The sequence below is a fragment of the Pseudoalteromonas sp. Z9A5 genome (genome assembly GCF_011378875.1).
GTDB lineage: Bacteria > Pseudomonadota > Gammaproteobacteria > Enterobacterales > Alteromonadaceae > Pseudoalteromonas.
Map to the genome: position 1 here is coordinate 1 of NZ_WTLC01000030.1, position 57,671 is coordinate 57,671.

At 36.7% G+C, this 57,671-nt stretch carries 46 protein-coding genes and 2 pseudogenes (1 of these 48 running past the window's edge); 9 read left to right on the forward strand and 39 right to left on the reverse strand.

Going from position 1 to position 57,671, the window contains the following annotated elements:
• Positions 1–107: 107 nt before the first annotated feature.
• The 26 genes and pseudogenes from GQR56_RS14750 to tagH all read right to left on the reverse strand — a co-directional run.
• A pseudogene (locus GQR56_RS14750) lies at positions 108–224 on the reverse strand (Mobile element protein); the annotation flags it as partial.
• Between the two features lie 117 nt (positions 225–341).
• Positions 342–698, reverse strand: a complete 357-nt coding sequence (locus tag GQR56_RS14755; RefSeq protein ID WP_166112824.1) for a hypothetical protein — start codon at positions 696–698, stop codon at positions 342–344.
• A 31-nt stretch (positions 699–729) separates the two neighbouring features.
• A complete protein-coding gene (locus GQR56_RS14760; protein WP_166112827.1) occupies positions 730–1,206 on the reverse strand; it encodes a hypothetical protein in 477 nt (158 codons plus the stop codon).
• A gap of 3 nt (positions 1,207–1,209) precedes the next feature.
• Positions 1,210–6,087: an RHS repeat-associated core domain-containing protein gene (locus tag GQR56_RS14765; RefSeq protein WP_166112830.1), complete on the reverse strand. Its 4,878-nt coding sequence runs from the start codon at positions 6,085–6,087 to the stop codon at positions 1,210–1,212.
• Entirely contained in the window at positions 6,087–6,938 is an 852-nt protein-coding gene (locus GQR56_RS14770; RefSeq protein WP_166112832.1) for a hypothetical protein, read from the reverse strand. The genes GQR56_RS14765 and GQR56_RS14770 overlap by 1 nt, the downstream gene beginning before the upstream one ends.
• Positions 6,935–7,963 (reverse strand): hypothetical protein, encoded by a 1,029-nt coding sequence (locus GQR56_RS14775; protein WP_166112835.1) that lies wholly within the window; start codon positions 7,961–7,963, stop codon positions 6,935–6,937. Before GQR56_RS14775 ends, GQR56_RS14770 begins: the two co-directional genes overlap by 4 nt.
• A gap of 2 nt (positions 7,964–7,965) precedes the next feature.
• Positions 7,966–8,256 carry a PAAR domain-containing protein gene (locus tag GQR56_RS14780; protein ID WP_166112838.1) on the reverse strand — a complete coding sequence of 97 codons (291 nt, stop codon included), beginning with the start codon at positions 8,254–8,256 and terminating at the stop codon, positions 7,966–7,968.
• Between the two features lie 36 nt (positions 8,257–8,292).
• Complete coding sequence (locus GQR56_RS14785) at positions 8,293–8,649, reverse strand: hypothetical protein (RefSeq protein WP_166112841.1); 357 nt, start codon at positions 8,647–8,649, stop codon at positions 8,293–8,295.
• Positions 8,650–8,656: 7 nt separating this feature from the next.
• The gene (gene tssI / locus GQR56_RS14790) at positions 8,657–10,510 is read right to left on the reverse strand and encodes a type VI secretion system tip protein TssI/VgrG (protein ID WP_166112844.1); all 1,854 of its coding nucleotides are present in this window, start codon (positions 10,508–10,510) and stop codon (positions 8,657–8,659) included.
• Between the two features lie 73 nt (positions 10,511–10,583).
• Positions 10,584–11,063 (reverse strand): type VI secretion system tube protein Hcp, encoded by a 480-nt coding sequence (locus GQR56_RS14795; RefSeq protein WP_166112847.1) that lies wholly within the window; start codon positions 11,061–11,063, stop codon positions 10,584–10,586.
• A 293-nt stretch (positions 11,064–11,356) separates the two neighbouring features.
• The gene (gene tssH, locus GQR56_RS14800; RefSeq protein WP_166112850.1) at positions 11,357–13,960 is read right to left on the reverse strand and encodes a type VI secretion system ATPase TssH; all 2,604 of its coding nucleotides are present in this window, start codon (positions 13,958–13,960) and stop codon (positions 11,357–11,359) included.
• Between the two features lie 23 nt (positions 13,961–13,983).
• Positions 13,984–14,973 (reverse strand): type VI secretion system baseplate subunit TssG, encoded by a 990-nt coding sequence (tssG, locus tag GQR56_RS14805; RefSeq protein ID WP_166112853.1) that lies wholly within the window; start codon positions 14,971–14,973, stop codon positions 13,984–13,986.
• A complete protein-coding gene (gene tssF / locus GQR56_RS14810; protein ID WP_166112856.1) occupies positions 14,970–16,796 on the reverse strand; it encodes a type VI secretion system baseplate subunit TssF in 1,827 nt (608 codons plus the stop codon). The genes tssG and tssF overlap by 4 nt, the downstream gene beginning before the upstream one ends.
• The gene (gene tssE, locus GQR56_RS14815; RefSeq protein WP_166112859.1) at positions 16,793–17,278 is read right to left on the reverse strand and encodes a type VI secretion system baseplate subunit TssE; all 486 of its coding nucleotides are present in this window, start codon (positions 17,276–17,278) and stop codon (positions 16,793–16,795) included. Before tssE ends, tssF begins: the two co-directional genes overlap by 4 nt.
• A gap of 15 nt (positions 17,279–17,293) precedes the next feature.
• Positions 17,294–18,067, reverse strand: coding sequence for a type VI secretion system accessory protein TagJ (locus tag GQR56_RS14820; RefSeq protein WP_166112862.1), 774 nt, complete (start codon positions 18,065–18,067; stop codon positions 17,294–17,296).
• A 2-nt stretch (positions 18,068–18,069) separates the two neighbouring features.
• Positions 18,070–19,596 (reverse strand): type VI secretion system contractile sheath large subunit, encoded by a 1,527-nt coding sequence (gene tssC / locus GQR56_RS14825; RefSeq protein ID WP_166112865.1) that lies wholly within the window; start codon positions 19,594–19,596, stop codon positions 18,070–18,072.
• Between the two features lie 36 nt (positions 19,597–19,632).
• Positions 19,633–21,123: a type VI secretion system contractile sheath large subunit gene (gene tssC / locus GQR56_RS14830; protein WP_166112868.1), complete on the reverse strand. Its 1,491-nt coding sequence runs from the start codon at positions 21,121–21,123 to the stop codon at positions 19,633–19,635.
• Positions 21,120–21,635, reverse strand: coding sequence for a type VI secretion system contractile sheath small subunit (gene tssB, locus GQR56_RS14835; RefSeq protein WP_166112871.1), 516 nt, complete (start codon positions 21,633–21,635; stop codon positions 21,120–21,122). The genes tssC (GQR56_RS14830) and tssB overlap by 4 nt, the downstream gene beginning before the upstream one ends.
• Positions 21,636–21,651: 16 nt before the next feature.
• Complete coding sequence (gene tssA, locus GQR56_RS14840) at positions 21,652–22,779, reverse strand: type VI secretion system protein TssA (protein WP_166112874.1); 1,128 nt, start codon at positions 22,777–22,779, stop codon at positions 21,652–21,654.
• Between the two features lie 152 nt (positions 22,780–22,931).
• The gene (locus tag GQR56_RS14845) at positions 22,932–23,729 is read right to left on the reverse strand and encodes a protein phosphatase 2C domain-containing protein (RefSeq protein ID WP_206018187.1); all 798 of its coding nucleotides are present in this window, start codon (positions 23,727–23,729) and stop codon (positions 22,932–22,934) included.
• Positions 23,722–24,453 (reverse strand): type VI secretion system-associated protein TagF, encoded by a 732-nt coding sequence (tagF, locus tag GQR56_RS14850; RefSeq protein WP_166112880.1) that lies wholly within the window; start codon positions 24,451–24,453, stop codon positions 23,722–23,724. The genes GQR56_RS14845 and tagF overlap by 8 nt, the downstream gene beginning before the upstream one ends.
• On the reverse strand, positions 24,435–27,944 hold the full coding sequence (gene tssM / locus GQR56_RS14855; protein WP_166112883.1) for a type VI secretion system membrane subunit TssM: 3,510 nt from the start codon (positions 27,942–27,944) through the stop codon (positions 24,435–24,437). Before tssM ends, tagF begins: the two co-directional genes overlap by 19 nt.
• 7 nt (positions 27,945–27,951) lie before the next feature.
• Positions 27,952–29,235, reverse strand: coding sequence for a type VI secretion system protein TssL, long form (tssL, locus tag GQR56_RS14860; protein WP_166112886.1), 1,284 nt, complete (start codon positions 29,233–29,235; stop codon positions 27,952–27,954).
• Positions 29,236–29,256: 21 nt separating this feature from the next.
• Positions 29,257–30,585: a type VI secretion system baseplate subunit TssK gene (gene tssK, locus GQR56_RS14865; protein ID WP_166112889.1), complete on the reverse strand. Its 1,329-nt coding sequence runs from the start codon at positions 30,583–30,585 to the stop codon at positions 29,257–29,259.
• 13 nt (positions 30,586–30,598) lie between these two features.
• The gene (tssJ, locus tag GQR56_RS14870; RefSeq protein WP_166112892.1) at positions 30,599–31,063 is read right to left on the reverse strand and encodes a type VI secretion system lipoprotein TssJ; all 465 of its coding nucleotides are present in this window, start codon (positions 31,061–31,063) and stop codon (positions 30,599–30,601) included.
• A 14-nt stretch (positions 31,064–31,077) separates the two neighbouring features.
• Positions 31,078–32,355: a type VI secretion system-associated FHA domain protein TagH gene (gene tagH / locus GQR56_RS14875; protein WP_166112912.1), complete on the reverse strand. Its 1,278-nt coding sequence runs from the start codon at positions 32,353–32,355 to the stop codon at positions 31,078–31,080.
• Positions 32,356–32,916: 561 nt separating this feature from the next.
• Between tagH and GQR56_RS14880 the strand changes: the two genes are divergently transcribed.
• Positions 32,917–34,887, forward strand: a complete 1,971-nt coding sequence (locus tag GQR56_RS14880) for a serine/threonine-protein kinase (RefSeq protein ID WP_166112915.1) — start codon at positions 32,917–32,919, stop codon at positions 34,885–34,887.
• 251 nt (positions 34,888–35,138) lie between these two features.
• Positions 35,139–35,495 (forward strand): PEGA domain-containing protein, encoded by a 357-nt coding sequence (locus tag GQR56_RS14885; RefSeq protein ID WP_166112918.1) that lies wholly within the window; start codon positions 35,139–35,141, stop codon positions 35,493–35,495.
• A gap of 46 nt (positions 35,496–35,541) precedes the next feature.
• Here the strand turns inward: GQR56_RS14885 and GQR56_RS14890 are convergent, their stop codons facing one another.
• Positions 35,542–35,910, reverse strand: a complete 369-nt coding sequence (locus tag GQR56_RS14890; RefSeq protein ID WP_024609713.1) for a DUF1294 domain-containing protein — start codon at positions 35,908–35,910, stop codon at positions 35,542–35,544.
• A gap of 55 nt (positions 35,911–35,965) precedes the next feature.
• Here GQR56_RS14890 and GQR56_RS14895 point away from each other — a divergent pair, with 55 nt between their 5' ends.
• Entirely contained in the window at positions 35,966–36,502 is a 537-nt protein-coding gene (locus tag GQR56_RS14895) for a hypothetical protein (RefSeq protein WP_024609714.1), read from the forward strand.
• Positions 36,503–36,570: 68 nt separating this feature from the next.
• On the opposite strand, the gene GQR56_RS14900 is transcribed toward GQR56_RS14895, so the two are convergent.
• A complete protein-coding gene (locus GQR56_RS14900) occupies positions 36,571–37,113 on the reverse strand; it encodes a carboxymuconolactone decarboxylase family protein (protein ID WP_024609715.1) in 543 nt (180 codons plus the stop codon).
• A 113-nt stretch (positions 37,114–37,226) separates the two neighbouring features.
• On the opposite strand from GQR56_RS14900, the gene GQR56_RS14905 reads away from it, so the two are divergent.
• Positions 37,227–37,811: a TetR/AcrR family transcriptional regulator gene (locus tag GQR56_RS14905; protein ID WP_024609716.1), complete on the forward strand. Its 585-nt coding sequence runs from the start codon at positions 37,227–37,229 to the stop codon at positions 37,809–37,811.
• An 85-nt stretch (positions 37,812–37,896) separates the two neighbouring features.
• Here GQR56_RS14905 and GQR56_RS14910 read toward each other — a convergent pair whose 3' ends face one another.
• The 5 genes from GQR56_RS14910 to GQR56_RS14930 all read right to left on the reverse strand — a co-directional run bounded on the left by GQR56_RS14910 (position 37,897) and on the right by GQR56_RS14930 (position 43,351).
• Complete coding sequence (locus GQR56_RS14910; protein ID WP_166112921.1) at positions 37,897–40,017, reverse strand: methyl-accepting chemotaxis protein; 2,121 nt, start codon at positions 40,015–40,017, stop codon at positions 37,897–37,899.
• Positions 40,018–40,121: 104 nt separating this feature from the next.
• The gene (gene arsJ / locus GQR56_RS14915; protein WP_166112924.1) at positions 40,122–41,339 is read right to left on the reverse strand and encodes an organoarsenical effux MFS transporter ArsJ; all 1,218 of its coding nucleotides are present in this window, start codon (positions 41,337–41,339) and stop codon (positions 40,122–40,124) included.
• A 24-nt stretch (positions 41,340–41,363) separates the two neighbouring features.
• The gene (locus tag GQR56_RS14920; RefSeq protein ID WP_024609718.1) at positions 41,364–42,374 is read right to left on the reverse strand and encodes an ArsJ-associated glyceraldehyde-3-phosphate dehydrogenase; all 1,011 of its coding nucleotides are present in this window, start codon (positions 42,372–42,374) and stop codon (positions 41,364–41,366) included.
• 28 nt (positions 42,375–42,402) lie between these two features.
• Positions 42,403–42,759, reverse strand: coding sequence for a metalloregulator ArsR/SmtB family transcription factor (locus GQR56_RS14925; RefSeq protein ID WP_024611590.1), 357 nt, complete (start codon positions 42,757–42,759; stop codon positions 42,403–42,405).
• Between the two features lie 163 nt (positions 42,760–42,922).
• Positions 42,923–43,351 carry an organic hydroperoxide resistance protein gene (locus tag GQR56_RS14930; protein ID WP_024611591.1) on the reverse strand — a complete coding sequence of 143 codons (429 nt, stop codon included), beginning with the start codon at positions 43,349–43,351 and terminating at the stop codon, positions 42,923–42,925.
• Between the two features lie 129 nt (positions 43,352–43,480).
• On the opposite strand from GQR56_RS14930, the gene GQR56_RS14935 reads away from it, so the two are divergent.
• The 3 genes from GQR56_RS14935 to astB all read left to right on the forward strand — a co-directional run bounded on the left by GQR56_RS14935 (position 43,481) and on the right by astB (position 47,026).
• On the forward strand, positions 43,481–43,915 hold the full coding sequence (locus tag GQR56_RS14935; RefSeq protein WP_166112927.1) for a MarR family transcriptional regulator: 435 nt from the start codon (positions 43,481–43,483) through the stop codon (positions 43,913–43,915).
• A 46-nt stretch (positions 43,916–43,961) separates the two neighbouring features.
• Complete coding sequence (locus GQR56_RS14940; protein ID WP_166112930.1) at positions 43,962–45,056, forward strand: L-dopachrome tautomerase-related protein; 1,095 nt, start codon at positions 43,962–43,964, stop codon at positions 45,054–45,056.
• A gap of 623 nt (positions 45,057–45,679) precedes the next feature.
• Positions 45,680–47,026 (forward strand): N-succinylarginine dihydrolase, encoded by a 1,347-nt coding sequence (gene astB / locus GQR56_RS14945; protein ID WP_166112933.1) that lies wholly within the window; start codon positions 45,680–45,682, stop codon positions 47,024–47,026.
• A gap of 43 nt (positions 47,027–47,069) precedes the next feature.
• Here the strand turns inward: astB and GQR56_RS14950 are convergent, their stop codons facing one another.
• The 4 genes and pseudogenes from GQR56_RS14950 to GQR56_RS14965 form a co-directional block, all read right to left on the reverse strand.
• Entirely contained in the window at positions 47,070–48,119 is a 1,050-nt protein-coding gene (locus tag GQR56_RS14950; protein ID WP_166112936.1) for a hypothetical protein, read from the reverse strand.
• A 5-nt stretch (positions 48,120–48,124) separates the two neighbouring features.
• On the reverse strand, positions 48,125–50,131 hold the full coding sequence (locus tag GQR56_RS14955; protein WP_166112939.1) for a thrombospondin type 3 repeat-containing protein: 2,007 nt from the start codon (positions 50,129–50,131) through the stop codon (positions 48,125–48,127).
• A gap of 553 nt (positions 50,132–50,684) precedes the next feature.
• Positions 50,685–51,940: pseudogene (locus tag GQR56_RS14960) on the reverse strand (IS4 family transposase).
• Positions 51,941–52,077: 137 nt separating this feature from the next.
• Positions 52,078–52,932: a mechanosensitive ion channel domain-containing protein gene (locus tag GQR56_RS14965; RefSeq protein WP_166112942.1), complete on the reverse strand. Its 855-nt coding sequence runs from the start codon at positions 52,930–52,932 to the stop codon at positions 52,078–52,080.
• 275 nt (positions 52,933–53,207) lie between these two features.
• Between GQR56_RS14965 and GQR56_RS14970 the strand changes: the two genes are divergently transcribed.
• Entirely contained in the window at positions 53,208–53,888 is a 681-nt protein-coding gene (locus GQR56_RS14970) for an SDR family oxidoreductase (RefSeq protein ID WP_166112945.1), read from the forward strand.
• A gap of 507 nt (positions 53,889–54,395) precedes the next feature.
• Here GQR56_RS14970 and GQR56_RS14980 read toward each other — a convergent pair.
• Positions 54,396–55,103 carry an SDR family oxidoreductase gene (locus GQR56_RS14980; protein ID WP_166112948.1) on the reverse strand — a complete coding sequence of 236 codons (708 nt, stop codon included), beginning with the start codon at positions 55,101–55,103 and terminating at the stop codon, positions 54,396–54,398.
• A gap of 403 nt (positions 55,104–55,506) precedes the next feature.
• Between GQR56_RS14980 and GQR56_RS14985 the strand changes: the two genes are divergently transcribed.
• Positions 55,507–56,820 carry a M20/M25/M40 family metallo-hydrolase gene (locus GQR56_RS14985; RefSeq protein WP_166112951.1) on the forward strand — a complete coding sequence of 438 codons (1,314 nt, stop codon included), beginning with the start codon at positions 55,507–55,509 and terminating at the stop codon, positions 56,818–56,820.
• 178 nt (positions 56,821–56,998) lie between these two features.
• Here GQR56_RS14985 and GQR56_RS14990 read toward each other — a convergent pair whose 3' ends face one another.
• A protein-coding gene (locus tag GQR56_RS14990) for a response regulator (RefSeq protein WP_166112954.1) crosses the window boundary here: on the reverse strand, positions 56,999–57,671 show its 3' portion. The gene runs 125 nt beyond the window's last position; 673 of the gene's 798 nt are visible here — the last part of the coding sequence; the start codon falls outside the window, past its right edge — the gene reads right to left on this strand; the stop codon is at positions 56,999–57,001.

Here is a 57,671-nt window from a genome sequence, read left to right on the forward strand (position 1 = left end):
ATTGAGTCTAAATAATAAGATCACTTGATTTTTGAATAAAAAGATCAAGAAAACACAGCTGCCTGCTTGACCGGAATTTTCTAATGGGTGACCCCATTGACTGCTTAAGATTGACCTGTAAAGTGGTCTTCACCGCACAAAAAAGCACGCCGAACACAACGCGAGATACAGTGGTAATATTTTGTATCAGCCAAACTTACTTGATGATTTCTTGCGATTGCCATAAGACACCTGCTTGTTTTTTACACTGACAAAATTCTAGTACTTAGTTAGCCAAACTGTAAAAAAAATTAGGGTGGGTGTCTTTGTTATTTTTTTATTCTGTATACCATAATGAACAGCTAATTTTCAGGTAACTTACAATACAAATTTTCTAAGGCTGCAATCAGCGACCGCTCAGGCACTAAGGAATGTACTGAAACTAGATGCAGAATAGATGAGTCCACAATAAAATTCATTTCTCCATCGGGTATTCTGTACTCATACTTTGATATGATTTTATTTCCCTCGTGCAATAAATAATTTTTTTCATTACATATAGGGCAAATTGCTATATGCCGTCTCTTATTGATGATTGTAGACTTCTTTAGTGCCGACAAAAACCAGTTCAAGAATATTTTTTTATCTTCCAGTTCACTAAATGTTTTTTCCATTTTAGTCAAATCAATGTGAACATCATTTTTTTTAAAATCTATCATTACTAACACCATGATTCAGTAAATTGTTCAATCATTCTATTTCAGAAATAAACTTTGATGTATTGTCTTCCCAGTCATCGTTTCTTGAAATAAAACTTGCTAATTCATCTAAATATTTAAAATTAAGGGTATTAGCTAAAACTTTCAAATCTTTCTCTCTTACTTCTCGAAATATTAAAGAAGCAAATAGATTGCTTATCATTTGCTGGTATGTTTTTCCTAAAACTTCATACTCACTTGGACCATCTTCTAGATAGTATTTTATGTAAACCTTATCTTCTCTTAAAAATGCGACTATAGAGTTGCTATTTGTAGACCATAATATTAATAACTGCTCTGGCTTCGGGAACATTTCCGGTGCTGTAAGAAAAATATTAAAAAGAAACTCAGGATTTTCACATGTATAACGAGTATCCTGAATTAATTCCCCACTCCAAATTAATTCGGGATTAATAAGTATAGACTCATCAGTAATAGCCTTAAATAGCTCTTTTTTATCTTTAACCATATCTTAAACCCTCTCATGTAACTTGCTAATTGGATGAAAATAAGAAAAAGGAACAAATTTCTTTGAACTAGATGTTGTCATATTATGAATAATGGCATGTAACTTAGCTGTGGTAGGGAATAGGTTTTCTGCACTGATAGCTTGTTTACTATATTTTTCAATAGGCCAATTCCAATGGTGCACCTGTTCAAAGATATAACCTTCAAAAATAACACCTTTTTCTTTCGCATTATTCACTTTCACCTTAAATAAAGAATTTACTTCATCGAACACATACCTAGCTTCTTTTTTACTAGCTGTTCCATCAATTAAATTTTGATAGCTTTGAAAGAACTTTTTCGCTTTTGCTTTGGGACGTTCTGTCAATTCTAGTATACACTCATTCCACATTTGATTTAACTGAGGGTTTTCTGAAATAGATTTCGTACCAAAATCTCGAGGGGTTATTTTTTGACCTTTAATGTGCTTAATGGCTGCTCGTATAGGTACCCCTTCTTTTAACAGAGCTTTAACTTGATCTTTTTCCAAAGCATTTAATTTTATTTTTTTAATTTTTTTACTTCTTTTAGGATCATCACTAGCGTTTTCATCTAGACCTTCCCATTTCCCGCCCTTCAACTGCGAGTACTGACCTGACTCTTCTTTAAATATGCCTTCTTCATCATGAATAATATTCGAATTTTCATGCCCATCAATGTAAGTACAAGCAGCCCAATGGTATTCCCCCATATTCTCAGCTAACAGTTCAGATATATGCTTGCTTTCAGAAACCTGAATTGAATTAGATGATATATTTAAACTTCCACAATTTGGATGCAGCATATACCCTGGGATTATATCGCCTTCAGTGTATACTTTTTTAAAAACACCACTTGAAACAGTACCATCTTCAATTTTGCTGCCCAGATCATCGGTAATAGTTGCACCATCCCATGAATAAACGGTTAAGCTAGTCCCCATCGGGACGGTCGCAGGCTTTGTAACATTTATCGAACCGTGTCCTGCAAATACATTTTTCTTCTGACCGTCTTTACATGTCAACCCGAACGGATCCACCCAGTTAATCGGATTTGGCGCATATTGGTAATGGTTTATCCCACCCACTAACCCTATTGGGTCTTGGTTTATAAAGCGCTGTTGCTTGGGGCTGTAGTAGCGGTAGCGGTTGTAATGTAATCCGCTTTCCTCATCTAAATATTGCCCTTGAAAACGAATTGGCTGAGTAAAGGTATTATTTACAGTAGATTCAGCGTCTAGTTTTGACTCTTCATAACCATATGCATCGGCTTGGTTTTCCCACACGACTTGTGCGCTGCTGTTGGTAATAAAACGCGGCGTGTTAAGCTGGTCTAGGTGGTAGTAATACATCTCACCTTTTTTAATAAGCGCTAATGGATGAAATTGATTTGGTAGGTTTATATACCACGTATATTGCCCGTTGTGGCACTCGCCGATTAGCTGGTCGTTATCCCAAATGTAGTCAATTTTGCCATGCTCGGTGTGCTTTGCGATACGGCGGCCCAGTGGGTCGTAGTCGTATTGGGTGAGCGTGCCGTTATTATTAAAACAGCTTAACTGGTTAAATGCATTGTATTCACGAAGGGTTTTAATGCCTTTGCCAGTTTCGCGAATTTGGTTACCAAATTCGTCGTAGTCAAAGTCGCTATCGCCAAATTGCGTTAAACGGTCGGCTTCGGTGGCGCTGTTTTTAATGGTGTTGTGTGCATTAAAATTACTTGATGCAATATTATCAGCAGGGTTAGTTGGCGCTAAATCGCTGTATTCGTTATGCGTGGCGCGTGTTAAATCAACAGAAGGACTCGCATCAATATCGTTGTTATTCGCAGCTTCACTTGCTGTGCCGTGCTGTGCTGTGCTGTGCTCACTGCTTAATGCATTACTCGTTTCTGTATCGCTTGTCGCTTCGATTGCGCTTGATTGCACAGTTTGAGTTTGAGGGTTACCAAAGCTATCCCACTTATATTGCGTGGTTGTATCAGCACTTGAGTTTGCCAATGTTTGTTGTATTAATTGCCCAAGGCTGTTGTATTCAAAGTTAATGTTGTGGCTGGTTACGCCTTCGTTTTTACGAGCAATGAGCTGGTTTACGCTGTCGTACTTGTACGTACAGGTATCAAACAGTGCTTGCGCTGGGTGCGTTAGTTGTTGCTGCGTTAAGCGGTTAAACACATCAAATTTTTGAGTAAGCGTAATGCTGTTACCAAACTGCTGTGTTTTAATATTACCTTGGCTGTCGTAGCTTAAAGATACAAGGGGCTTTGCTGCGCTAGCGGACTCATTCGCTTTGCTATTGACTTGTTGTAAGTTAATACTACTTAGCTGACCAAACTGGTTGTAACTGTATTTAAGCGTGGTTGAGTCTGGCAGGGTAAGTGTGTCCCTTCTGCCGTATTTGTCGTAGCTGTAGTTAAGTGTATGCGCTTGTTGCTGATTGTGTATTTGCTCAGCACGCAGTAACCTGCCGCCTTTATCAAACGCTTGCTTTAGTGTTGATTGCGCATTATGCGCACGCGCTACTTTACCTTGTAGTGTATAGCTATAATAATTGGCGTTATTTACTATGTGAGTGTCGGTTGCAAGGCTTGCATGCTGCGCTATAACACGACCGAGTTTGTCTCGTTCTATATTAACTTTACGCTTATTGCTTTGTGTTACTGATGCTAGGCGATTACAGGCATCGTATTTATACTGCTGCACCGTGCCGTCAAACCCAGTTAGTTGAATTGGGTTTTCGTTCGCATCGTAGCTTATGCGGTAAACATGCCCGTCGCTTCGCTCAATTGCCGTTAAGTTGCGCTCTTTGTCGTACGTTAAATGCAGCGCACTGCCATCCGGCTGAATAACACAATGTGGTTGGCTTAGCCCCTCAAAGTGTTGCTCTGTGGTGTCGCCGTTGCCATTTTGCGTACTAATGAGCCTGCCAGCGTCGTCGTAACTAAAGTGCTGATGCAGCTTGTTTTCAGGGGCTTTTTCGTCGAAAGCAATAGTTTGTATTAATTGCCCATGGTCGTTGTATTTATATTGAGTAAGTAACCCTACACTATTAAGCGTGGCGTTTACGCGCCCTAAGTTATCGTAACTGTAGCGAATAAGCTCACTGTTATAATGCTTTGCTAGTAACTCACCTTGCTCGTTCCATACAAACTTTGTAACGTTACCACTTTGATTTACGTGTTGCGTTAAATGCCCTAGCTTATCGTATACATAGAATGAGGTACGGTTATCGCCAAATGTTTCGCTTTGTAGTAAACCCGATACGCTGTATTTACGCGTAATAGTTTGACCATCTGGCAATGTGGTTAAAATACGTTGCCCTAGTTGATTATAAGCAAAGTGTGTTTTGCTACCATCAGGCTCAGTTATTGATGCTAATTGTCCAAATGGTGTGTAACTGTAGTGTATGACACTGTTATCTGGTTTTATTTCAGCTGTTTTTTGCCCTTGTGCATTGTAGGTATATTGCCATACGTTGCCGTTAGGGTCGGTGTGCTTAACTAATTTACCTTGTGCGTTGTGTACAAAGTGTTCTTTATGACCACGTGAATCTATACTGGTTGTTTCGCCGCGCTCGGTATTATATTCAAACTGGTAACTGTAGGTGTCGTTATCGCCCCATTGTTTTACACACTTTGCATTAGCCGAGTAGCTGTCCCACTCAAAATAATGGTTAAAGCCGCTTGCGCGGGTACGCTTAATTAATAAGTTGGCGGCATTGTAGGCGTAGTGTTCAGTCTCGTTTTGTTGATTGGTTGCTTGAACAAGATTTTTGTTTTCGTCGTATTTATAACTTGCCAGCACCGGGTATATTAGGTGTTGTTTATTATTTTTATCGGTGTGGTAAGCCGCAATTTTACTTAATAAGCCCTGAGTGTTGTAGCTAATAATACAGCCACGTACTTTGTTGAGCTCTACGCGGTTAAGGCGCTCTTTTGCATCGTAATAAAAACGAAAGCTTTGCCCTTTGTCGTTAATAATTTTTTCAAGTAGCCATGCACTATTACCAGGCTTAAACGTGAGATGTTGATCGTCTGGCGTTATAAGTACCTGTTTACCATTTGTTTGGTAATGCAGTGTAAGGTTACTGCTTAATTGATGGCTAGATTGCCCTGGCTTTACCTTTGCAAAGCGGTGTTTAGCTCCGTGCTCATCTTGGTATTCTAACCAGTAGGTGCCTTTTTGTTTTGGTCCTACTTTTGGCGGTGGTAGGTAATGCTCGGTTAGGCGCACCATAAAGTCGTGGCGCCAACCATTGCCCATAATACTGTTGTTGTCTACATGCGATGAGCGATATAAACGACGCCAAATTAATTGCCTGCTGCCTGCAAGCGTAAAGTCAAATAAAGGAAGTACTTCTTCACCCGAGAGCATTGAAACAGGATCGGTTCGGAATGTTTGTTTTTCTATAGACTCTTCGCTTGGGGTTGCGTCGGCTGCACTGCCACCGTTATTAGCCGTTGCTTGTGTTGCTTTTTTACCTGATGCGGAGTCTGTTTTTTTGTTATTTTGCGTTTCATCCCTATCAGTATTTTTAGTTAACTGGCTGGTTTGAAGAGACGGTTTTTCATTTTCGTGGTAACAGCTTAAAGTACCGGCAACTAAGCCTTTAATAATTGCATCGGCAGTCTCTCGCGAGCTTGCATTTTCGGAGCAAAAAATACCTGCGCCGTTCAGTAAATTTATTATTTCAAGGCGAACAGGGACATCAGCCGATAACGTAGGACCAATTTCTGTAATTTGTTTGTCGGCTCTTTCATACGTATCTACTGATACTTGAGTATAACCAGAGGGAGCTTTGTCTTTGCCTGCAGTTAAGCAAATAGAATAACTTTGTCCTTTTATAACAACTGTAAAACTTTGCATTAGTTGTGTACTTCCTCACTTATCCATAAGTATTCTGATGCGCTTTGATGTTTTAATTGCTCTTGTGAGATCATTAGCGCATGTTCGCAATGATTGACAATAGCGGGGCTTGTGGTTAATTGGTATAAATTAACTAGCCCTTCAAGTGCGCCAATGTTGCCTAGTTTATAATTAGGTAACTCATAATGTGTGTGCTCGTTTATTAAAGGGCTGAGCAACTGTAAACTATTTAGCCATACATCACTGCTGTGATTAATGCCATTTCCTGGCGCAAAAATAATGTCTACAGGCTTTTTAGTTTGTTCTACTAATCGTAAAAACATGCCATCTAATTGATTGTGCTTTTCAAAATCGATTGAAGGCGCAAGCTCAAAACTTGTTTGCGACCATCCATAACTCTTTGCCTGTAACGTAGCAAGTAACCCACCTACACCTTGATAACCGTATTGCGTTTGCGCGTTTGCTTTATAGGTTGCATCAATGGCAATTACCGTTACTTTTTCCCATTCATTTTTTTTAGCTAAATCAATTAATGCATGAGCACTGCTTGAGCCATAAAATAATAAATGTGTTGTCTGCTGTGGATATAACTGCTTTAAACTGCTTTGTAGTAATTGCTTTAGCTCATCTTGATACGAAAGCGCGGGCAATAACCACACTAAAGGTGACTCTGTGTCATCTACTTTAGCCATTAATTCTTTTGATTTTACTATGCAGTCGTATATGCATACATCCCACGACTTCCACTCAACATGTGTTAAAGCCGGTAATGGGTCACCATATAAAAACTCGTCTACGTTATTTGCGCTAGGTGTCGAAAAATAATCTACTTGTACATCAAAAGCACTCATACCAATGCCTCTGTGTTTGCTTTTTTAGCTGCAATATACTGATAGTATTTATATAAGTTAAACACGGCTTGGCTATAGCTATCCATTGCGGTCATTTGTATTGCGTTAAGCTGCTCGTTTAATGCGTAGCCTGCCATTAACCTTAACGACGATAGCTTGGCTTCTTGTTTAGGCCAGTTAAGCTGTAACTGCTGCTGAAAATCGGTATAACCTTGCTCATCTTCATTCCACGCTTGTATTTGCGTTTCGTAGTTAACAAGTAAATCTAATTTATCGCCAAGTATGCGCTTAATTAACGCTATTATTTTTTTTGGTTGCTCTACTTTATGAAGCGCAGTATTTGCTAGTGGCACTAGCTTTACAAAACCACTTTGTAGTAACACTTGCAGCGTATGGTCGATTGATAATGTATTGCTTGCATGGTTACTTACCGTGTTAACTTGTTCAGAACTAAGTGATAGTAAAAAAAGTGACATTAACGGTGAATTAACAAGCCCATTTTCGCACAGGTTATTAAACACTTTTATTAAATTTGATGGAGTTGAGTCTGTTGCAACCACTAAAATATGTTTAATTAGTGCAAGCACTTCATCTGAATAATCAGTTTGATTTGTGTAGGCAAAAAATAAGGTATTTAAATCAATTAAAGCAATAAGATTATAACTATGCTGCTGTAGCAGTACTTTGCTTATTATTAGTTTGGCAACTTGCTGCAATTGGGGTTCGTTTAATATGTTATTAATAAATGTGATGTTTATATTTTGAGGTAAATTAGCCATTACCTCTATACATGCTTGTGCAATTACATCAGGGGTATTTTCGTTTTGTTGAAACGTAATAAGTAAATTTAGATCTGGAGCTGTAAATGTTTGGTTTAGTTTATTATTTTTAGCATTTAACCAGCATTGCTCTAATAATCTTTTTTTTAGCGTTTTTAAATGGCCTACAGAAGTAAACGGGCATAGTTGAGCGTCACTAATAGTCAGTAATTGAGCTTGGTAATTACTTACATACAAAGAGAGCAAAGTTAGCCGCCTATTAATACGGTTGGATTGCCAATAACAATTACTCCACCATGGGAGCTGCTGTCACCCATTCTTGCCGCAGGTTTACCATTAATTTTAACGGAGCTTGAGCCTGTTTTAATGCTATCTGGCGGGCCTATGCATACCATCATGTCGCCTTTACGAGCAGCTGGCATACAGCCTATTAATACATTGGTTGAACCTAAAACTATAGGTCCACCCACATGAGGAACCGTGCCTGTAAATTTAGGACAAATGTGCATGTGACCAAGTGTAGCAGCGGGCTTACCCATATAGACTCCTTGTCTAACTTATATTTTATAAACCAACTATTCGTAAAGAGGAATAACTAATAGTTTATTGTGCGCAACTAAAAATGACAGTTCTTCAATTAATTCATCTTTTGTGTAGTCAGATAATGCGACTGGGCTTTGCATTGCATATTGATATAACCCCGACACGGCATCTTCGCTATTTAAAGATTTATGCAAATATAAAAAAAACTGCTGAGCATAATAGCCTTCCATTGCCTTTAAATGGCTTAATGAAGGGTTTAGTAATGGATCGTCAGGCTTATTTATAGGTAAACATATTAAATGTGGTAAACCATAACGACAATATACAACGTGACCGTTGTTAGATATACCGTTTCGTAAACCTGATTGAAAGCTGTTTATTATTTCCATAATTTTACTAATTTAACTTAATTAGACCGGCTGTTAATGTTATTGCACTACCATCAACTTTTACATTACTGCCTCTAATATCTATATTAGTGCCTTCGATAACGATATTACCGTTACTGGTCATTTTAATTTGTGCTGAGCCAGTTTTAATAACAATTTCATCGCCCGCTTCTATATTTAACGTTTTTCCGACATTTAAAGTATCGTTTTTCTCTATTTCAGATAAACGATTACCCGTCACTTTTAAAGTATCGTCATTACCAATTTCGACATTACGATCGTTGTCTACTTTTTCATTTTGATCGTTTTTAACATACAGCTGTTTATCTTTTTCGGCTTGCATGTAAACAAGTTCACTGCCTTTTTTATCTTCAAAACGCAGTTCGTTAAAGTTGTCGGCTCCACCCTCTTTTGTAGAGCGTGTTTTAATACCACTTTGGGTTTTTTCGGCTGGCAATGCGTATGGAGGCATTAAGTCGGCGTTATATATTGCGCCACTTATAATTGGCTGATCTGGATCGCCGTTTATAAAGTCAACAAGCACTTCTTGACCTACGCGAGGGAAGAAAAACGCGCCCCACTTTTTACCTGCCCAGTTTTGAGCAACACGTATCCAACACGAACTTGTAGAGTCTCTTTGTCCGTCACGATCCCAATCAAAGTGCACTTTAACGCGACCAAATTGGTCAATCATTATTTCGTCGGCACTGTCGCCCGTTACTATTGCTGTTTGAACACCATTTATTACAGGCTTTTTCTTATTAATTTGTGCTCTGTATGGGATATCTTTTGGTACGCATTCAAAGTGGTTTGTATATACTTCATTTGCAGATGACTGCCTAGCACCTGATTGATTAGGTATAGTGATAGAAGTCATCATAGACGTAATAGCAAATGTTTTACCTATTAGCCTTGGGTCTTCATGTTTTTCAAAGCTAAATAATTTACCAACGGTAAAAGAGCGACAATCACTTTGACCGCTTGATAGCTTCATGTCTCTTTGTAGTGCTTCTAATTGCATAGAAGCTATTGCAGGTGCGCGAGGATGGCATTCGGCTTCACCTGTGTATTCAAATATTTCGGCTACCGATTGAGTTGGTAACTCTGGGTTTGCCTGCTCACCGTCTGGGTAGCGTGATGGTTGTTTAAAATCGTACCCTATACGTTTAAAGCTACCTGGCGCAATACTTAAACCACCTTGCCAGCGTGAAATATGCGATTTACTTAAATGACCTGTAGAGTAAACAACGTTTGCTTCACCACATTCTTCGTAGGCGGTTATATCATCAGCAAGGATAAGCGTGTGGTTACTGTTTGAATGTTCAAAAAAGTAAAAAATACCTTCGTGTTGCAATAAACGCTGAATAAAGTCGAAGTCTGACTCTTGGTATTGAACACAATATTCATACTTAGGATAAGTTTTGCTAGTTTTATCTGTAAAGGCAACATTATGCTGACCAAATAAATCGGCAAAAATTTCTTTAATTGTTTTCTTTTGAAATATACGACTGTTTTTACGATTACGCATAGAAGCAGCGTGAGGTACTATGGTTGCTTGGTAATCTATGTAATTTTTTTGCTCATCTACGTCGGCTGTGCGACTACCTTTAGAAACAAGATGACTTACTATACCGTGATAGTAACGCTCCCCTCCTCCATCGGCATTTTTAACTTTTACTGTAACCGGTTTACCGACTAAATCTTCATGTGCTATTTGCACTCCAATAGCATACATATTGGCAGACATTACAAATAAGTCTGACATTGCTTCTTGAGCAACAAAACGAGTTAAGTAAAGGGCATCTTTACCTGCAGGAGTACTAATTTGTATTACGTTTTTATCTTGCGTTGCCTTTTGCATTCCTTGCTTTTCCCGTCTTAAAGATCAAAAAAAGCTCTGAGCAAAGCTCAGAGCTATTAATAGGTAAAATATATTACATTTTTTTACCAGTAGCACCACTATAACCATAACGAAGTGTAGCTTGAGTCGAGTTTTTGTCATCTGTTGGAGTCACAGCCATTAACATTTCTGTATAGCTAATAGTGATCGTTTCAATTGGACGATCGCCTTGAACTGAAACAGAGTAGCTAGAAATCATCGCATCTGTAAGTGTGATGTTTACGATTTCTTCAATCACATCACCTTGCTTAGTGATTTGAAATACAGCTGGTTGACCTTTACCGATTGTTGCTTCTTCAAACAAATACGTAGATGCATTGTCCTGAAGTTTAGTAATAGTAAGGTCGCCAAGACGTGCAGAACTAGACTCACGGTCAAAAGCTGTACCAGTGTATGAACTGATTTCGCGACTTACGTTAAAATCAAGAGATAGTACTGTAATTGTTTTTTCAAAACCAGCTGCAGTAGTTTCACCTTCGATTTTACCGTATTTTAAATATGTATTTGCTTGCATTTGATAATGCTCCTTTTAATTAAACTTATGTTATCCATTTATATTGGATTATTTACTTTGGTTTCCCAAATTTCCTTTGAAATCATTATCTTTATAACAGCAATGAAAAGGCCTTCAGATTCCTTTCCCTAGATGAAGACAATGTCTCAAAAATTCCATGTAGTGACCTAAGACACCAAAATTATAATGCGCTAAAACTAAAGAAACAACCTTATTAGTCACTTATTTTAAATTAACTTCAATTAGTTATTAATTCAGTTTTAGTTCAGCTTTAACTAACGCTTTATTTTATTTTAATTAAGCGCTAGTTCAAATTCATTATCTTTAATAAACAAAGATATACTATTAATTTCATTACCATCTACCATGCTAGATAATAAAACTTCTGATAATAAAGGCAATACTTTGTTTTGTAATATTGTATGTATATTTCTTGCACCTGAGCCAGCATTTTGACAATTAGCAATAATATATTCAATTACATCATCTTTATAAATTAAATCAGCATTATAATGCTTTTTAACACGTTTAATTATTTTATCTATTTGAAGCCCTGCTATTTGTGTAAGCATGTCATCGCTTAACGGAATATAAGGAATTACATTTATACGACCTAAAAAGGCTGGTTTAAAAGCACCTAATAAATCATCTTGTAATGCGTTTAATAAGCCTTTTATACTTGGCTTACTTTCTTCATCTTCAAATAGGCTCATTGTGGTATCTGTGCCCACATTTGAGGTCATAATAATGATGGTATTTTTAAAGTCGATGTCTCTACCTTCACCGTCTTTAATTGTGCCTTTGTCGAACACTTGATAAAAAATATCTTGAACACCTGGATGCGCTTTTTCCATTTCATCTAGAAGTACAACGCTGTATGGTTTTCTTCTTACGGCTTCGGTTAATATACCGCCTTCACCATAACCTACGTATCCTGGAGGAGAGCCAAGTAATAATGATACTTTATGCTCTTCTTTAAACTCAGACATATTAATAATAGTAACGTTTTCTTCGCTACCATACACTTCTTGTGCAAGTGACAAGGCTGTTTCTGTTTTACCTACACCGCTTGGACCAGCAAGCATAAATATACCATTTGGACGACTCTCATCTGCTAGTTGAGCTCGAGATGTTTGAACAACTTTAGCTATTAGGTCGAGTCCGTGATCTTGGCCTACTACTCTTTGCTTCATTTGTGTAGCTAGGTTTAAAATTCCATAAATTTCATCTTCATGCATTTTACCTACTGGTATGCCAGTCCAATCCGAAATAACCTGTGCTATAAGTTCTTCATCTACTTGCCAGTGCACCATATTATGCTCAAAAGAAGCTAATTTTTGTTTGCTCTCTTTTAGCTTTTCAAGCATGTCGCGAGAAGAATCGTCATCCTCTGAGTTTATTGACTCAAGCGCTTTATTAAGCTCGATAACAATTTCTTTTTCTACTTTAAATTGCTCATTTAACGGCAGTAGCTGCTCTTCAATATCTACAAGTTCTGCTTTTAAACCATTTAGCTGCTCAGAATGATCTAACCCAGTTTTTTGCTCACGGTTTAGCATTAAAACTTGTGTTTCTATTTCACTTAATCGATTTACAAGTTGCTCTATTGTATTAGGTGTAGAGGCTTGGCTCATTGCTACTCGAGCACAAGCTGTGTCTAGTAAAGCAACGGCTTTGTCTGGTAATTGCCTTGCCGTAATATAACGATGCGATAAATGCACTGCGCTTTCTAACGCTTGCTCAGAAATAAATACTTTATGATGGCGCTCCATTACAGGAACTAATCCACGTAACATTGCTACCGCTTTTTCAGGTGTTGGCTCTTCTACTTTAACAACTTGAAAACGACGAGTAAGTGCAGCGTCTTTTTCAAAGAATTTTTTATACTCAGCCCACGTTGTTGCTGCAATGGTACGTAACTCACCGCGCGCAAGCGCTGGCTTTAATAAATTAGCTGCATCGTTTTGACCCGCTGCGCCGCCACTACCAATCATGGTGTGTGCTTCATCAATAAAAAGAATAACAGGATTGATAGCATTTTTAACTTCGTTGATTAACGATTTTAAGCGGTTTTCAAACTCACCTTTCATACCCGCACCAGCTTGTAGTAAAGCTAAGTCAAGGCTGTGTATTTTTACGTTTTGTAATACAGCAGGTACATCTTTTTGCGCAATTCTAAGTGCCAAGCCTTCTACAACCGCTGTTTTACCAACACCTGCTTCGCCGGTTAATATTGGGTTGTTTTGGCGGCGTCTGGTTAAAATATCAACCATTTGACGAATTTCGAAATCACGTCCTAAAATCGGGTCAATCTTACCCTCAAGTGCCTGCGCCGTTAAATCAACCGTAAATTGATCTAAACTTGGGGTTTTAGAATTTAAGTTAGTTTGTGTAGCTGCACTTTGAACAGAGTGATTACGCTCTTCTGACTGAGCCACTATTTCAGGCCACGCATGTAAAAGCTGACCTGGGTCAATCTTATTAAAAAGCTTACTACAACGTGTTACTAAACTAGACAGTGTATCGTCTTTAGTTAGCGTATAAATAACGTAAGCACTGCGAATTTGGTTATCAGTAAATTCAATACTTGTACTTAACCATGACTGCTTTAATAAGCTAGTTACGTGCAGTGATAAGCTAGGTGATGACTCGCTACCTGTTTTAAATGACTCTAATGAATGATTTAAATCTTGTTGCACTTGGTCAATATTTATATCGAACGATCCGAATATTAATCTTACGTCGTCAAGTTTTTGTTCAATCATTGCAAGTAACCAATGTTCTAACTCAACAGTAAAATGACTTCGGCTATTACAAATAGCGACAGCAGCTTCTAAACTTTTTCTGCAATCAGGACTTAACTTTTCTACCAATTTATTCAATGTCATCGAAGACATACGATGTTCCTTTTAAAATTTAATTATCCTTTAAACGATAACTTTGTAGGGTTAGTTTTTAATTTATCTTTTTGCGCTACTAAAAAGCTACTACAACCTAATTGGTAATTATTTTTAGTGAGTTGTGTAGCATCTAACTTGTCAAAATTAGATTCTATTACTAGACGAAATTGTACTGCATTACCTAAATAATCTTTTACTATGCTATTCGCTAATTTAAATAAAGAGCCGTTAGGCAAGAGATCTTTCGCTTTATCGATATTTTTAGCCAATATGTTAATTTCAATTTGTGATGATATATCCCATATTCGTTTACCTACTACGGTATCTACACCTAAACGCGCATGACGCCCTTCATATAGTGTTTGGCTTGCAAGGCATGTTTGCTCTTGCTCTTTAAGTGGACGCCACTGACCTATCATTTGCTTAATGGTCACATCGCAGCTTAAATACGATGCTAAGATATTTTGTAAATCAGCAGCATTACGAATTTTACGACTGTATAGCCCTGAAAAAAACAACTGGTGTTCGTTACTTCCACCACTTAAAAGGCTTAGAATTTGAGTATAAGGGTCTTTATTTTTATCTTTGTTTACATGATTAAGTGATGGTTTATATTTTTTCCATGCACGGTAATACAGTGAAATTAAACGATGATTAAACATGTCGTAAAAATCACGCATTGTTGTGTCTTTAAAACGAAGTCGCTGCATAACTAGCTCGGTATAAAACTGCGGTAAAGCACCAGCACAACCCGTTAACCCCATAAAAGAAACTTGCATATTTACTCTATGCAGTCCGTCTTTGTAATCAATTTCTTCTAATTTAGTGATTGCATTACCAGGGTATCCTAGCTTTTGCGTTGCCGTAAATTTAACAAGCTCTAACTTAGGTGCGCTGTCGTATCCCACACAGCGATATTCGAGCCCATGCTTTTTAAGCTGATTTTCTATGATAAAAACAGCTTTGTAAAAGTCTATTTGTGAGCCATTGTTAATTAAATGTTTAATCATAAAAGAGGACTGTCACCGACTCGTGCTGGCCATTGATAATAAACTTGCTCTTGCTCTTTAAGTTTTAAGCTAACGCGTGTGTAACTATTAATAGCAGCAAATTGCGCAAAAAAGCGGTCTAAAATAGATGCAAAGAAAAACATGCCACTTCCAGAAAAGTCATCACTAGAAAATGTGATTTCTATGTCGCTGCCAGCTGCAAAACCTACACGCCCTTTTTGAACCACTCTTGCGGTAGAAGGTTCAATAATTACACGATAAATATTATCGATCATTCCTTTAGTTTGAGGCGATGCTCTAAAATCATATAAACGCAAAATTTCTTTAAGTTTGTTACAAGCATCATCGCCGCTAAAAGTATCTAGCGTTAAGTGATTGACCAATTGCCACCGTGTTGCATCACCTAAAACAGGTCTAACTGCGTGTGTAAAAGGAATTAAACAGCGGATTTTTTTTATTACATCGCCACGTTCGGGCATAAGTAAACCAAGCTCATCATCCCCAAACGGCATACTCGCAGGTAAATTTCTGTTACTGCAGTTAGCTCGGATGGTTAATACTGTATTACCACTACCGTACTCCATTGCACTATTTTCAAAGGAAGCATCTACAAGTGATAAAAATGTTTCTGTACCTGATTCTACATAGCCTCCAGCCCATAATGCAGTTTCGCGTCTAATGTGCCAAAACAAATCATTATGACCTTGGTATTTAGGATGCGTTTGCCCATAAAATGGCGATACTATTTGTTTATTACCTTTATGATCAAAAGCGATAACTTCCAATAAGCTTATTACTTCTGATATTTCTGAATCCATGTAACGCGGAGAAAGTTTGTACTCGTATTCACTTAATTCGGGGCGGATTGGCTCTAATTCTTGTTCAAATAAATTAATAATTGGAGTACAGCCAAGTAAGAACATGTTTTTGTCGACTTGTTTTTCAAGCTCTACTGATTCTGAATCTAAATAAAAATAAATACTGCATTTATTAGATTTTTTTGGAAGTGATGAACGTATTCCTTCCAAGTCAAAGAATCTAAATTTTTCAGGAAAAGTAAAGTTTTCAACTAATAATCTATATCCAGATGAAGATCGCTCGGAATAAGGCACAACGGCTTCATTAGTACCAAACCCGACAGCTTTAAGCTGACTTTTTGATAGGTATTTAACACCCTCGTCACCATTATCAAAAGCAACTCCAATACAATTTTTAAACAAAAGTTCGTATACTTTTAAAGTGTAATGCCATTGACCGTTAATGAATACTCTTAGTGTATCAAGCCCTGTTTCAGCAAGAGATACCCCTTTATATTCACCGGTTAAATCTAGCTTAAAAATTGATTTAGCTGTTTCAGGCCACTTAGGCTTTGGTGCTACAAAAGGAATGTTTTCGAATTGTGCATTCGTTATTTCTACAGGCCATAAATAAGTTTCGTAACAGGTTTGAAATTTACATGGTTTCATGTTTTCGACGTTAGTTTCAACTTCATTGCCACGAGGTATAACAATACCTGTGGTCGATAAGTTTTCAGCTTCAAGTTTTACTATAGACATAGAAGGAATTGGAGCTTGATAATCTGGCACCATTTGACCTAATAGGGCATCTGTTAACTCTGGAAAGCTGTCATCTAGCTTTTGTCTTATATTTGCGGTTAAAAAAGCGAATGATTCTACAAGTCTTGAAACATGTGGATCTTCTATATGATCCTCACTCAGCTTTAAACGCCCTGCAACTTTAGGGTACTTATCAGCAAAGTCTTTACCTAAGTGACGTACAAAGGCGAGTTCCCGATTGTAATATTTTAATAGCTCATCGTTCATAAGGAAGCCTCACTAATCTTCATACCCAAGTTTACTGGTTCAACCTCAGAATCAAAGCTTATAAATTCAGGTTCTGGATCAGCATACAAAAGTGCGTTTATACGTAAATTTAAAACCCGATCAAGAGGTACTTCATCATCTGTAAAGACCTCAACTTCAATAAATCGTGGTTCAAACTTCAAAATTGCATCTCTGACGGTTTCGCATAGGAGTGTACGCCCCTCATGAGAGCTAACATACATACTCGAAAAATCGGGCAAACCATATGATAAACACGAAGTTGACAACTCTTTATATTGCGTTGGCCAAGTATGCCATTGAATTCTTGCATTAAGCAGAGCTTCTATATCTCTTCGAACATTATTTCTAAGCTCACTAATAGAGATACCTTCATTTCGTGAAGGTGCATCTTGCAAGTCAGGCTCATCATCTATGAGCCTGTCTATTATTGATGCTTGAAGTTGCTGCTTATTTTCTATCATTTTTATTTCGTTTTATTAAGCTGTTTCTAAACAGTTTATATTTAAATTTGAAATAGTAATTGCTTCATCATTAACAAATAGCATTTTCATGCCTTTACCAATAGTTAGCTCATCACCAAGTTCTTCCCAGTCAGATACCTGACCAAGCTTTTCGATATCCGTAGTAGAGTTTGCATATACTAACGGTAAGTGAGCTGTGCCTGATGGACCATCTTTTATAATGATTTCAACTCTAAGCCAAATGTTTTCTAGGAAAGACTCTATAGGTTCAACTTTAAGCATTTCAATTTCATTAAAGTTAGCAAGGTAAAATTCACCATTAGTGCCAAGTACTTCTAAATATGGGCTCAAACTGTCATCTAAATCTCTTATATGCGAAGCATCATCAGATTGCTTTAATCGAAGCGCTTCTAGTTCTTGAGACTGTTTAGTTGCTAAGTCGATATTTTTCTCAAGTAAAGACATGTGCATTTGTAAAAATAGAGTATCAATTTCATTAGCTTCATGAAAAAGCTTCGGTATTGCCTTACCTTGATAAAAATCAAACCTAGCTTGCTGTGCTCGTATTAAATGGCGAAGATTTACAGCTCCCACAGCAAGTTCAGGTTTTTTTTGAACCATAAAATCAAGTTGCTTATCTGCTTTCTCAAGCTCTCCATTTATGCATAATAATTCTGAATAAATACTTCTTATATCAAAATTTAATGGCTCATCTTGAAGTTGCGTTGCACACCAAGCGAGTGCATCAGATAGTTTTCCTTCACGAACTAAATTATGTATATTTTTCATTATTATTCCTTTATTTTATGATGTGGACTAAGTTCTGTTACTAACTTAATACTTGATACCATTTGATCTAATTGAAAGTGTGGTTGTAACTGCAATACTGAAAAATAATGCCCAGGATTTGCTCTATTTTCACTGACCTTTATTCGAGCATTACTTAATGGATATTTCGTTCTTATACCCTCAGATGCAGAGTCTGTTGCTGATGTGTAGTTATTAATCCAAGATTGTAGATCTCTTTCGCATTCTCTAGGTGAAGCATATGAGCCGATACGATCACGCGCTAATAATTTTAAATAATGAGCAAATCGTGAAACACACAAAATATATTGCAGCATTGAAGACAGCCTTGCATTTATATTGGCAGAATTCGAATTATAATTTTTTGCTTTTTGTGCCGATGCGTTACTGTAAAAAACAATATGCTCTGTATTTATTACAGAAGATGCAGGTATAAAACCAAGTTCAGAAAACTGTTTTTCAAATTTACCGGTAACAATTAAATCTAAGGGTGGCTTTGCCTCTTTTTGATAGGTGTCCGTACTAAATTTATCTCGAGCAAGCCCCGTTACTAAACCTTTAGATACTTTACCTGGTTCAATCCCTCTAATGTTACCAAACCAGCCACTATTGCAATATGCTCTGACTAGAGTAGATACAAATTGAAATGAAGCATTACCCCATAACATATCTGTTTCAGGGTTGTGTATTTTTTCTTTAAAGTAAAAATCTTGGTGACGCTTTCCGTCGTTACAATAAGGAGGTCTTACTAGAACATGAGGGAGTGTTAAACCAATAAAACGTGCCTCTTCCATATCTCGGAAACTTCGCCATTTTACATACTCAGTTTGTTCAAAGTGATTAAAAAGATCGGAATAGTAACTTAAATCAGAAAAGCTATCAGCACCAAATAAGCTAGGAGAGGATGCACAAATAAATGGAGAGAATGCAGCAGCAGCCGTTCTTGCTATCTCTTTAAGTGTATCGATATCATTATATATTGCACCATTAGAAGGTGAGTTAGTTATTTCATAATCACCGATTACCACCCCAAATGGCTCTCCACCTGGGGTATCAAATTCATTTTGGTATAGCAAATGGAAAAAAGCACTTTGGTCAAAATCCATTGCTTTATTTACGTCTTTTGAAAGTGTATTCCAGCTACAATTTAATACTTTTATTTTTACTTTATTTTCTTTGTCGTATTGTTCATTTTGTAATACTAACCACCATAAATTTCTCCAGCGAGCTTCTAGCTTTTGAAAACATTTAGTGTGGATAATAGTATTTAATTGATTTGATATCTGTTGGTCTAACTCGATTATCACCCGTTGTAAATAAGGTAATAACGATTCTTTTTTCCATGAAAGGGGTGAATCAGAAGAGCCTTCAAGCCAAAGTAATAATGCTTTATCTAGGTTCTTTTCGTTTAAAAAACGTTCTAACAAAGCATCGTTATCACTTATGCGAGACTGTGACTTTTGTTGAAAGTCAAAGTCTTGATTAATAAATGAAAACTCTTCGTGATTCATTCTACTGCATTATCCTTAACGCTAAAGATTGGTTAATTAACCAATCTCTGGGATTTTAGCTACTAGACGTAAAGAAGATGTTAATTCTTCCATTTGTAGCCAAGGTTTTAACCAAGCAATAGCATTGTAAGCACCTGGTTGACCTGGGATTTCTTTTACAGATACTTTAGCATCCGCTAATGGGTAACGCGCTCTGATATCTTGACCGCCCCCCTCTGCAGCATTAACGTAAGTTAATATCCAGCGGTTTAACCACACTTCAACGTCTTCAGCTTCCATAAAGCTACCAATTTTATCACGTGCCATTACTTTCAAGTAATGAGCAAAACGAGATGTAGCCATTAGGTAAGGTAAGCGAGCTGAGATAGCTGCATTGGCTGTTGCGTCAGGTGTTGAATATATAGCTGGTTTTTGACAGCTTTGCCCACCAAAGAAAACAGCGTAATCTGTGTTTTTATAATGACAAAGTGGTAAAAACCCTAACTTACTTAATTCAGCTTCACGACGATCCGTTATGCCAATTTCTGTTGGACATTTAATATCAGGATCACCGTCATCACTTGTAAATACATGCGTTGGAAGACCTTCAACTTTACCGCCGCCCTCAGCTCCACGAATTGCTGTACAGAAACCATATTGAGCAAAAGCTTTACCCATATTGGTCGCCATCGCATAAGCTGCGTTACTCCAACAGTAATCTTCGTTATCAGTACTTACAGCACGCCCTGCTTTTGGTTCAACTTCAAATTCTTCAAAATTAAACTCTTCTACAGGCTGAGAAGCAGCGCCATATGGCAGACGAGATAAGAAACGAGGCATTGTTAACGATACAAATCGTGAGTCATCACTATCTCTAAATGAACGCCATTTCGTATACTCTAATGATTCAAACACTTTTTCTAAGTCACGAGGCTTGGCTAATTCATCCCAATCATCAAAACCAAATAACGATGGCGATGACGCAGAGATAAATGGACAGAAACCAGCAGCAGCAACATTAGACATTAAGCTTAGCGCTTCAATATCTTCAGGATGGTTGGTAAACTCGTAGTCACCTACGATAGTGCCATATGGTTCTCCACCTGGCGTACCGAATTCTGATTCGTAAATCTTTTTAAATGTTTCGCTTTGATCAAATTCAACCGCTTTACTCAAGTCTTTATGAAGTTCTTTTTTCTTCATATTTAAAACTCGGATTTTAAGCGTTGCACTTGTTTCAGAGTTCATAACTAAATGGTGCAGACCACGCCACGAACCTTCTAGTTTTTGAAACTCGTCGCTGTGCATTACAGCACTAAGTTGTTTTGATATTTTTTGATCGATTAATTGAATTGCTTCATTAAACGTTACAGTCATGTTTTTATTCCACTGAACTGTGCCTTTTAATGCTTCTTCAGTGAGTGTTTTAATTAGCTCTTCTGCACGACTAGCTTCAGTTTGCTTAGTGGCACCAATAGCTTGCTCTAAAAGCGATGAACTAACCTCTGAGGTTGACTCTAATTCTGTACTTAATTGTTCAGTACTCATTTTTCAGTCTCCTCAATTTTTAGTTCTTTCGCAATCGAGTCTAGATTCGCTGTATTACTTAATACTTCTTCCAATACATTTTCTAGCTCTTCTGAGCGGTCAACTTTTGTCATTAAGTCACGCAATTTATTACGTGTTTCCATTAATTTTCTTAATGGTTCTACTTGGTTTACAACCGCTGCCGGTTCAAAATCTTCAATAGAGTTAAAGTTAAGATTAACAGAAAATTCAGATCCATCATCTGTTAACGTATTCTCTACTCTCCAGCTAAGAGATGGGCTCATACGTTTTAAAACATCATTAAAATTATCACGATCTATTTGAATAAATCGTCTTTCCTTTAATGGTTTTAATACTTCAGTATTGTCACCCGAAAAATCACCAAGTACACCAACAACAAATGGTAATTCTTTTTTTACCTCTGCGCCTTCTGTTTCAACATCATAAGTGATGTGAACGCGAGGCTTACGAACTCGTTTTAACTTATCATGGATACTATTATTGTTACTCATAGAGAACTCCCTTTACTTATGTTTCAGTTTCGCTGATTTTAATGCCAGACAACTTAAAGTACCCCGTTCTAGCATCACTATCTGTAATTAATTCGTTTAATAACTCTGGAAGTGATAGTTCACTCCATCTAATAACTTGCTCAATCGTGTATGACATTGGCGAATGAGGCTCTGTTTCTCTAAAATAAAGTGCGATTTCTTTCAGTTTATCTATTGCACCGTCTCTACTATTTATTTCATCGTTAGCAATAGCTGTTGGACTTGTTGCTGGTGCATCTTCACTTTCATTTTCTGTTTCAGCAGCTTGAGTATTTTTTAACTTTGCAGCAGCTTTCACTGCAGCCTTATTAGCTGCTTCAAACTTATCTGCTGCTACATGATTTATAGCCGCTAAGCCTGATTCTAAGGCTTGTTTAATATTAGAAGTTGGTTGCGGTGAGCCAGTAACTTCATCAAGTGCAATACTAAGTAAAGAAAATTGCTCTATCGTCTCTTCAATATCATTTTTTAAGTTTATAAAAAACTCAATGCTTGTTTCTGCCGCACTTTGCTCTACTTTTTCGTAGTCGACAGCACCTTGCGCTATTTTTTTACTACGTTTATCTTCACTCAAACGCGATATGTCGTAACCTTGTTGATACTCCCAAAAAGAAAAGCTATCTAAACTAACACTATCTGTTAAATAAATAGATTTTATTGGGATTATTAACGTCCCTTCACCTGCAGCGCCATTTAAACCAATAATCGCTGATACTTTATCTGAGATTTCATCGTCGTCATCTAATGATGGATACAAGGAATCAAAGTGATTCTCTATCAAATAACGCGCTACGTTAAAGCCAAAAGCGAGACCTTTAAAGCCATAAATACGGCATAATGCTTCAATTAACCATGCTAAGTATTCAATATCTTTACTTTCGGTTTTAATCGCAGTGTTACACTGCTCAAGCAAAGGTAGCCAATCTCGCGCTAAAGATGATATACCTTCTTCGTCAACTAATGCATTTCGCTCGGCTGCGCGTAACTGGTTTCTGAGATCTTTTAAGGAATAATAAGTGGACGTAGGAGAGACATCAGCACGCGGATCAGTTCCAGCAAACTGTGACTCAGAGATAGGGGAAATATATTCTTCAAATACAAACATTCCGTCGTCCTAATAATTATCCGTAACGCCTCATGAATTCAGGCGTTTTTCATATTACATTCTTTATATTAAATTACAAGCCTAGTTACAATTCTGTTTATTCAAAATATATTCGATTATATAGTCTTATATAATCGAATATAAATAATAGTTTACTGTTTAGTAAATAAGGGAATAGTAGCTTCGTCTTTTAAATTAAATACTTCGTGATTATCATCATTTAATATTTCATCGTACCGAACTAATATGCAAGTAACATTATCTCTTGCTCCACGAACTAAAGAAGAATGCATAAGTGCCATACCAGAATCGATTATACTTTTTGGTTCTAGTGCTAAACAGATATCTTGATCTGATAACTCGCCAGTTAAACCATCTGAGCACAATAAGAAAATATCACCAGCATGAATATCGCCTTTGATAAGGTCAACCTGCACTTCATCAACAACACCAACAGCACGAGTTATAACATTAGATAGAGGATGATTTTTAGCATCTTCAGCTGAAATTATACCTTCATCGATTAAATCATTCACTTGGCTATGATCTCTTGATATTTGCTCAAGAATACCGTTTCTCAATAAGTAAGCTCGGCTGTCACCAACCCATAAAATATAATATTTATCGTCTTTTATAAAAAGCGTCGTGACCGTGCTTCCTGCCGTTTTATTATCAAGATATTGGGCACTATAATCATTAAGCTGTTTATTAGCATCTTCTATCGCTTCAATAATATGTATATGGCTGAGCTCATTTACCGAAAAATCTTGTGCCTTTGCTCTAACAACATCTACAACTAATTGGCTTGCCACTTCGCCTGCTTCATGACCGCCCATACCATCAGCTACAATCCATAGGTTATGGCTATTAACTTCTGCATGCGCATCTTCATTTAGCTGCCTAACAGCACCTCTATGAGTAATTGCATAACTTGAGCTTGATTTACTCATCACTGTCTCTTACCTGTGTCAGATTCCATTCCCAATGCTTCCAGCGTCCATCTAACATTGCTGCGACTTGATTTACTGGAGGTAATGACGATGATATAAGTACCATCGGTTTAATATTGCACGACCCGTGTGTCCACCAAATGCTGTAGTTACCATACTTTTTATATAACATGGTATGCATTGCTTCTTGCAAGATATTACCTTGCAATTCGGTACCAGAGAATTCAAATGCTTCTCCATCCTTCGCTTTATCAGCAGAGCTATGATGAATGAACTGCTTTTTATCTAACGCTTTTACATTTATTGCTTTAGCTACTTCCTTTCTCCAAGAGAAAAGGTCTATTGAGCTATCGAGCACTTTTAATACAACATCTTCATAATCTAAAGAGAGCACTCCAGAATGAAGAATATCTGTAGGAAGACTCTCTGTAGTACAAAGTACAGTAAACGGATAATGTCGACCAACTGCATCAACACTGGGCAAAAGAGTACCCATTACACCTTTTTCGCCTATTATATTTGGGCTTAGTGCAAAGTGCCAAACAGGGCTTGTTAAGTATTTATCTTTCCATACTTCCCCTATTTGCTCTTTACTAACAGCAATAGCTGCTTGCAGCCATTGCTCCCAATGTTCAGAAAAATCTTTAGAAATGTTATCTTGCACAAAGTCACCTAAACTAGGGACTTTGCCAAGATAACCAATATTTATAATCGGGTCGGACATGAAAACTTCTCTACACTCGTGTTCCAAAATGGATGCCTGATTGATTTAGGCAATAATTCTATCTCCGCGTTACTTCCCATTAATGAGAAGTGAAGTTCTAAGTCTTCACGTGTTTTACTTCTTTTTTCACTTAATTCATCAAGCATACGATAAAAAGACCACTCACCCTCGTACGTTGTATTAATTGAACGCCCTCCGTTAGGAGGTGTGAAAATCACTCGTGTTTTTGGCTGATTATTAGGGTTAGGCCAAACAAAATTAATTATTTTTGGAGGACCATGGCGGTAAATCAGTTGCTGATCATCAACAACGATTTGAATACTCGAGACATTTTTATCTAACCTTTTTGCACGCAGTCCAAATTCAATTTTTGGTGTTTCACTGCCGCCATCAAAGAAAGCCGTTTTGATTCTATATGCATGTTCAAACATTATTAAAGTTCGGTCACTGATACCAATATCTTTTTCAAACTTCCAAGGGCTTGAGCTTGTATCAACACTTGGTGCAACGTAAGTATTAAAAAAGCTGTCTATTGTTCCATCTGGTCCAAAAAATCTAGCGAAATCTTTCATGCTAACTTCTTTAACTGCGTTAGGAGAGAATGGATACCTACCCACAATTGCCGCATTATATTCTCGTAGTACTTGGCTCTTCCATATTTCATTTAAGTGTCTGTTTGCACTATTTTTAGTGATATTAGAAGTATCTCTACTTATATCAAGCAACCAGCTGTTAAATGGGTATGGTAGATCCTTACTTTGATACTCCAATTGTCGAATAAAGCTCGGTTTACTTTTACCGTTTATTTGATCTTCAATTGACGTTCTTAGTTGATCACCTCTATCCAGCTTAGTTAAATAAATATTAAGCTCTCTTAGATTTTTTTGAATACCATCTAATTGCTCTGCGTCAATATTTATAACATCTTCAAATGCTTCCTCTACTTGATGTCCTGGTAATTTGATATCAAAGCTAGGAGCCTCTGAAGGCAAAAACCTTTTTATTCGATTAGATTTAGTCTGCATTGCTATTTCAGCTGCGTTTGCCGCTACTTTACCTGCCGCTTTTTGATTTTCGGATACTGGTAACTGTGTAAGCTGAACATTTTTTTGAACTGCATTAATAATATTTTTAATAGGAGTTTCAGAGCCTGATAGCACGTCAGTTATGCGTACACCTTCACTCGGTGAGCTATATTGATTTAAACTTAAATCATCTAAGAATGACTGCCAATAAAAAATATAATCTTGAAAGTAACGCTGCTCTAGCTTTTTCTCTATATCATCTTTTGATATATCATAAGTCCCTGAAGCTTCTTCTCCGTATACCCAGCTGCTATCCATCAAGTTACCTAACATCTTACTTTTTTCAATATTGAAAATGCCGTGAAAACCATTAAACGTATAAAGCCCAGGAATACTTCTTGTTAAATCACCATTATTACGAAAAGTAAACTTTTGAGCACTTTCAAAACTGATAATGTCAGTTAATCTAAATGGAGGGATACTACTATCAAGAAAATCAGCTTGTAATCTTTGATATGCACGCTCAGCAATAGGTAGCTTTGTAAGTTCAGAACGAGCTATTCTTACAGCCTGATCATCTACTTCAACCTGATTAACACCATTGTCTAATAATGTGTCTATATGGCTCATTAACTCATTTCTGGTTTGTGTATTTTTATCACCAGGTAGGTTTCTTTCTAAATAAGCTCCAAACCATACAATAATGTCTTCTTTTTCAAAGTATTCAGGTTGAAAAAGCATTAAATAACATTTTAAAGTTTCGTATAAATAACTTAAATGATCTGGATGTATTTCCATTTCTTTAATTAGTGTATTTGCAATAAATGGTTCTAAATAAGTTTGCAATGAACGACTATATACATCTACAGATGCTTCTCTTATTTCATTTAACTTATCAAAACCAAGTGCAGATGATTCATCTTCACTAACAAGCTTTGTTTTACTCGCGGGTAGGTTTCTGAGTGCATTTAATCTATCGTTGAGTACCAGTAAGTTATTGCTATCAAATGAAGCTGTATCTAGTTCTTGATAAACCGTCACCGCATCATTAGTTGACTCTATAAGCTTACTATTCCACGCAAAACTAAAATACCAAGAAACAGAAAATACAACTAAGCCAATACTTGCAAGCGATATACAACCAATTCTAAACCACTTATTTTGCTTATCATGATGCTTGTTAGTACTTGCTAAGTTTTGTTCTGGAAAAATAACACTTTCTAAAACGTTTTTTATGAAAAAGCTTTTTGATTGGTTAATATAATCTGACTTACCCGATTTTCCATCATTGAGAAAGCTAGAAGGTGTTCCCTCTTGAGTTGCACTTGTTAAATAAACGCCCCTAAAAATAGGTAACTCTTCGTAAGCATTAGGTGTAAATATTTCTTTTAAAAATGCATAGCCTACACCTTGTAAGACTCTTAACTGTCTCGGGAATTCAAAAATCTTAGCGCGTATTACTTCATCTCGCTCGTTAATTAGTCTGCGATTTAACATCTCAGTTAACTTTGAAATTAAAGTGTGAAATTCTTTATTAAAAGCTTCAACCTGATTGTCTTTGTCTAAATCCAGCTGAAAAGTTACACCCCAAACTTGCTCGCATTCTTCTTCTGTTAACTCACCAAAAAACTCTCTAAAACCTTCAATTAAATCTACTTTAGAGAAAATAACATACACTGGGAATGTCATACCGAGCTGATTTTGAAGCTCTTGAAGACGCTGTTTAATAGCCCGAGCATGTAAGTTTCTTTCGGTTTTAGTTTGGTTCATCAATTCAGAGATGCCCATACTTATCATTACACCGTTAATCGGTCTAAGTGGACGGTACTTTCTAAGTAATCCTAAAAAGCCTTCCCAAGCACGAGAGTCATGTTTTGCATGGCTGCTTTGCGTTGTATATCTGCCTGCAGTGTCAATTAACACTGCTTTATTAGTAAACCACCAATCACAGTTACGCGTACCGCCTACACCATGTACTAAATCTACCCCTAACTTATCTTTAAGCGGATAGTCTAAACCTGAGTTGTGTATAACGGTTGTTTTACCTGCACCAGGCGGACCAATCATGATATACCATGGCAATTGGTAAATATTTTTACCTTTGAATAGCTTTACATCTTTTAGCAAGTCAATGGCTTCGCTCATTCTTGCTTTTAAAGTGGTTATTTCCTCGTTAACTTCATTGCTATTTGAACTTTCATTATCGATTAGTTCATCAGCCATTTTTTCATCTCTTTTGCTTTGTTGCACAAGACGATAAATTTTTGTCACAGAAAAAATGAGTAATATCAATAATATTGTAAGAAACCTATAAGCAACTCCCTCTAGAGGAACATACCCAGCAATAGCAATTAAAGGACCACCAAACCAAATAAGTAGCGATAAAGCAATAAACCCGATAATTAGCATTGCTGTTCGAGATGTTAGAGCATATTTTATTTTTGTAAATTTTTGCGAGAAACTCATGTCAACCTCATTTAAATAATAAATCAATTTCAATTCTTCGGTTTAACGACCGAGAAGCTGAATCAGAATTGCTGACAATAGGTTCTGCCGCGCCTTTACCTTCAGGCCATAAACGCCCACTTAAATGTGTACTTTTTGCCATTGAGTTTGCAACTTGTGTAGCTCTTGCTAATGATAAGTGCCAATTTGAAGGATATTTTGCGGTGCTAATTGGGCTATCGTCCGTGTGACCTGTAATTAAAATTCGTCCTTTAGTGCCTTCTAAACTTAATGCTAACTTTTCGAGGATTGGTTGAAATGAAGGTAATAATGTTGATTCCCCCGGATTAAACAAGCTTTCATTGCTAATAGAAATTCGGATGCGATCATTATTTTTAGTAATAGCCACAATACCCATTTGAATCTCTGTCTGCATAAGCTGCTCTAGCACTAACAGTTGATTATTTTTAGTATCTATAGTTTGTTCTTTTGCCAGCGGGTGAATAGCAGATAGTCTTTCATTAATTTCAAAAACTTCGTTGTTAAGTCTCATATTAATGAAAAGGTATACGGCTAATAATATTAAACCTAAAACAGAAAAAATAACCCATAATGGCACTTGATTTCTTAATTCAACGCCGGCTGCAACTCGCTCTTTCCAATTTGGTGATAGTTTATTATTTATTGGACCATCTAATTGATTAAGTAAATGATATAGTTGAGATCTATACTCTTCAACTTTACTACTTCCGGTAGAATCAAGTCTGTATTTACCTTTAAAGCCCAAATTAAAACAATGGTATTGTAGCTCTAAAAACTGTTTGTTTTTTTCAGGTTGACCAAGGGCACTATCAAGTAAAGTATAAAAATATTCACCGCCAAACGTTTCTTTATGAAATGTAGAAAGTAAACTTTCATCAGCCCATTCCATTGAACTCCATGATGAGTTTAGTACTGACTCATCTAAAATCGCACATAAACAATAGCGAGAATTATTAATAATATCTTTTGATAAACCTTGATTTCTAACTTCACCTTCAAAACGTTTTATAGCTTCAACACAGCGGTGCTTCAATGCGGCTAAATTACTCATTTCTGTTGATTGATTAATAGAAATAACAAGCGAAAAACAATCTGTAGCAGCTTCCATTAAAGGATTTTTAAATATAGAAACCTTAGAGTTTTCTGGTAATTTAGTAGAAGGCGACTCAACCGACATTACTGTCTTGTCGGCATTATTATCTGCACTTGTTTTTTGTGAGGCTTCACGCCCTAATCGACCAGGGCGTGGTTTGATAATGGTTTCATCCATTGAAACTCTTCCTTATTAAAGTTAAGTTCTAATAGCCCAAAGGCTTAGTTGCAACTCAGGGTAATTACCTGAAATGTGAAGTGCTATACCTCCACTTGAGCGTAACTTATCCCAGTGTTCTCCATGCATATTTAGCTCAAAATAATGAAAGCCTGCATGGTAAGGTATTTGCCTTGGTGCCGTAGGTAAGTTACTAATTGTAATACCTGGTATTTGATTATTAACAAGGTCTCGAATCGTTTCAACGCTACCAATTTTTATTTGTGAAGGCAGAATTTTACGTAACTCTTCATGTGGCACGCTTGCTTTAATAGCTAAAACAAACTGGGCAGCACTTAGGATTGATTTATCTTTCAATGCACCAAACGAAATACCAAACTTGCTTTGCTCGAGTTTTATTTCTGTTGCGGTTTGTTCTATTACGTGGCTTAGCGATTGATATAAAAAGCTAACTATTTCACTAAATACACCGCCTAAGTTTAAATGGTCGTATTTAGGTAAAGTTGGAACTCTTTTATTAACCGTACTGAATGTTGCAAGCTCACCCGCTAGTTCAATCAATCGAGTGTATAAGGTTGTTGGGTGTATATTACTTGCAGATAATAGGTTTTCAAAAACAGCATCGTATTTATTTAGTGTTTGAAGCATTATGAAGTCAGCGACTGAAGTACTACCGGCATATCCTTGACATAATCTTACCGCGATATTTTCAGCGCGCTGTTTAATCATTGAACCAATTTCTCTTACAAGACTAGATAATGGTTTGTTTAACCCAACTTTTAGACAAGGAGGTATATATTTACTGTCTAACTTAATCGCGCCTTCACTCGATACCTCAATTATTCTAGCTAATGGAAGTACTATATATCCAGAATGGTCATCTGATGAAAGCATAAGTTTGCCATGTACTTTAGCAACTTGAATAATTTCTTGAGATTGGCTACCTAACAAGTCATCGCTTACAGTTAAATCATGTAATTTATAACGAGTTACTGATTTATCTTCTGCATCAGAAAGGTTTACTCCACTATTTTTCAAAGCCGGAATAGCAAGATAAATAACTTGATCGTAAACATCTTTGCTAACAATTAAAGGCTCTGGTAAAGCCGTCGATTGAGGCATTTCTATAGGAAATAAATCAGGCGTAATAGCGAATAATGATTCAACAGCAAATTGACCTGTACTTAACAATTCTGTATCTATGCTTAAATCAACCACTCCCCAAGGTGAAACAAGGTTGCTATTGCAAACTTGTTTAATCACATTGGAGATATGCTTATCTGATTGTTGAAAGTGTTGCGGCCTTAAAAACATTCCTTCAGTCCAAGCAACACGAGTGTTATCACTCATTTTATAAATCCTTTTATTTTTCTCTCATGTATGTAGCTATAGCTTCAACATTCACGTCAATATCATCATACCCAGTAGGATCGACCTCAATTACGGCTCTCCATCTGGCTTGGTCTATATTCCTATAGGCTACAACAACTCCAACATAGCGAGTATTACGATTTAAACTCATTTTATAGTTTTGAATAGTACTTGGCTGTAATTCTAGTTCATCTTTTTTTAATAAATCAGGCCCAAGTAATTGTTCAGGATTATCGTATAAGCTGAAAAAATCTTGAGTGTCAAAAATTGCTCTTGAGCTCAGTTCAAATATTTTCATTACGACAGGAGAAGGTCTTCCAGATATATCTGGATTTACATCTTTAGACACATTTATCGCTAAATCTGTTGAAGGTGGAACAAACCGATTAACCGTTTCACAACCTAACACTAAAAATAGTAAACTAAAACTCAGTAAATAGAGCCTGATTTTATACATTAATTTGATCCTTTCTAATCTATTTCTTTAACTTTATCATTATATGCTTTCAAAAAGTCATCAGACATAGCCATAGCGCCTTTTGAGTTTATTTCTTGATAAAGATCATTGTGTAATTGTTGGTATAATTTCCAAGATTTAGCTTCTATTTGCCCAGGAATTATTCTTAGTACGCTAGTCGTATCAGTAGCCTGCTGGTTAATATGAGTGGGAGATACCTGTTCTAACAATCCTTTTAATGTACCGGTTGCACCTGCTATCAAAGCATGTTCATGTTTTCGTGTATCAGCAAAGCTTTCTTTAATCGATTCTTCAGAATTCAAAAAGCTTGCACTATTTCTAATGAATAGATTCTGAATAACATCATCTATACTTGCAGAAAACTTTAATGGATTATTCTGTTTTGTTTGAAACATTGTATGATTTAGTCGCAACTGACTTTTAACTGTTGCTCTTTGACGCAGCGATTCCATAACGCCAGTGAGTAACAAATTTAGGCTTTGCCCCATCTCAAACCAAAGTTCTTCATCGTCTAGCGTGTTTTGTAACTCTTGGTTTACCCCTAAGCCTTTTAAAAAGGCCTCAGATAAATTTGAACTACCTTGCTTAACAATCTTGGGAGTTGAATTAGTTTTTTGCTTATTTGATACAACTTTATTTGGGCTAGAAACCTTTGGAGGTTGAACGCTTTCTACCCTAGGAGTTGGAGCTATTTCAGGTGCAGATATTATTTCAGGTGCAGGATCGCTATTCATTAGACTAGAAAGATCATCCCAATCTTCAGGTATTTTATCAACTGAATTAGAGAATGACTCTTGCACCATAGAAATTTCAGGCATTGATTCATCCAAAATAGATTCGTTCAAGAAGTCCTGAGGTTGTGAGAATGATTTAACTGGTTTATCTTGCACTCTGCTGCTTTCAAAGTCAGGCTTTGAATAAGCAGGTACATCATTTGCAAAGCTTGATTGCAGCTCTTCTAGCTTCACTGAAATTTGAAAGTCGCCAACAGTTAGTACATCTTCATTAGCTAAACGATGTTTATTACCTTCACCTAATGGCGCAACCGCAAAATTTACAAAAATACCATTCGTTGAATTATCATAAAGATAAAAAGCATCACCTTCTTTTTTAATATTGCCATGCTTACTGGATATAATTTTTTCAGGGTCTGGTAGATGCCAATCGCATGATTCAGAACGACCAAAAATTAAGTTTTCTTGTATTTTTTTTGAAGCTTCAATTTCAGGTGAGAGTCTATGATAACTGGTTATATTTAGTATCAGTTCCATTTGATAAGTTAGTCCCATAAATCTGTAGTGTTGCTAGGATAAATGAGAAGCGAAACTATTGTCAACATTGAAATTAATATATAAAAAATATACTTGTCATTAAGATAAATAAACGCACTTTTTAAAGTGGCTATTATTGAAGTTTTTATTGCTGAAATTTTATTATCGTCTTTATATGTAATATGCAAAAAGTAGTAAAATAGAAATAAAAATTCTATCTACACCTTTTTTCTTTATCTCATATAATTTGCTTTATCTTTTTTCGGTTAATTTAAAACCTCAAATCAACATAAACATACAAAACAATAGCTTATAAATACTAAAACTCAACTTAACCATATAAAATGATGCGAACCAATATATACAAAAATACACCTATAAATAGAAATATGACCTATTAACTAGCTCTATTAAGGCTATATAAAGTTTATTGCTGATTGAAACATTGCTAAGACGAGATAATTTTGTAAAAATGTATGTCAATATCAGAGGGAAGATTGATACTAGTGTAAAATATTTAACACCTCGATTATTCAATTAAACACAATAAAAGGATTTATAATGAGCAGTATAAATAACAATAATGATAAAACTCAAATTGCTTCCCTTGATACTAAGCACAAAACAGCCGCAAGAAAAACCCAATTAAATTTACTTGGTAAAACAATCTCTGGTCGATATTTAATAGAAGAGCTTATTGGTCAAGGTGGCATGAGCTATATTTATCGAGCTCGCGATACTTTTTTAGAAAACGCGAGTAGACCCGAAGCCTTTGTTGCAATTAAAATTTTACTTGAAGAGTTTTCTCATTCAGAAGAGGCTATTGCGCTGCTAAAAGATGAAGCAGTTAAAACTCAGCAATTAGCTCATCCTAATATTGTAAAAGTTTACTCAGCTGACTCTGATGGTGATTTGTTTTATGTCACTATGGAGTGGGTTGAAGGCGAAACACTAGAACAAATAATAAAGCGTAACAAACCAAATGGAATGGTTTATAAAAAAGCAAAAGTGATTTTAGAGCAACTTGCTGATGCACTTATATACGCACATAACCAAGGTGTTATACATAATGATCTCAAGCCTTCTAATGTTATTTTAAACTCTAATGGTGAGTTAAAAGTTTTAGATTTTGGTATAGCAAAGCAAAAAAGTAATGACGATAAGTATGCTGTAAATGATGCAAATAGTACTGATTCTATTGGTGGTTATACTCCAACTTACGCCAGCCCTGAACAATTAAAAGGTAACAAAGCGTCAATTAAAGACGATATATTTTCATATGCGTGTATTGCTTATGAATTATTAAGTAGTAAGCATCCATTTAATAGAATTGCTGCTGATAAATTACCTCAAAATAACGTCGTTAAACGCCCTAGCCATTGCCCTTTATGGTTATGGAAAGATGTTAAAAAAGCGTTATCTCTTAGTGCAGCACAAAGACCTAAAAATTTAGAAAACATCTATAAGTCTTACAATACAAACTTCAAGCCGGCAATTGCAATTGCAATAACATCTATAGCCGTCGCCTTTTTAGCTGGTCAATATCACACATCGACCACAAGCGATTTGAAGCAATTAGAAGCTAAACTCGATAATGCATTAGCTATTAATCAGCAAGTAGAAACTTGGATGTCGTGGCAGGGTCCGTCAATAATTGGTCAACTAAGTGAAATTCCTCCTCAATATAACGTCCTAAAACAAGGTCTATTAAGAGTAAATCAACCTAACATTTTAGAAAACTTTGAGTCTGAGGCAAATAAATTCAACGGAAATGGCAGCGAGTTCAAAGACTTTGATAAAACTATTACTATTTATAATAAAGCACTAGATTATTACCCTGACTCAGAAAAGCTGTCAATACAGCTTGAAAGTGTACTAAGGGAGCGTCAGTCTATTATTTCAGATATAACGTCAAGAATAGACTTACTACTAGAGCAATCACGTTACAGTGAAGAAGGTCAAAATAATATTACTGAACTTGTTTCAGATTTAAAAACGGTAGATAGTAATTATGTATATCAGCCATCAGAAGTGCACCTAGAAAACTTCCAGGCAGCTTTGAACACAGCAATAGAAAATGATGACGTTAATTCTCAACAAAGCTTACTTAATGTTGGAAAAGTTGTGTTTGCCAATAATAAAAAAGCTGGCGAGCTTATAGCTGACTTATTAAAAAGAGAATCAGCTATTAATGCCTTAACAACTTATAATAAAAAGTTGGAGATGGGTGAACAAGTCGTTTTTCCGACTCAAGCGGCTATTGTATTTTATCAACCAAGATTTACTCGTTACGAAGAAAAGCTTGACGAAATAACAGATTATAAAGACCTCTTAGAGTTTGAAGAATTAGTAAACTCGCAATCAGATGAATTGCCTGAAAACTTCTCTCCTCTTCTATCTCTAAAAAAAGAGTTATCTAAACGCTATATCACTATGGCAAATAATTTAATGAAAAAAAGAATGTACAAAACAGCTGAGCAATTAGTTGAAAGAAGCGAGGCTATTACTAAATCTTTAGATAATATTTTGTAATCTAGTAATTAACTATTTATACGACAATATATGAATGATGCTTATTGGTTTTATTTTATTATTTAGCCAATAAACTCATTTATATTCCAAATAAAACTTACGGCGTTTGAACATATACTGAATACATATTAAACTACGAATCGTTTTTTATTAAAACAAAGGTCAAGGATGGATAGTTAGGCTTATCTTCATACACAAACCTCCATGATTTTTGCAACCTTTACATTTTTGATGACTTTTATGGAGAATTTATGAAAAGATTAAGCTCAATAGTGGCTATATTATTGTTAAGCGGTTGTTCTACAACTTCTAGTGTTGAAAAACAGCAACCTGTTGAAGAAGCCGTTGCTGCTGAATCTGCTGCTGAAACAAGTGAAGCAAATGCACCAATTTCATTAACGGTTATTACGACTCCAGCTGATGCTCGCGTACGTATTATGAATATAGCGCCTGTATATAAAGCTGCAATAGAACTAGATGCAGGTAAATACGATGTTGAAGTAAGTAAAAAAGGCTACGATACATATAGAAAATGGATCTCAGTTGATAAAAAAACAATCTTAACAATTCAACTAACTAAAAAAGAAGAAAGCCAAGCAGCTCAATAAGTTACTTAGCTCTATTTAAAATATGCCTTTTATTTATAAAGGCATATTAATTCCTTACTAAAAGTACATACCCTAAAAACCCGATCACACTCAAATTAATTAATATACAAACCCACAGTACAATTATAAACCGTTGTTTTTGCGATTTATGACGCAATAATTGCTGAGCTATTAATGCACCAGGCCACCCACCAAAAAGCGCGAATAACTGTAATGTACGCTCTGATATTCGATTTACTTTTTTGTGTGTTGATTGTTTGGCTTTACGTTTATCCCATGCATATATTAAAAATGTTAAAGCGCTCAATCCACTTACATAGCTTGGTACATAAATAGATGTGTAGTGCGTTAAATAAGCTAACCATAAGATGCCTATAAAGACACTCGCAAATATTATTAATATTTTCTTTATCAATTAATTATCGCCTATACTAGAAATTACAAAACACTAAAATAAAAAGAGCTAAATTATGACATATTTTAAAACGCTATTCTTAGCGTTATGCCTTTGCGCATTTACTAATAGCTATGCCGATCAAAATAACCTGCTACTTGATAAAGAATTAGCCGTGTTTCAACCTTACTTGGGCACTTGGCAGGCTAACTTTAAAGTAGCAGAAAAAAACACAAAGCCAGTTCAAGACATAAGTAAATGGGAGCGAGCGCTTAATGGTAAAGCTATTCGTACTATGCACTCAATTAATGAGGGCGAATATGGTGGCGAATCTACTATTTTTTATGATAGTAAAAAGAAGTCATTAGTTTTTTATTATTTCACTACAGCAGGCTTTTATACGAAAGGCATAATAAAGGTGTTAAGCCCAACTCAGTTTGTAGCTTATGAAGATGTAACGGGCAATAAAGAAGGTATTACTAAAGTTAAGTCGACCAATGATTTAAAAGACGATAAATTTATTGTTTCAACAACTTATCTTAAAAAGGGCGAGTGGACTAAATCCGAAACTCGTACCTACATAAAAAGTACGAAGGCTGTTAAATTTAAATAGCTTTCAGAGCGGTATTTAAAATACAAAAGGCAGCTTAAGCTGCCTTTTGTATTATTAAAGTATGTAAATTATTTTACGAACTTTTTAAATGGTGCATCAACTGGTGTATTTGCAAGGTGGTTTGTGTAATTGCTCATTACTTTTTGAGATAAACCAACAATGATTTCAAGTAGTTGCTGCTTGCCGTAACCTGCTGCAAAGAATTTTTCAATTTGCTCATCGCTAATTACACCACGCTCACGCACCATTGCTAGTGTTGTTTCACGAAGCGTTTCAAGTTTAGGATTTGCTAGTGGTGTTTTATCTACTAGTGAGTCAACAATACCTTGGTCAACGTTCATTGACGCAGCAATTGCGCTATGTGCAGGTACACAGTAATGACATGCGTGCTCAACGTTAATTGATTGCCATACAACTGTTAGCTCTTCTGCATTGAACGATGTTTTTTGGAATAGGTCATGCAGTACTTGATAACCCTTAAGTAATGTTGGTGCTTCAGCCATTACTGCGTGTAAGTTAGGTACCATACCAAATGCAGCTACTGAGTCAGCCATTAGAGATTTTGATTCTTCAGGTGCGTTTTCTGCTGTGTATAAAGTAAATTCTGTCATGTTTAGCTCCAATAAATAATTAGGTTTAAGTAACTTCGAGACACATAATATTTGATTTTGAGCGACTGTTCAAGTTAAAATTGAGCAAATGTTCAAATTAATTGAGAAACAACATGGTTAATAAGGTGAAGTTTGAGCGCGAGACCGTTGTCCGCCTTGCAAGTCAGCTATTTTGGGAGAAGGGTTTTCATGCTACTTCAACGCGTGATCTACAAGATGCTGTAAACATGCGTCCCGGGAGTATCTATTCTGCTTTCGGTTCAAAAGAAGGACTTTATATTGAATCGCTAAAAGACTACACAGTGCAAATGGAAAGCCAAATTAAAGAGTGCCTATCTACATCAGATAGTATTCTTGGTGGTTTACGTGCCTTTGTTGAAGATGTAGTCACAAAAAAAGAAAGTACACCGAGTGCTATTTGTATGTTGGTAAAAGCCAATTGCGAATTTGCCGATAAAGACAGCAATTTATATCAACTAAGTTTAGATTTAGCTGATAAATTTGAAAACTACCTTTCGGTTCTTTTTGAGCAAGCAATTGAAAAGAATGAGTTGAGTAATAATATATCCGCGCAAGAATATGCACGATTTTTTGAAGTTCAATTTACTGGACTACGTGGTTATTTTAACCGCCCAGGTGTGGAGTCATTAGCTCAGCCTATGATCAATCAAATGTTTAAGATCATAAAAAGCTTATAACTGCTTTACCCTCAATTATTTGAATAAAAAAACGGCAGTAATTAAATTACTGCCGTTTTTATTTTATCTGAACATTAAATAAATATTATGTTTTTAATTTATTAAGTTCTGAATCTTGTTTCGCTACTAGTTTGTTAAGCATTTCGCTACTATCACCCGCTTGAGAAGATAAATCAGAAAGCTGTGAAGCCGCATCAGATATAAGCGTCAAGTTACGATTAATCTCTTCAGTTACTAAGCTTTGCTCTTCTGCAGCAGTTGCAATGTGTGTTATTTGATTTGTTATTTCATCAACTTTAACCACCACACTATGCAAGGCATCAAACGCAACAGACGTTTCGTCAACTGCATCTTGAGCTCTTACTACGCCTTTTTCTATTACAGTTGAAGCATTACCAACCTCATGTAATAGGCTATCAATTAACTTACTAATATCATCGGTTGATGAACGAGTTTTAGAAGCAAGTGCCCTTACTTCGTCGGCAACTACTGCAAAGCCCCTACCATGCTCTCCCGCACGCGCAGCTTCAATTGCAGCATTAAGTGCAAGTAAGTTTGTTTGCTCCGAAATAGTACGAATTACATCTAAAATTTGTGTAATATCTTTACTACGCGAGGCAACTTTTTCTACTGCTTGATTTGCTTCTTTAATTTCTTCTGACATAGTCTTAACTTGCGTCATGGCTGACGATAAGCTTGATTCACTGCTAACCACTAAACCATTTATTTCGTCAGCTTGTTGCGCAGATTGCTCTGATGCTCTTGCAACTTCAAGCGCTGTCGCGCTCATTTCGTTCATTGCTGTTACCACACTTTCAATTTCTTGAAATTGCGATTGAACATTATGTTTAGTATCAATTGCTATACTTTGAGCAATTTCACCTTGCTGTTTAGTTTGTTCAGATACATCTTTTAGCTCAGAGATTAAATCACGTAATTTAGTTAAAAATCGATTAAATCCACCAGCTAAAGCAATAAGCTCTGCGTGGCTATCAACGTGTAGTGTATGCGTTAAATCGCCTTCAGAACTTGCAAGGTTATCAACTCTTTGTTGAATTTGTTGTAGCGGCGCTATTACACCTGCAATTACTAATTTCATAACAATAAAGGCGACTACCGCAATAGCTAAACCTGTTATTAAAATAATAAACCCAAGTGACGTTGCCGTTTCTTGCATATTTTTTTCTAGCGCTTGAGGGCCTGCAAGTGCAAGCTCTGTTGGCACTTCAATTATTAATGACCATTGTTTATTGGCTAATTTAATATTTATTGGGTAATTAACGAGGTATTCGTTATTAGTTTTAAAAATACCGCTTTGTCCTTTAGACTTTTCAATATCATTAAATATATTAGAACTAACGGCTTCTTTAATTGGACGCCCTAGCTTATTTTTATAGTGACTACTGCCTACAACTAAACCTAAATCGCTCAATAAGGTTACTTTAGCTTGTCCGTTATATAGTTGTTGAGATAGCTTCTCGGTCAACGCCTGAAAGGTCGGAAGCGTTAAATCAACACCAGCTAAACCAATAAACTGCCCTGATTTCAAAATAGGCACAGTTAAAGAAGTAAGCATAACCGAATCGCCCGACGGTATTTCGTATAGGTAAGGTTCCATAATACAAGGCTTGAGTGTATCTTTAGCGCACAAGTACCACTGAGCTTCGCGAATACCAAACTCATTTAACGTTGTAATGTATTTATCGGCTGCATTAGCTACTTTTTGCTGCTCAATTACACCATTTTGATCGCGAGTAATATAAACTTCTAATGTACCTGCACCATCAACTGAATGCTTAAAACCTTGTTGATATTGAGAATCTTGCCCGTCATAAGCATTAGCCTCAAACTGCGAATAAATAGATGATAAAAGCGTGTTTTGCTCTAAAACAGCGCGATTTATACTTACAACTGCATTTCGATCCAAAGTATTTTGCTTTGCTGAGTCACCAAGTAAAGCGGCTAATGAATATGGAACCCTGTAAGCCTCATTTATAAACCCAGCAATTCTTTCACCATAAACAGCGGCATTGGCATTAAGTTTTTCTTCAACTTCTGCAACAATGTATTCTTCAGACTTGGTCGCTAATTGTTCATTACTTGATGATAATTGCCACCATAATATGCTCGAAAGCACCAGTACTGTTATAAATATACTGCCGACACTAAGCCAGAGTAACTTTTTTGCTAACGATATTTCCCGCATTAAACACACCTTTTGATTAAACTACCGTTACAGTTTAGTAGTTTTTGAAAAGGAAGCTATGAATATCACTAAACTAACTGAATTAAATACAATAAGTTGAATTTTTAATGCTTGGCTAAACGAACAGTTATAATTGAAGCTGCAATTAACAAACACACACTCACCCATAAGCATGCATTAAGTCCGTACATCTGAAAAATCCAACCAGAAAGCACAGTACCAAGCAAGCGCCCTATCGCATTGGCCATATAATAAAAACCAACGTCGAGCGACACACCATCATTTTTAGCAAAACTTACAATTAAGTAACTGTGCAACGACGAGTTTACTGCAAATACGCCACCAAAAATGAATAATCCAATAATGAGTGTAAAGTGTACTGCTATATCAAATTGCATCAGCAATGCCAAAACACCTGTTACACCACTTAATAAAACAACCCACCAATATGCTTTTTTAACGGTATGTAAGTTATTGATGTTTAGCCCTGTAATGCGCGGTGCTTGAGATTGTACTAATCCATAAGCAATAACCCACAAGGCAATAAAACCACTCACCCACCAATGGTCCCAGTTAAACTGAGCAGCTAAATACACAGGTAGTGCCACTACAAACCATACATCGCGTGCAGCAAACAAGCATAAACGCGCGGCACTAAGTAAATTTATTGCGCGGGACTTAGAAAATAACTCTTTAAACTTAGGTTTGCTTTTAGCTTTACCAATATCGCTTTTTAAAAAAATTAAACTAATAATCCAAGCAATACTTAGCAAAGTAATTAAACTCAATAAAGCACCTACAAACCCAAATAACGTAAGTAGCAAGCCGCCTAAAAAAAAGCCCACCCCTTTTAAAGCATTTTTAGACCCTGTAAGTATGGCAATCCATTTATATAATTGGTTTTGCCCATCGTCTCCCTTTGGTACTAAATACTTAATGGCACTTTTTGCGCTCATTTTATTTAAGTCTTTAGCAATACCACTCAGTGCTTGCGCTGCCATAACATAGGCAACGGTTAGCCAATCTCCTGGCACGCAAAGCATGACTAAAGCTACAAGTTGTAGCCCAAGCCCTACATTCATGGTTTTGTTTAACCCTAAATATGCTCCTAGCCATCCACCTACTAAATTGGTGATTACGCCAAAAATTTCATAAAACAAAAACAACATGGCTATTGCAAATGCACCATAACCCAACTGATGAAAATACAGCACCACCAGCATCCTTAGTGCGCCATCAGTAAGGGTAAATGCCCAGTAATTACCGGTAATTATTAAATATTGTTTTATAGAGCTTGGTAAATTAGCTAACTGCGCAAGCATGAATTTAAACCTTTTTAAACGAGATTAAACCAAATCACTTTGTGCAACTTTAAGCATTAGCTCAGCGGTACGGTTTGCATAACCCCATTCGTTATCATACCAAGCGTATAATTTAAGCTGAGTGTTGTTAATTACCATAGTTGAAAGCGCATCTATGGTGCAACTACGTGGATCTGTTTTGTAATCTACCGATACAAGCGGTCTTTCTTCATAACCTAAAATACCTTTAAGCTCAGTATTTGCAGCGTCTTTAAACCAGTCATTCACTTCACTTTGTGTTACGCCTCGCTCAAGCTCAAACACGCAATCAGTAATTGATGCATTTGTAAGTGGTACACGCACAGCATGACCGTTTAATTTACCTTTAAGCTCAGGAAAAATATGCGTAATGGCTGTTGCACTGCCTGTTGTTGTTGGTATTAAACTAGTACCGCATGAACGCGCTCTGCGTAGGTCTTTGTGGGGTGCATCTATAATAGTTTGAGTATTGGTAATATCATGTATGGTGGTCATTGAGCCGTGTTTAATGCCTACTTTTTCTTGCAATACCTTTACGATTGGCGCTAAACAGTTAGTTGTGCAAGAAGCGGCAGTAACAATTTTATGCTCATCGGAGTTATAAAGGTTATCGTTTACACCCATTACTATATTTAAAATACCATCTTCTTTTACAGGAGCAGTTACTACTACGCGCTTAACACCTTGCGCTAAGTATTGATTTAACAGCTCAGTGGTTTTCATTTTTCCACTGGCTTCAATAACCACGTCGCAATCTGACCAATCCGTTTCATTTATGGTTTTGTTATTCGTTACTAAAAGAGTGTGTTTACCTACACTAAATGAATTATCGTTACTTGTAACCTGCTGCGCTAAACGCCCGTGTACTGAGTCAAATTCAATTAAATGAGCGTGGGTTTTAGCATCGCCCGCTACATCATTTACTTTAATAAACTCTATTTCTGGCCAATCAACTGCTGCACGCAGTGTTAAACGCCCCATACGGCCAAACCCGTTAATACCTACTTTAATAGTCATAATTAAATACCTTTAATGAGTTAATTTATTAGTTACAACAGCTAGCTGCACGTTCAGGGCGATTACCCATAGCGTTTAAGCGCGTTAAATCGTTTTCATAAAATGAAGGGTTAGCAGTAAGCGTTTGCGTTAATACATTTTTAGCCCACTCTGGCAGTGCTTTGTTAATACTGTAGTACACCCATTGATTTTGTTTACGGTCGCTCAATAATCCGCATTGTCTTAACTGTGCTAAATGGCGAGATACCTTAGGTTGGCTTAATTTAAGTGCAGCAACAAGCTCGCATACACACAGCTCTTCTTCGTGACTAATTAGCAGCATTGCTTTTAGGCGAGTATCGTCTGCTAGACATTTATAAAATTGAAGTGGATTAAATTGTTCCATATTGTCCTCACTGTGCTTATGCATACACAATAAAACAAAATAACAATATATGGAATAGTGAATATACGTTTTACCGTATATTAATTTTTATGCCTTAAATGCAAAAAAGCACACAACGACTAATTGTCGTTGTGTGCTTTTATAGCTTTTCTTTATTTAGTTATTAAATAACAGAAAGCTCTACTTCAATGTTGCCACGTGTTGCGTTTGAATATGGGCATACTTGGTGTGCTTTATCTACAAGTGTTTGCGCAGCTGCTTTATCCATATCACCTAGTGATACAGCTAGTTTTACCGCAATACCAAAACCGCCTTCAATAGCACCAATAGACACTTGTGAGTCAATATGCGTGTCGCTTGGTAAATCTATTTTTTCGCTACCCGCTACAAATTTAAGAGCGCCAATAAAACATGCAGCATAACCTGCGGCAAATAATTGCTCTGGGTTAGTGCCTTGTCCGTCATCGCCGCCTAAGCCTTTAGGTGTTGATAAATTTACATCTAAACGACCATCATCAGATTTAGCTACGCCTTCACGACCACCAGTTGCAGTTGCTTTTGCTGTGTAAGCTACGTTTTGTAATACATTCATAATGAACTCCAAAGTTTAAAAATATCAATCAATTTAGTTTGTGTGCAAAATAATAGAACAAGTAATTAGAGATTGCAAATACTTTGTATGCAAATTAAAATAGCATGTATTGAAATGAAGGATAAAGTTATGTCGTTTGAGCAATTAAAATTAAAAAATCAACTATGCCATCGCTTATATATGGCATCGAACAGTATTGCTCGCGCTTATAGAGCACCTCTTGCCGCTCTTAATTTAACCTACCCGCAATACGTAGTGATGATGGCACTATGGGAAGAAGACAAAGTAACTATTGCAGATCTTATTGATAAAACTGCGATCGATGGCGGTGCAATGACCCAAATACTCAAAAAAATGAGCGACAAATCATTACTTGCTGTTATTAAAGATGAGCACGACAAGCGCAAACGTCTCGTACAATTAACTCAACATGGTCATTCACTCAAGTTAAAAGCAGCCGATATTCCAAAAAATATTTTATGCAAATTTAATAGTATTGATACAACGCAAGCACAGCAACTTATGCAATTACTCGATTTAGTCGTAAGCGATTTAGCCGATTAGGTTCTTATTTTTAAACCATAACGTGTTTTAAAAGGTTCTACTTAAAATGACTCACATTAAAAAATTACTCTTAGTTGCCGCATGCAGCACGGCATTACTTGGCATCAACCCTGTATTTGCTAATAACAGCGACCTACATACTGTAGCAACTTTTGATGCGCAGCACCCACCAGGTAATATTGCTATTACCCCATCGGGTAGAAAGTTTTTATCTGTACATGGTTTTTTTGGTCAAAAACAAAAAATTATGGAGCTTTTGAGCGATGGCACAACTAAGCCCTACCCTAATAAAGAATGGGCTTACGCGTATAACAACGGTAAAGGTTTTTACGATGTACTCGGTATAAACGTATCAAGTGATGGTATTTTGTGGATGCTTGACACTTCAGGACCAGATCATGCTGGGCGCTTAGTGGGTTGGGATACAAACAAAGAGCAACTGCATAAAATTATTTACCTCGCTAAGCCAACCATCACCGACACCTCGTTTTTAAACGATTTAGTCATCGATAATAAACATGGCGTTGTATACATTGCTGACACAGCACAAGGCAGCCAAGCCGCTATTATTACCGTAAACCTTAAAACAGGTGTCGCACGCAGAGTATTACAAGATAGCCATTACACCACAGCCGAAAATATAGATATGGTTATTGATGGCCGCACAATGAGCCTTGGCGGACAACCTGCCCGTTTAGGTGTAAACCCTATTACGCTTGACCCTAACGAAGACTGGCTTTACTTTGGATCTATGTCGGGCACGTCGGTTTACCGCATTGCCACCAGCGATATAAATAACAAGAGCCTTTCGGCTAAAACACTTGAAGATAAAGTAATGCGTTATGGTACTAAGCCAATTTCAGACGGTATTATTGTTGACGGTGGCGGTAATGTGTATGTAACCGATATAACCAACGGCGCAATTGGTGTAGTTAAACCATCTGGCGACTACGAAGTATTATTTAAAGACGATCGCCTCAGCTGGCCTGATGGTTTTAGCTACGGGGCTGATCATAAAATATATTTTACCGTTGACGACTTACATAACTCGCCAGTACTTAATAATGGCAAAAATCAAAGCCACGGTAAATTTAAAGTGATGTCGTTCGAGCCTTTAGTAAAAGGAAAAGTAGGTCGTTAATTTACTTTTTGAGTGACTGTATTTTTTTAAAAAGCCTTGCACATAGTTGCAGGGCTTTTGTTTGAAATGCACCGTATTGGTATATTACTTTGCGAGGCTTCACCACTTTGGTGCTAACTCTTAAATATGTATTTACACTTAAATACTAAATATATGATTTCTATTCATAAAATATTCAACTTAATGTTGGCATACTTCTTCCTATAGACTGATGTGTTCAGTGAAAATACCAAGGAAAAAACCATGTACAACTTATACAATACCCTTTACCTTTTATGGCGTTTAGACATTAGCGTTTGGCAAGTTAACGATCCTACTAATACTCGTACTACGGCAGAAAAAGAACGCGCCTATGTTAAGTAACATCGTATTGTGTAAAGGCTTTGCATAAAGCTTCATTATATAAACTTTCTTTATGCTAAGCTTTTGCGCACTATGAAATTGATGAATAAACCTTCTTCAACTACTTATTAGCCACCGAATATAAAAACGAAGCTCCCTACAAAAAATCATACATATAAAAACATCAAAAAATTAGTAAAAACACTGCGTTTATAACTTTGCAAGCAGCCCTATTGCGTTGTATTGTTGCACCCTATTGAAAATTTTTAGTTGGAACGTGTATGCACGCTTTGGAAGTTAATTTTGATGGTTTAGTTGGTCCTACTCACAACTATGCTGGTTTGTCGTACGGTAATGTTGCCTCGTTAAATAATGCTGCAAGTTTTTCAAACCCTCAAGAGGCTGTGCTTCAAGGTCTTGAAAAAATGAAAGCCATGCACGACAAAGGCCTAACTCAAGGTGTATTTGCTCCCCATGCGCGCCCCGACTTAAACGTATTGCGCCGTTTAGGCTTTACAGGCAACGATGCTCAAGTAATTCACAAAGCATTTAAAGCAGATCCTATATTATTACGTGCTTGTTACTCTGCATCGGCAATGTGGACAGCAAATGCAGCTACAGTATCGCCATCTCCTGATACAACCGACGGCAAAGTACATTTTACTTCAGCAAACTTAAATAATAAATTTCATCGCTCATTAGAGCCTGCCACTACAACACGCTTATTAAAAGCAATGTTTAATAACGACAAGTACTTTGCGCACCATACTCATTTACCCGACCAAGGTTTTTTTGGTGATGAAGGTGCAGCAAACCATACTCGCTTTTGTGATAACCACGGCGACGAAGGTCTTGAAATGTTTGTATTTGGTGCCAGTGCTTTTAATAGCCAACTACCAAAACCAGCTAAGTTTCCAGCAAGGCAAACACTTGAAGCCTCAGAAGCAATTTGTCGTTTGCATAACTTAAAAGATTCAAGCCAAATTTTACTGCAGCAAAATCCAGATGTGATTGACCAAGGTGTGTTTCATAACGATGTGATTGCAGTAGGAAATGCCAACGTTCTTTTATGCCACCAGCAAGCTTTTTTAAATCAAAAACAAGCATTGCAAGACATTCGCGAAGCGTATATTGGCAGTAAAGAATTTTATATTATTGAAGTACCAACAAGTAAAGTAAGTATTCAAGACGCAGTAAGTAGTTACTTATTTAATAGCCAGCTAGTGAGCTTAGCCGATGGTTCTATGTTATTAGTAGCACCACAAGAGTGTAAACGTAACAGCGCAGTAAATGCCTATATTGAAGAAATGATCATGGCAGATAACCCAGTAAACCAAGTGCAGTTTTTCGACCTTCGTCAAAGTATGAAAAATGGCGGCGGCCCTGCTTGCTTGCGTTTACGTGTAGCCGTGAACGAGCAAGAACTTGCTGCAATAAACCCTGAGGTTATTTTGACCGACACTAAATACACCCTATTGTGTGATTGGGCAAAACGTAACTACCGCGATAAATTAACTGCTAACGACTTTGCAGACTCAGCACTATTAACTGAAAGCTACCAAGCTCTAGATGAGCTTACGCAGCTACTTAGCTTAGGCTCAGTGTACGACTTTCAATTAGAAGGTTAACAATTTCATAATGCAGCGACATAAGTGTCGCTGCATTATTGTTTCAACGTTTTTTATTCGCAGCATTAGCAATCACCAATTTCACCTCGGTACTTACAAAACTTTGAATATGTAGTTCTTTTTCTATTGCTCTTTTTGTAGAAGGGCTTCTTTGTACTGCGATATCAAACAGTTTTTCTACTTGCTCAGCAGAGCTTTTTGATTGTGTAGAACTCCATTTGATTAAGGCGGCAGTCGCTTCGTATTGCCCCATATTAGCAAGCGTATTTAGCACTGTGTTTTTTATATTGGCGGTGGAGTTATCTGTTAAATATCCTGCTATATGAGGAACTAAAGATTCATCATGAATCGTGTTCATCGCACGCTTAACAAACATGCGCTTACTCTCATATTTTTCATCAATATAACCAAATAAATACTCTATTTGTTCAGCCTGTGCATGCCGAGCGATTGTAGTAGTTAACTCGCCAATAAATGGGTTTTCTTCATTCGCAATTGTAAATGCTTGCTGCGCTAAAGCGGTGTATTGACCACCTCGATTTAGTTTTTCTATCGACTTTTTAACGTTATATATAGCCCTCGATCCTTGCCAGTCATCTTCGGCAACAAAACCAAAAAACACTTCACTCGCTCTTTGGGTGTCTATTGCTGCTAAAAGACTTAAACTATATTCAATTAACCTGTCGTCATTTTTATTACCCTTAATTGCTGATTGTAGTTTTTCAATAATAAATTGATAAACACCTTCATTCTTCGTGTTTATCAAGTAATTCAACAGTTCCTTTTCAGCAATAAAATCAATGGTTTCACTGTTATAAACACGATTCAAAAGCGTTTTAGTAACAGTTAAAGCATCCTCATCACTGAGTTCTTTCATTTCAACATTATTATCTTTGACATTTTTTGATGATTTAGAGGTAGCCAAAGTAGTGTCTGTTTGGTGTGTTTGTACATTAGATACAGTATCTTTAATCCCTCTAGATTTAGCATCTGTATTCACCGGTAACTCTACATACTGAACAACAGGCAAAAACCAATAAAAAGTAAACGCTACCAGTAAACATATAAAAGTTAAAAGTATCACTTTTTTCATAATACTTATTTCCACTCTAAATCTGTATATAAAGCATCAAGCAACCTAAAAATATCGGTTACTCTTTCAGTCTCTTCTGTGTGCAAAATATTTACATCTGTTTGTGTATCTTCCTTAGCAATTGATATACCTTGTCTTTCTAACAATAAACTCAATTTTTGGCTATAAACAGGTACAATTCCATCACCAATAAATGAAGCTCTTGTTTGCCCGTTTTCAATATACCTTAGTGTTTCCGGATGCGGATGATCACCCCCGAAGATAGCTCGATAAGCATACAAATCATATAACTCATTTCCGAATAAGCCCGCGCTCTTACTCAATACTCCAAAGTCAGTACCTTGATAAGCAAGTTGCCCTATGATTAAGCCATCAAGACTTGTTAAGTCGCTATTTAAGCTTAGTATTTCTGGTGATCCTGGTGATAAAAAATCGATACTTGGCGATTGCAAGTCCATTTGATAATCTGGTCCGAGCTTAGACCCAAAATATGTTCTTGTACCATCGAGCATCTCAACAACTTCCCAGTTATCTTCACACTTTCCGCCATCTTGTCGATAAGTACTTTCTGGAATGCAATTGTCGTTCATATATTGATAAAAACGCCCTAATGGAGAACCTTGATGTGGAGTTCCTGTTGTTGCGAACCCTTTAACAAAAGACTTATACATAGCTTCATCATTCTGCAAATAAGAGCGAGCTGCTAGACCACCTCGGCTATGACCAAATAAAAATATTTCAGTATCTTCACCTAAAGAATCAACTATTTTCTCTACAGCCTTTTCTACTTCGTAACCTAAGCCTTCAAAAGAGGTAAAATCACCATCACAACCCAAAGCATTAATACATGATTTATTATCTAATCCTGTTCTTGCATAAATGCCTTCTCGATCAAATGCTCCAAATTCCAAATTAAAACAGCTAATACCGTCACTATTAGCTTCAACTACTGGAAGAATATTATCGTTAGTAGTTAATATTTGGCATTGACCATTAAAAAAGCTATCGTCATTTACCATTGCATCCCATGTACTAGGACTTGAAGCTAATCCGTGTAAAAGTAGCATTGCCTTTTTATATATAACATTTTCTGTCGTGGCTAATAAATTAAAAGTCGCGCCTTCTTTCGCGAGTATACCAATGTGGTAAGAAGCAGCCTGATGAACACGTATTGCACAACTTTCATTTTGAGTAGAACTTAAATTAGAACGACATTGATACTCAAATTTGGTTGGGAAATTATCTTCTTTTATGTATAAATCAATATCGCCCGATAAATTAAATAACGTAATATTTAGCATTCTATTTTCAGGTGCTTCAACGGTAAAATACTGCCATTGACCTTGAGAAATATCACCTTCAATTGTTTGATCTATAATTAATCTACCTGGGTTCTTAATTGTATTATATTCAGCTATGTATGGGTTTTCATCTTCATCATTGAGGATACCATCACCGTCTATATCTAGATCGCTATTATTACCAATACCGTCACCATCTAGATCATCCCATTCAGTTGCATCGAATGGAAACACATCTGAAGCATTAGATACATTATCGCCATCAATATCAGGATCGCTATTATCGCCAATACCATCATTATCTAGATCATTCCATTCTGATATATTATATGGGAAAGTATCTTGTGTATTTAATACACCATCCCCATCAATATCTGAATCTTCACTATCAGCAATACCATCTAAATCTGTATCGCCTGACAACTTACCGGTGCTATCTCTAACAATATATATTTGGCTATTATCTCTTTCTCTTAATACTAAATACTCGTTTAGTTCATTGAATATAGTCTCACTATTATTTATGGCATTAAGCAATTTCGCCTCTGATTCAGGAACAATAGCAAGGCGAACTAAATCAGCAGCCACGGATTCATTCTGGGCATGACCTTTAATAATAAAGTCTTCGAATAAACTTGGTGAGGTTACATTTAATAATTGACTAATTTGAGAAGTAGCGGAGTTTATATTAAGCGTCTTTCTATTTTTCAAATAAACAAGTGTCGTTAAAGGAGTGATTAATTTTTCACCTTTTGGTGAAGCTAATATAAAGTCTTTATTAATAACCCTATTTAAGCTTTCATCAAATGTTTTACCCCCTTCAGCAAATAAGATCACACTATAATCTTCCGGATTAATTTCAGATGAAAGAGTAAGTACTCCTTTTCCATTAGCCTGAGTAATACCGCTGGGTTCTTCCGCATCCTGTATTCCATTATCATTAAGATCTAGCCAAACAACTGCAGAACGTAAATAACCATCAATCGCGGTTACGATATATGTTTGAGTTACAGTTTCAGGAGATTTCACGGGGGTTTCGGAAGAATCTGAAGTTCCTCCACTGCCACACGCTAGTAGAGTATTTACAGACACACACAGAAAAAACAGACGTAGATATTTTTTTACAGCCATCCTTGACACCAAATTTTAATTAATAATATCCCTACATTATACCCTCATTAAAATTCAACTATCAATTTATTAACAAACATAACCAAATATATTAAAAATAAAAATAACGAGTTAAGACTCTAATGCCGTTCACTTAAGGTGAGCGGCTTTTTTTTCTAGCGTACCGCTCCGGTCTTTGCTTGACTAAACGAGGAAAACATTGCTCTCTTCGAGGCTCTAGAATTAGGTTTTCTGCCATGGCATAAAAGTATTTTAACTGATGTGGTATTGCTCCAGGTGTTAAACAAGCTAATCCAACAAGTAGCCTCATTATTGGAGCTAAACGACCATTGAAACTTAGTTGGTACGGTAAATAATCATCTTTTAATGTGTGCCACATTTTCACCATCTGATATCGCACCATATTATAAGTAAGCAACACTCCCCACAGTGCTTGCTTTACAAGCGCTGGTAAACGACTTCTTAACGTTAATCTATTAGCAAGCATATATTGCTTTTGTTCACGATAACCAAGCTCTATTTCCCAACTGTGACTGTATAAATCCCCTATACCTGCTGACGGATATAGGATCTATCATAGATGTCACCACACTGTATGACTTACTCTTTATTTTTCGAGTCAATAACCTTGCGACTAATGTGTCAGCCAGCGTTGACCACATTTTCTTGCTCTTGGGTTGCTGCTAAGCTGGACTAATTTATCATTACGCCCTAATGTCTGAATAACATCATATTGTACATTTTTTTCAGTGGTATTAGCCAATAGTGTTCATTCCCCGTCGTTTGCCATTTATGTAAAAGCCCTAAAGAATAAAAACCTTTATCAAATAAAGTGAGACTGTTATCTGGTGTGGTTTCAATAAGCTTTTCATTGACCTTGTAATCATCAAAAGCGCTACCCGTTATTAAATGGCTGCTCAGCTCCATTTAACACACTATTCTGACTTGTAGATATTGTGTATTGGTCGGCTTTGTAAAGGCTTCATTGTTTTGGAATGAGTCATCCGTACGCCAAACAGTACCATCGACACCAAGCAAAGTAAGTCCATTCCAATGTATTTGGGTGCATTCAAACAACGCTTGCTTGGCGGCTTCACCAAGGTTTTTTACGACGCTAAGTTAAGCCGCTTGGCGTAACAAATGGCTTACCCTCTCGGTCAACAATATTGAGCATGTTAACTACATCAGTCATCGATTTTTCATTATAAAAACCATACCAATCAACAATCAAGCCATTGATTCTAGGGTTAGCTTTTTTTTTCATAGTGTAACGGCTTCGGTCAACGCATAGGCTTCTTCGATAAAGAATAAAGGGAGTAAATCTGCGAGTGTTTCAACTTCATTAGGCTTGATGTTGTTGATAATATCGAGAGCATTAGAAAGTTGCATAAAAAAATCCGAATTCGGCAAAAGAATTCGGATTCTTACATACCTAGAAGATCATTCAAGTGCTATTAGCTATTTCTTAAATGATCGGCATTACAGCCAAGGCTCGCTATTTTTATTTGTGTTTATGCTAATAAAATTTATACGTCTTTACTTACCGTTATTGCCGATGCCATCGACTCAGATATATGAAGCGTGCGTTGCGGGAACGGAATACTCAGCCCAGCACCTTCAATTGCTTCTTTAACGCGTTTATTTAGATCCCACACGGTTTGCCAATAATCACCATTTACAGTCCATGCGCGTAATTGAATGTTTACCGCGCTTTCGCCTATTGATGTCACCATTACTTTAGGTGCTGGCTCTGCGAGTAATCGGCCCTCTGATGCGGCTAATTCTTTAAGCACATTTAAACCAACGTCAATCGAGTCGGCATACGAAATACCCACCACAATATCCATTCGTCTTTTGCCATTACGAGTAAAGTTTTTAATATTTCCACCCCATACCTTGCCGTTAGGCGATGCAATATAAAGGCCGTCGGTAGTTTTAAAAATAGTAGTAAATAAGTGTATTTCACTCACTGTGCCAAGCGTGCCACTGGCATCAACAAAATCGCCTATTTTAAAAGGTCTAAGTATTAGCAGCATAATACCTGCAGCAATATTACTCAGTGTATTTTTAAGCGCTAAACCAATAGCCAAGCCAGCAGCCCCCATTAGCGCAATTAAACTGGCCGTGTTAACGCCAAAAATATCTAAAATAAATAGCCCGCCAATTATATAAACTAAATAACCAGCAATACTCGATAAAAGCGGGAGCAGCGTACTGTCCACCTTTTTTAATGGTGATTTAGAATTCTTAATCGCATTTTTAACCGAACGTGCAATTAAGGCACTCGCAATTAAAATCACCAACGCTAAAATCACCTTGTATCCTAAAGTGATGATTGTTTCTGAATGGCTTTGCCAAAACGCTAAAAGTTTATCTTTCATGTTTGTTCCGATAAATGAGGCTGAAACTCAGCAAAATTATGGTTAAATTTAATAAAAACCGACTTCAAAAGAAGTGGCGCGAGTATATAGAATAAAAAATTTAAACCTACCTTTTTTAATCACTTATTTCAATTTTAATAACGACTTTAAAATCATGATTATTGAAGCGTAAAGCACCGCTATTTATGGCTAATTTATAACGACTATTCAATGTAGGTTAATTGTTTATTGGTATGGTGATTTTAAGTTTTTAACGTTCATTAAAGAGGTCATCTATGGCAAAAGAAAAAATAGTACTTATAACTGGCGCTTCAAGTGGCATTGGCGAAGCAACCGCAAAAACCCTTGTTAACAACGGCCATAAAGTAATACTTACCGCTAGACGCGAAGATAAGTTAACGGAGTTAGTCGAGTCGCTAGGCTCAAATAATGCATTGGGTGTAGCCGCAGATGCAACCGACTTCACCGCGCTTGAAAACGTTGTTACCAAAGGCATTGAAAAGTTTGGTCGATTAGACGTAGCCTTTGCCAACGCAGGCATGGGCGTTTCAACCGCAGGCACCGAAAAAGGTGACCCAGATGAATGGTCAGCGATGATCGACATAAACATTAAAGCGCTACTGTGGACTGCAAAACTAACACTGCCGCATTTACGACAAAACCAAGGTCACTTTATATTAACTAGCTCAGCTGCTGGTCGTAAGCCATTAGGAGGCTCTATTTACGGGGCAACTAAATGGTTTGCTTATGGCTTTGGGCAAAACTTAGCTGAGGAAATGAGCCAGTGGAACGGACGCTGCACAACCATAGCACCAGGTATGGTAAACACTCCGTTTTTTGATGAAGCAAAACCCGATAAACTCGACCCACAAGATGTAGCCGACGCCGTACTGTTTGCAATTGAAGCAAACCAGCGCAACAGCGTACGCGAAATCTATTTAATGCCGACTAATTAAACTTTGGTTGGTATATTTTGGGCTATCAGGTTTAATACCAATGTTATTAAACCTGATAGCGGCTTGTGCTAAATATGGGCTAGATGTTTGTAGCCAACAAATCATCTCGATTTCAAAAAAGCATACTCAGGGATTGCCAACCAAAACTATATTAAGACCTGTGAGAAACGAGATTTAAGCACATTTCATTCTTAACTTTACCCGTAGGCGCTTTAAAATAAAAGCATATAACGTTGATAATTTTGTGTACTCAGTGGCATTGATTCGACCGATAAAAAACATGATATTTGTGTACACCCAACAAGCACTAATAAATATCATTACACCGTTATTAAACACACACCTAAAGCGTGGCATGAATGAGTTATGGATCTTAAACCGCGTTAACACCCTAAGATGAATCGACATATTTAATGGGCTTAAAACAAACAGGCTCAGCAGTTTTAAAATTTGCAATTAATAACTGACTTTACTAGTTATCCACCTCATAGCGTGTTTTTAGATTTATTAGAACGGTAACTCATCACCATTAAAACTATAAAGGTTACCCGTATTATCAATAGATAAATTCAGAATAACGTTCATAACCCCAAGAGCCGAATCTACTACATTTTCACTTGCTGTAGAGCCGCCCATATCTGTTTGAACCCAGCCGGGATGAACAGCCACCACAGCGACATTATCATTAACAAGCTCTTGTGATAAATTCACTACTAGCATATTGGCTGCTGCTTTAGACATTCGATAACCATACCAATCCACACTTTGTTCTAGCGACAAAGATCCCATAGCAGAAGAAATAACCGCTATCTTACATAAGCGTTTTTTATTCATTAAAGGTAAAAAGCAATGAGTTAAATATAGTGGTCCCAATGAATTCACTTTAAAACACATTTCAGCATTAGCATAATTAATAGTATGGATACTTGTGTTTTCTCGATCCAAATATCCCGCATTATTTACTATTAAATCTAATTTGATATTTTCCTCGCTAAGTTTACCTGCCAACGTCTTAATATTTTCAGGGCAAGTGATATCCATTAATTCAATAGACAATTTATCAGGAAACTTACCTTTCAATGAAGTGAGATCAACCGCCGTTTCTAGATTTCTACAGGTAGCAATTACTGTCCATCCATTTATAAGGTATTGTCTGGCTAATTCGAAACCGATACCCCTATTAGCACCCGTTATTAATACAACTAAGTTACTCATTGTTTATACCTATAAATCTAACAGTTTAGTCTACGATATTTGTCGTCTAAAAACCGACAAATATTCTTATATTACAATGGTTTTACCCTAGCTATAAAGCAAGTATTTGTAAACAGCTAGTTCCGCCTTAACTTTTTTAAATACAGCACAACCCCAAAATGGTGGAGATCTGTAATATTAGACAAAATACAAACAACTGTTTAAATACACAGATTTGTTGTTAGTTATAAATTTACATCATAGATCGTTATTAAAACCCAATAACTCGCATTAACCATAACTCTTATACTTGCAACTCATTCTTATTTATAAAATAAGTTAACTATCATAACCCCCACCCTATTGAATCCTAATTAATTTTACTTCATATTAAATACTCTTATTTCTCACTTATTATGCTGTTATGTCATTTTTTAAATTTAGCCATGCACTTATTCTCACAATCGCTAGTACTTTACCGCTTACAAGCTATGCCGCTTTAGATAAAAATGAGCGCGACATTGTAGAGCAAGTCGATAAAAATACTCCCCAGGCACTGCAAGAAATAGAACAAGCTGTAAATATTAATAGCGGATCACTTAATATAGAAGGCGTAAAAAAAGTAGGCGAGCTTACAAGTAAGCAATTAGCAGCCATTGGTTTTGAAGTGGAGTGGCTTGATGGCAGTGCATTTAATCGTGCTGGGCATGTATTAGCAACATATGAGAGTAAAAACCCCGATGCAATAAAAATACTAATGATCGGCCATCTAGATACAGTATTTGCCAAGCACGATGACTTTACCACTTACAAACAGCTTGATGCCGATACAGCCAGTGGTCCTGGTGTTGCCGATATGAAAGGCGGTAACACGATAATAATTACCGCCCTTAAAAGCTTACAATCCCTTAATTTACTTGAAAACGTGAGCATAAAAGTATTACTTACTGGCGATGAAGAAAGCAGCGGTCGCCCGCTTAGTTTATCTAAACAAGCTATTGTTGATGCCGCTATTTGGGCAGACGTAGCCTTAGGTTATGAAAATGGTGATAACAATATTAAAACAGCGATGGCGGCGCGCCGAGGTTATACTGGTTGGACATTAACTGTAGACGCAAACGCTGCACATTCATCACAAATATTTAATGAAAATGTAGGTTATGGTGCTATTTACGAGGCATCACGCATTTTAAATAGCTTTAGAGAACAACTTGCTACACAGCCTAATTTAACGTTTAACCCTGGCTTAATTGTTGGCGGTACGACTGCTGACTACAATAGTAAAAACTCTTCGGCAACTGCCTTTGGTAAAAGTAATGTTATTGCTCAAAAAGTACATGTTGCTGGTGATTTACGTGCGCTTTCGCCTAAACAATTAGAAAATGCAAAAAGATCAATGCAACTCATCACTAGCAATAGTTTAAATGGCAGTAAAGCAGAGCTTATTTTTGAAGATGGTTACCCACCAATGGCACTCACTGAGGGTAATCAAAAATTATTGGAAATGTATAGCGATGCTAGTCACGATTTAGGTTACAACAAAGTGGCTGCTGCCAATCCACGAAATGCCGGCGCAGCTGATATTTCGTTTGCAGCAAACCATGTTGATATGGCACTTGATGGTTTAGGCTTAATGGGCAGCGGCGCGCACACTAAAAACGAAACGGCTGATTTAACCAGCCTTGATAAAAACATCAAAAAAACCGCATTACTCATTTATAGATTAGGGCAGCTGTAGCTTAATAACAAGGCGCATACTTGATATCGCTATTAAGACTATATTATGTTTTGTGGCGTTTGGGCTTTATAGTGCACCTAGTCATTAATAATAAAAAAGCAGCCACTTTTAATAAGCGCTGCTTTTTGTTTTATTCGTTTAGGCTAATATGTTTACCGTTAGCCTTAGAGTTAATAGTTTAAGACATTATTTTAAACAGTAAATCTTTTACGGTTGCTGGCTCAAACGGTTTGTCGCAAATAGCGTCAACGCCTGCTTGCGCTATGTTAGCTAAGTGTGTTTCGTTTGCCTCAGAGCTAACCATTAAAATAGGAATATGTGAGTAACTATTTGAACGCCTAACTGTTTCGGTTAGTTCTTTACCATCCATCTCTGGCATATTGTAATCAGTTACGATTAAATCGAACGACCGCTCATTTAAATATTCAATCGCTTCTTTACCATTCTCAGCCTCAACGGGTGCCGGTATTCCCATACCAGCAAGTACACGAATAATATGCTTGCGTGCAAAGCGACTGTCATCAACGACTAAAACTCGTAATAATGTTACATCAAAATGTTCTAGCTCAACTTCTTCTTCAGTAATTATATCTAAGGTCGCTTTTAGCGCGCGTGTAATCGCTTTAGCACTAAAAGGTTTTGGTAATATAGCTAATACCCCCGACTGTCTTAATTGCTCAAGATATTTTTTATTGCGCTCAGTCGACACCAACATAAATGCTTGGTTTTCGGTACTCGCAGTTGATCTGATTTTTTGTAGTAGCGAGTCTGCGGTGCCATCAGCAAAGTACATACTGCTAATCACTAAATCAGGTTGATACCTTTCAAGCATAGCCAAAGCTTGTGCTTGT

Coding starts and splice junctions, on each gene's coding strand:
- GQR56_RS14755 (WP_166112824.1), bottom strand. CDS start 698: ATGATAGATTTTAAAAAAAATGATGTTCACATTGATTTGACTAAAATG.
- GQR56_RS14760 (WP_166112827.1), bottom strand. CDS start 1,206: ATGGTTAAAGATAAAAAAGAGCTATTTAAGGCTATTACTGATGAGTCT.
- GQR56_RS14765 (WP_166112830.1), bottom strand. CDS start 6,087: ATGCAAAGTTTTACAGTTGTTATAAAAGGACAAAGTTATTCTATTTGC.
- GQR56_RS14770 (WP_166112832.1), bottom strand. CDS start 6,938: ATGAGTGCTTTTGATGTACAAGTAGATTATTTTTCGACACCTAGCGCA.
- GQR56_RS14780 (WP_166112838.1), bottom strand. CDS start 8,256: ATGGGTAAGCCCGCTGCTACACTTGGTCACATGCACATTTGTCCTAAA.
- GQR56_RS14785 (WP_166112841.1), bottom strand. CDS start 8,649: ATGGAAATAATAAACAGCTTTCAATCAGGTTTACGAAACGGTATATCT.
- tssI (WP_166112844.1), bottom strand. CDS start 10,510: ATGCAAAAGGCAACGCAAGATAAAAACGTAATACAAATTAGTACTCCT.
- GQR56_RS14795 (WP_166112847.1), bottom strand. CDS start 11,063: ATGCAAGCAAATACATATTTAAAATACGGTAAAATCGAAGGTGAAACT.
- tssH (WP_166112850.1), bottom strand. CDS start 13,960: ATGTCTTCGATGACATTGAATAAATTGGTAGAAAAGTTAAGTCCTGAT.
- tssG (WP_166112853.1), bottom strand. CDS start 14,973: ATGATTAAACATTTAATTAACAATGGCTCACAAATAGACTTTTACAAA.
- tssF (WP_166112856.1), bottom strand. CDS start 16,796: ATGAACGATGAGCTATTAAAATATTACAATCGGGAACTCGCCTTTGTA.
- tssE (WP_166112859.1), bottom strand. CDS start 17,278: ATGATAGAAAATAAGCAGCAACTTCAAGCATCAATAATAGACAGGCTC.
- GQR56_RS14820 (WP_166112862.1), bottom strand. CDS start 18,067: ATGAAAAATATACATAATTTAGTTCGTGAAGGAAAACTATCTGATGCA.
- tssC (WP_166112865.1), bottom strand. CDS start 19,596: ATGAATCACGAAGAGTTTTCATTTATTAATCAAGACTTTGACTTTCAA.
- tssC (WP_166112868.1), bottom strand. CDS start 21,123: ATGAGTACTGAACAATTAAGTACAGAATTAGAGTCAACCTCAGAGGTT.
- tssB (WP_166112871.1), bottom strand. CDS start 21,635: ATGAGTAACAATAATAGTATCCATGATAAGTTAAAACGAGTTCGTAAG.
- tssA (WP_166112874.1), bottom strand. CDS start 22,779: ATGTTTGTATTTGAAGAATATATTTCCCCTATCTCTGAGTCACAGTTT.
- GQR56_RS14845 (WP_206018187.1), bottom strand. CDS start 23,729: ATGAGTAAATCAAGCTCAAGTTATGCAATTACTCATAGAGGTGCTGTT.
- tagF (WP_166112880.1), bottom strand. CDS start 24,453: ATGTCCGACCCGATTATAAATATTGGTTATCTTGGCAAAGTCCCTAGT.
- tssM (WP_166112883.1), bottom strand. CDS start 27,944: ATGAGTTTCTCGCAAAAATTTACAAAAATAAAATATGCTCTAACATCT.
- tssL (WP_166112886.1), bottom strand. CDS start 29,235: ATGGATGAAACCATTATCAAACCACGCCCTGGTCGATTAGGGCGTGAA.
- tssK (WP_166112889.1), bottom strand. CDS start 30,585: ATGAGTGATAACACTCGTGTTGCTTGGACTGAAGGAATGTTTTTAAGG.
- tssJ (WP_166112892.1), bottom strand. CDS start 31,063: ATGTATAAAATCAGGCTCTATTTACTGAGTTTTAGTTTACTATTTTTA.
- tagH (WP_166112912.1), bottom strand. CDS start 32,355: ATGGAACTGATACTAAATATAACCAGTTATCATAGACTCTCACCTGAA.
- GQR56_RS14880 (WP_166112915.1), top strand. CDS start 32,917: ATGAGCAGTATAAATAACAATAATGATAAAACTCAAATTGCTTCCCTT.
- GQR56_RS14885 (WP_166112918.1), top strand. CDS start 35,139: ATGAAAAGATTAAGCTCAATAGTGGCTATATTATTGTTAAGCGGTTGT.
- GQR56_RS14895 (WP_024609714.1), top strand. CDS start 35,966: ATGACATATTTTAAAACGCTATTCTTAGCGTTATGCCTTTGCGCATTT.
- GQR56_RS14900 (WP_024609715.1), bottom strand. CDS start 37,113: ATGACAGAATTTACTTTATACACAGCAGAAAACGCACCTGAAGAATCA.
- GQR56_RS14905 (WP_024609716.1), top strand. CDS start 37,227: ATGGTTAATAAGGTGAAGTTTGAGCGCGAGACCGTTGTCCGCCTTGCA.
- GQR56_RS14910 (WP_166112921.1), bottom strand. CDS start 40,017: ATGCGGGAAATATCGTTAGCAAAAAAGTTACTCTGGCTTAGTGTCGGC.
- arsJ (WP_166112924.1), bottom strand. CDS start 41,339: ATGCTTGCGCAGTTAGCTAATTTACCAAGCTCTATAAAACAATATTTA.
- GQR56_RS14920 (WP_024609718.1), bottom strand. CDS start 42,374: ATGACTATTAAAGTAGGTATTAACGGGTTTGGCCGTATGGGGCGTTTA.
- GQR56_RS14925 (WP_024611590.1), bottom strand. CDS start 42,759: ATGGAACAATTTAATCCACTTCAATTTTATAAATGTCTAGCAGACGAT.
- GQR56_RS14930 (WP_024611591.1), bottom strand. CDS start 43,351: ATGAATGTATTACAAAACGTAGCTTACACAGCAAAAGCAACTGCAACT.
- GQR56_RS14935 (WP_166112927.1), top strand. CDS start 43,481: ATGTCGTTTGAGCAATTAAAATTAAAAAATCAACTATGCCATCGCTTA.
- GQR56_RS14940 (WP_166112930.1), top strand. CDS start 43,962: ATGACTCACATTAAAAAATTACTCTTAGTTGCCGCATGCAGCACGGCA.
- astB (WP_166112933.1), top strand. CDS start 45,680: ATGCACGCTTTGGAAGTTAATTTTGATGGTTTAGTTGGTCCTACTCAC.
- GQR56_RS14950 (WP_166112936.1), bottom strand. CDS start 48,119: ATGAAAAAAGTGATACTTTTAACTTTTATATGTTTACTGGTAGCGTTT.
- GQR56_RS14965 (WP_166112942.1), bottom strand. CDS start 52,932: ATGAAAGATAAACTTTTAGCGTTTTGGCAAAGCCATTCAGAAACAATC.
- GQR56_RS14970 (WP_166112945.1), top strand. CDS start 53,208: ATGGCAAAAGAAAAAATAGTACTTATAACTGGCGCTTCAAGTGGCATT.
- GQR56_RS14980 (WP_166112948.1), bottom strand. CDS start 55,103: ATGAGTAACTTAGTTGTATTAATAACGGGTGCTAATAGGGGTATCGGT.
- GQR56_RS14985 (WP_166112951.1), top strand. CDS start 55,507: ATGTCATTTTTTAAATTTAGCCATGCACTTATTCTCACAATCGCTAGT.